At 34.0% G+C, this 57,671-nt stretch carries 50 protein-coding genes (2 of these 50 running past the window's edge); 38 read left to right on the top strand and 12 right to left on the bottom strand.

Features of this window, described 5'->3' with window-relative positions; translation table 11 throughout:
- The 11 genes from C4F50_RS18975 to C4F50_RS18925 form a co-directional block, all read left to right on the top strand.
- A protein-coding gene (locus C4F50_RS18975) for an oligosaccharide flippase family protein (RefSeq protein ID WP_194140216.1) crosses the window boundary here: on the top strand, window positions 1-586 show its end. Its footprint begins 698 nt before the window's first position; only the last 586 of its 1,284 coding nucleotides appear in the window; its start codon lies beyond the left edge, outside the window; its stop codon occupies window positions 584-586.
- A gap of 94 nt (window positions 587-680) precedes the next feature.
- Window positions 681-1,922 carry a hypothetical protein gene (locus C4F50_RS18970; RefSeq protein ID WP_194140215.1) on the top strand — a complete coding sequence of 414 codons (1,242 nt, stop codon included), beginning with the start codon at window positions 681-683 and terminating at the stop codon, window positions 1,920-1,922.
- A 2-nt stretch (window positions 1,923-1,924) separates the two neighbouring features.
- Window positions 1,925-3,088: a glycosyltransferase gene (locus C4F50_RS18965; RefSeq protein WP_194140214.1), complete on the top strand. Its 1,164-nt coding sequence runs from the start codon at window positions 1,925-1,927 to the stop codon at window positions 3,086-3,088.
- 5 nt (window positions 3,089-3,093) lie between these two features.
- Window positions 3,094-3,672, top strand: a complete 579-nt coding sequence (locus C4F50_RS18960; RefSeq protein WP_228012081.1) for a CatB-related O-acetyltransferase — start codon at window positions 3,094-3,096, stop codon at window positions 3,670-3,672.
- Window positions 3,673-3,696: 24 nt separating this feature from the next.
- On the top strand, window positions 3,697-4,245 hold the full coding sequence (locus tag C4F50_RS18955; RefSeq protein WP_194140213.1) for an LbetaH domain-containing protein: 549 nt from the start codon (window positions 3,697-3,699) through the stop codon (window positions 4,243-4,245).
- The gene (locus C4F50_RS18950; protein ID WP_194140212.1) at window positions 4,235-4,783 is read left to right on the top strand and encodes an LbetaH domain-containing protein; all 549 of its coding nucleotides are present in this window, start codon (window positions 4,235-4,237) and stop codon (window positions 4,781-4,783) included. The genes C4F50_RS18955 and C4F50_RS18950 overlap by 11 nt, the downstream gene beginning before the upstream one ends.
- A gap of 10 nt (window positions 4,784-4,793) precedes the next feature.
- Window positions 4,794-5,621: a glycosyltransferase family 2 protein gene (locus tag C4F50_RS18945; protein WP_194140211.1), complete on the top strand. Its 828-nt coding sequence runs from the start codon at window positions 4,794-4,796 to the stop codon at window positions 5,619-5,621.
- Between the two features lie 30 nt (window positions 5,622-5,651).
- On the top strand, window positions 5,652-6,398 hold the full coding sequence (locus C4F50_RS18940; RefSeq protein ID WP_194140210.1) for a glycosyltransferase family 2 protein: 747 nt from the start codon (window positions 5,652-5,654) through the stop codon (window positions 6,396-6,398).
- 38 nt (window positions 6,399-6,436) lie between these two features.
- Window positions 6,437-7,849 carry an undecaprenyl-phosphate glucose phosphotransferase gene (locus tag C4F50_RS18935; protein WP_194140209.1) on the top strand — a complete coding sequence of 471 codons (1,413 nt, stop codon included), beginning with the start codon at window positions 6,437-6,439 and terminating at the stop codon, window positions 7,847-7,849.
- A 92-nt stretch (window positions 7,850-7,941) separates the two neighbouring features.
- Window positions 7,942-8,733 carry a polysaccharide biosynthesis/export family protein gene (locus tag C4F50_RS18930; protein WP_194140208.1) on the top strand — a complete coding sequence of 264 codons (792 nt, stop codon included), beginning with the start codon at window positions 7,942-7,944 and terminating at the stop codon, window positions 8,731-8,733.
- Window positions 8,734-8,741: 8 nt separating this feature from the next.
- Window positions 8,742-11,123, top strand: a complete 2,382-nt coding sequence (locus C4F50_RS18925; RefSeq protein ID WP_194140207.1) for a GumC family protein — start codon at window positions 8,742-8,744, stop codon at window positions 11,121-11,123.
- Between the two features lie 75 nt (window positions 11,124-11,198).
- Here C4F50_RS18925 and C4F50_RS18920 read toward each other — a convergent pair whose 3' ends face one another.
- Window positions 11,199-11,936: a tyrosine-protein phosphatase gene (locus C4F50_RS18920; RefSeq protein WP_194140206.1), complete on the bottom strand. Its 738-nt coding sequence runs from the start codon at window positions 11,934-11,936 to the stop codon at window positions 11,199-11,201.
- A gap of 146 nt (window positions 11,937-12,082) precedes the next feature.
- On the opposite strand from C4F50_RS18920, the gene C4F50_RS18915 reads away from it, so the two are divergent.
- Complete coding sequence (locus C4F50_RS18915; protein WP_194140205.1) at window positions 12,083-13,273, top strand: DUF5009 domain-containing protein; 1,191 nt, start codon at window positions 12,083-12,085, stop codon at window positions 13,271-13,273.
- An 87-nt stretch (window positions 13,274-13,360) separates the two neighbouring features.
- On the opposite strand, the gene C4F50_RS18910 is transcribed toward C4F50_RS18915, so the two are convergent.
- Window positions 13,361-13,924, bottom strand: coding sequence for a hypothetical protein (locus C4F50_RS18910; protein ID WP_194140204.1), 564 nt, complete (start codon window positions 13,922-13,924; stop codon window positions 13,361-13,363).
- 162 nt (window positions 13,925-14,086) lie between these two features.
- Here C4F50_RS18910 and C4F50_RS18905 point away from each other — a divergent pair, with 162 nt between their 5' ends.
- The 13 genes from C4F50_RS18905 to C4F50_RS18845 all read left to right on the top strand — a co-directional run bounded on the left by C4F50_RS18905 (window position 14,087) and on the right by C4F50_RS18845 (window position 24,151).
- Window positions 14,087-15,244 (top strand): BamA/TamA family outer membrane protein, encoded by a 1,158-nt coding sequence (locus tag C4F50_RS18905; protein ID WP_348537019.1) that lies wholly within the window; start codon window positions 14,087-14,089, stop codon window positions 15,242-15,244.
- 28 nt (window positions 15,245-15,272) lie between these two features.
- A complete protein-coding gene (locus C4F50_RS18900) occupies window positions 15,273-16,436 on the top strand; it encodes a glycosyltransferase family 2 protein (protein WP_194140305.1) in 1,164 nt (387 codons plus the stop codon).
- A gap of 83 nt (window positions 16,437-16,519) precedes the next feature.
- A complete protein-coding gene (locus C4F50_RS18895; RefSeq protein ID WP_194140203.1) occupies window positions 16,520-17,923 on the top strand; it encodes a dihydrolipoamide acetyltransferase family protein in 1,404 nt (467 codons plus the stop codon).
- A 218-nt stretch (window positions 17,924-18,141) separates the two neighbouring features.
- Complete coding sequence (locus C4F50_RS18890; protein WP_194140202.1) at window positions 18,142-18,912, top strand: 3'-5' exonuclease; 771 nt, start codon at window positions 18,142-18,144, stop codon at window positions 18,910-18,912.
- A 76-nt stretch (window positions 18,913-18,988) separates the two neighbouring features.
- Window positions 18,989-19,600 (top strand): fumarylacetoacetate hydrolase family protein, encoded by a 612-nt coding sequence (locus C4F50_RS18885; protein ID WP_194140201.1) that lies wholly within the window; start codon window positions 18,989-18,991, stop codon window positions 19,598-19,600.
- On the top strand, window positions 19,600-19,944 hold the full coding sequence (locus tag C4F50_RS18880) for an Hpt domain-containing protein (RefSeq protein WP_057116875.1): 345 nt from the start codon (window positions 19,600-19,602) through the stop codon (window positions 19,942-19,944). Before C4F50_RS18885 ends, C4F50_RS18880 begins: the two co-directional genes overlap by 1 nt.
- A 179-nt stretch (window positions 19,945-20,123) precedes the next feature.
- Window positions 20,124-21,374: a competence/damage-inducible protein A gene (locus C4F50_RS18875; protein ID WP_194140200.1), complete on the top strand. Its 1,251-nt coding sequence runs from the start codon at window positions 20,124-20,126 to the stop codon at window positions 21,372-21,374.
- Window positions 21,375-21,448: 74 nt separating this feature from the next.
- Window positions 21,449-21,685 (top strand): 50S ribosomal protein L28, encoded by a 237-nt coding sequence (rpmB, locus tag C4F50_RS18870; RefSeq protein WP_008468080.1) that lies wholly within the window; start codon window positions 21,449-21,451, stop codon window positions 21,683-21,685.
- Between the two features lie 27 nt (window positions 21,686-21,712).
- On the top strand, window positions 21,713-21,895 hold the full coding sequence (rpmG, locus tag C4F50_RS18865) for a 50S ribosomal protein L33 (protein WP_011963553.1): 183 nt from the start codon (window positions 21,713-21,715) through the stop codon (window positions 21,893-21,895).
- 74 nt (window positions 21,896-21,969) lie between these two features.
- A complete protein-coding gene (locus C4F50_RS18860) occupies window positions 21,970-22,122 on the top strand; it encodes a DUF4295 domain-containing protein (protein WP_008468081.1) in 153 nt (50 codons plus the stop codon).
- Window positions 22,123-22,392: 270 nt separating this feature from the next.
- Complete coding sequence (ftsY, locus tag C4F50_RS18855; RefSeq protein WP_194140199.1) at window positions 22,393-23,346, top strand: signal recognition particle-docking protein FtsY; 954 nt, start codon at window positions 22,393-22,395, stop codon at window positions 23,344-23,346.
- A gap of 7 nt (window positions 23,347-23,353) precedes the next feature.
- Window positions 23,354-23,533 carry a hypothetical protein gene (locus C4F50_RS18850; RefSeq protein ID WP_194140198.1) on the top strand — a complete coding sequence of 60 codons (180 nt, stop codon included), beginning with the start codon at window positions 23,354-23,356 and terminating at the stop codon, window positions 23,531-23,533.
- Between the two features lie 21 nt (window positions 23,534-23,554).
- Window positions 23,555-24,151 (top strand): Zn-dependent protease, encoded by a 597-nt coding sequence (locus tag C4F50_RS18845; protein ID WP_194140197.1) that lies wholly within the window; start codon window positions 23,555-23,557, stop codon window positions 24,149-24,151.
- Window positions 24,152-24,156: 5 nt separating this feature from the next.
- On the opposite strand, the gene C4F50_RS18840 is transcribed toward C4F50_RS18845, so the two are convergent.
- Window positions 24,157-25,221 carry a serine hydrolase domain-containing protein gene (locus C4F50_RS18840; RefSeq protein WP_194140196.1) on the bottom strand — a complete coding sequence of 355 codons (1,065 nt, stop codon included), beginning with the start codon at window positions 25,219-25,221 and terminating at the stop codon, window positions 24,157-24,159.
- A 240-nt stretch (window positions 25,222-25,461) separates the two neighbouring features.
- Here C4F50_RS18840 and C4F50_RS18835 point away from each other — a divergent pair, with 240 nt between their 5' ends.
- Window positions 25,462-25,902: a lipocalin family protein gene (locus tag C4F50_RS18835; protein ID WP_194140195.1), complete on the top strand. Its 441-nt coding sequence runs from the start codon at window positions 25,462-25,464 to the stop codon at window positions 25,900-25,902.
- A complete protein-coding gene (locus C4F50_RS18830; protein ID WP_194140194.1) occupies window positions 25,883-26,179 on the top strand; it encodes a DciA family protein in 297 nt (98 codons plus the stop codon). The genes C4F50_RS18835 and C4F50_RS18830 overlap by 20 nt, the downstream gene beginning before the upstream one ends.
- Before the next feature lie 155 nt (window positions 26,180-26,334).
- Here C4F50_RS18830 and C4F50_RS18825 read toward each other — a convergent pair whose 3' ends face one another.
- From C4F50_RS18825 to bshC, 3 genes are all read right to left on the bottom strand, one after another.
- Window positions 26,335-26,754, bottom strand: coding sequence for a nucleoside-diphosphate kinase (locus C4F50_RS18825; RefSeq protein ID WP_012026941.1), 420 nt, complete (start codon window positions 26,752-26,754; stop codon window positions 26,335-26,337).
- A gap of 221 nt (window positions 26,755-26,975) precedes the next feature.
- Complete coding sequence (locus C4F50_RS18820; protein WP_194140193.1) at window positions 26,976-28,247, bottom strand: acyltransferase family protein; 1,272 nt, start codon at window positions 28,245-28,247, stop codon at window positions 26,976-26,978.
- 164 nt (window positions 28,248-28,411) lie between these two features.
- Window positions 28,412-30,001 (bottom strand): bacillithiol biosynthesis cysteine-adding enzyme BshC, encoded by a 1,590-nt coding sequence (gene bshC / locus C4F50_RS18815; RefSeq protein ID WP_194140192.1) that lies wholly within the window; start codon window positions 29,999-30,001, stop codon window positions 28,412-28,414.
- Window positions 30,002-30,273: 272 nt separating this feature from the next.
- On the opposite strand from bshC, the gene C4F50_RS18810 reads away from it, so the two are divergent.
- From C4F50_RS18810 to C4F50_RS18795, 4 genes are all read left to right on the top strand, one after another.
- Window positions 30,274-31,542, top strand: a complete 1,269-nt coding sequence (locus C4F50_RS18810) for an MFS transporter (RefSeq protein ID WP_194140191.1) — start codon at window positions 30,274-30,276, stop codon at window positions 31,540-31,542.
- Between the two features lie 100 nt (window positions 31,543-31,642).
- Window positions 31,643-31,897, top strand: coding sequence for an autorepressor SdpR family transcription factor (locus C4F50_RS18805; RefSeq protein ID WP_194140190.1), 255 nt, complete (start codon window positions 31,643-31,645; stop codon window positions 31,895-31,897).
- Window positions 31,898-31,903: 6 nt separating this feature from the next.
- The gene (locus C4F50_RS18800) at window positions 31,904-32,563 is read left to right on the top strand and encodes an SdpI family protein (RefSeq protein ID WP_194140189.1); all 660 of its coding nucleotides are present in this window, start codon (window positions 31,904-31,906) and stop codon (window positions 32,561-32,563) included.
- Between the two features lie 61 nt (window positions 32,564-32,624).
- Window positions 32,625-33,977, top strand: a complete 1,353-nt coding sequence (locus C4F50_RS18795; RefSeq protein WP_228012080.1) for an alpha/beta hydrolase family protein — start codon at window positions 32,625-32,627, stop codon at window positions 33,975-33,977.
- 44 nt (window positions 33,978-34,021) lie between these two features.
- Here C4F50_RS18795 and C4F50_RS18790 read toward each other — a convergent pair whose 3' ends face one another.
- Window positions 34,022-41,251, bottom strand: a complete 7,230-nt coding sequence (locus C4F50_RS18790; RefSeq protein ID WP_194140187.1) for a T9SS type B sorting domain-containing protein — start codon at window positions 41,249-41,251, stop codon at window positions 34,022-34,024.
- Between the two features lie 136 nt (window positions 41,252-41,387).
- Here C4F50_RS18790 and C4F50_RS18785 point away from each other — a divergent pair, with 136 nt between their 5' ends.
- Window positions 41,388-43,586 carry a B12-binding domain-containing radical SAM protein gene (locus tag C4F50_RS18785; protein ID WP_194140186.1) on the top strand — a complete coding sequence of 733 codons (2,199 nt, stop codon included), beginning with the start codon at window positions 41,388-41,390 and terminating at the stop codon, window positions 43,584-43,586.
- A 3-nt stretch (window positions 43,587-43,589) separates the two neighbouring features.
- Here C4F50_RS18785 and C4F50_RS18780 read toward each other — a convergent pair whose 3' ends face one another.
- The 3 genes from C4F50_RS18780 to C4F50_RS18770 form a co-directional block, all read right to left on the bottom strand.
- Window positions 43,590-44,354 (bottom strand): MBL fold metallo-hydrolase, encoded by a 765-nt coding sequence (locus C4F50_RS18780; protein WP_194140185.1) that lies wholly within the window; start codon window positions 44,352-44,354, stop codon window positions 43,590-43,592.
- Window positions 44,355-44,439: 85 nt separating this feature from the next.
- Window positions 44,440-45,126, bottom strand: coding sequence for a response regulator transcription factor (locus C4F50_RS18775; RefSeq protein ID WP_194140184.1), 687 nt, complete (start codon window positions 45,124-45,126; stop codon window positions 44,440-44,442).
- Complete coding sequence (locus C4F50_RS18770; protein WP_194140183.1) at window positions 45,123-46,388, bottom strand: sensor histidine kinase; 1,266 nt, start codon at window positions 46,386-46,388, stop codon at window positions 45,123-45,125. Before C4F50_RS18770 ends, C4F50_RS18775 begins: the two co-directional genes overlap by 4 nt.
- Window positions 46,389-46,552: 164 nt before the next feature.
- Here C4F50_RS18770 and C4F50_RS18765 point away from each other — a divergent pair, with 164 nt between their 5' ends.
- Together C4F50_RS18765 and C4F50_RS18760 are read left to right on the top strand one after the other, a co-directional pair.
- Entirely contained in the window at window positions 46,553-46,966 is a 414-nt protein-coding gene (locus C4F50_RS18765) for a DUF1573 domain-containing protein (RefSeq protein WP_194140182.1), read from the top strand.
- Window positions 46,967-47,224: 258 nt separating this feature from the next.
- Window positions 47,225-48,802 (top strand): L,D-transpeptidase family protein, encoded by a 1,578-nt coding sequence (locus C4F50_RS18760; RefSeq protein ID WP_194140181.1) that lies wholly within the window; start codon window positions 47,225-47,227, stop codon window positions 48,800-48,802.
- 452 nt (window positions 48,803-49,254) lie between these two features.
- On the opposite strand, the gene C4F50_RS18755 is transcribed toward C4F50_RS18760, so the two are convergent.
- On the bottom strand, window positions 49,255-49,761 hold the full coding sequence (locus C4F50_RS18755; protein WP_194140180.1) for a C40 family peptidase: 507 nt from the start codon (window positions 49,759-49,761) through the stop codon (window positions 49,255-49,257).
- Between the two features lie 217 nt (window positions 49,762-49,978).
- Here C4F50_RS18755 and C4F50_RS18750 point away from each other — a divergent pair, with 217 nt between their 5' ends.
- The 4 genes from C4F50_RS18750 to mgrA all read left to right on the top strand — a co-directional run bounded on the left by C4F50_RS18750 (window position 49,979) and on the right by mgrA (window position 56,421).
- The gene (locus C4F50_RS18750; RefSeq protein ID WP_194140179.1) at window positions 49,979-51,070 is read left to right on the top strand and encodes an SGNH/GDSL hydrolase family protein; all 1,092 of its coding nucleotides are present in this window, start codon (window positions 49,979-49,981) and stop codon (window positions 51,068-51,070) included.
- Window positions 51,060-52,442 carry a sialate O-acetylesterase gene (locus C4F50_RS18745; protein ID WP_194140178.1) on the top strand — a complete coding sequence of 461 codons (1,383 nt, stop codon included), beginning with the start codon at window positions 51,060-51,062 and terminating at the stop codon, window positions 52,440-52,442. The genes C4F50_RS18750 and C4F50_RS18745 overlap by 11 nt, the downstream gene beginning before the upstream one ends.
- Window positions 52,443-52,783: 341 nt before the next feature.
- A complete protein-coding gene (gene bglX / locus C4F50_RS18740; RefSeq protein WP_194140177.1) occupies window positions 52,784-55,081 on the top strand; it encodes a beta-glucosidase BglX in 2,298 nt (765 codons plus the stop codon).
- A 383-nt stretch (window positions 55,082-55,464) separates the two neighbouring features.
- Window positions 55,465-56,421 (top strand): L-glyceraldehyde 3-phosphate reductase, encoded by a 957-nt coding sequence (mgrA, locus tag C4F50_RS18735; RefSeq protein WP_194140176.1) that lies wholly within the window; start codon window positions 55,465-55,467, stop codon window positions 56,419-56,421.
- Window positions 56,422-56,581: 160 nt separating this feature from the next.
- Here mgrA and C4F50_RS18730 read toward each other — a convergent pair whose 3' ends face one another.
- Window positions 56,582-57,671, bottom strand: the 3' portion of a protein-coding gene (locus tag C4F50_RS18730; RefSeq protein ID WP_194140175.1) for a retaining alpha-galactosidase. Its footprint extends 893 nt past the window's final position; only the last 1,090 of its 1,983 coding nucleotides appear in the window; its start codon lies off the right edge, out of view; its stop codon occupies window positions 56,582-56,584.

The following is a 57,671-nucleotide window of genomic DNA, read 5'->3' as shown; positions in this document are numbered from 1 at the left end:
TATTCCAGTGTCTTTGCAGGAAGGTGTTTATGCTTTAACGTCTTGGTTAATAAGCTTGATATTAATTAAGTTCTCAAATTATGGAGAATTAGGAATGTATTCAGCCGCCATACAGTGGAGTGTCATAATTTTATTTATTCCAGGAATAATGAGAAATGTAATATTGACTCATTTGTCCGAACAAAAAGATAATTTGGATAATCATAAACGGATCTTAAAACTGACTATCATTGTTAATGTAGTAATGACTATGATACCTGTAATAATTGTTATTGCAATTTCAAGTTTTCTTGGTTCCATCTACGGCACTTCTTATAACGGGATCAGTACGCTAATAAATTTAGCAGTTCTTTCAACCGTGTTTATTAGTATTAGTAATGTCTACTCTCAAGCGTATATGTCAATAGGGAAAAATTGGATTATGCTTGGTTTTAGAGTTATAAGAGATTTTGGCATTATAGGATTCTTTTTTGTAGTTAAATTTTTTTTTAGAACAAGTGCCGAAGCAATTTTATTTAGTGTGTTTATTCTAAATTTTTTATTCATGATTTTAATGGCAGTATATTATAAATGGAAACTGAATTAATTTAAAAATGTTAGGATTTATTGTCATAATATTTTTTTTAATAAATTGTATTTTAATAAATCAAAGAGTTAAGATTCTCAAAAATCAAAATTGTATGTCGATTTTTGACGGCTTGTTTTTTGGGGGATTTTTCTTTATTTTTATTCCAATTTGCTATTCTTTTTGGGTTGGTAAAATACAATTGGTAGGTTTGCCAGACTTTCTTCCAGAAAAGGATTGTAACATAATATTTTATGGCATTTTTTCCATAACGTTTTTTGGAATTTGTTCTCTTCAATTTTCAAACAAGAAAAAATTTTTAACGAGAAATTTAAAAGTTGTCGAAAAAAATTTTTTTGTATTGACATTATTGATGTATTTCTTTTCTCTTATTGTTTCATTTATAAGTTCAGGTAAACTTGATGGAGGAAGCCATTGGTATAGAGCTAACGAAGATTTGTATCAGAAAAGCGCTATGTTTGTTTTGCTAGGGCAAATTCATAATGTCGGAAGAGTTGTCATTCCTGGACTTTGTTTATATTTTCAGCTGCATTACCTACGGACAAATAAATTTTTTAAACCACATTTTTTTATTGCTTTTTTTGTAATAGTTTTTGAGCTTTTTTTAGCAGGAAATAGAATTGTTATATTATTTTTTGTCTTTTCCATTATTATCCCTTTTGCCATAAGAAAAAAAATAAAAGAGATTTTTTACATCGCAATAATATGTTTTCCTATACTTTTTATTGCCAAGTTCTGGCCGATGGTAAGGGGAATGATTTGGGCAGAAAAAGTTTCAATTGAAAGGACTGTTGATGTAATAAAATTGGCATATAAAAGTGAAGTTGTTGCAAACGATTCTGAGTCAGACGCAATTTTAGTTTTAACTGAAGGATCTAATTTAGTGGCATTAAAATATATAACAGATAATTTTCCTAATAAATATGATTATTCTTTAGGAGAAACTATGGTCTTGAAATCTATAGGAGCAATAATTCCTAAAAGTATATGGCCCTCAAAGCCTGATGGCTTAGGTAATTTAGTTGGCGAAAAAGCTTTAAGTGGATTTTCTTTATATCTAAACGTTACATTATTAGGAGATGCATGGGCAAATTTTAGTTTTTATGGAATTTTCTATATCGTTTTAATGCTATTTATAATAGAAAAGTACTTTAAAAAATCTCTATTTAAACTACTTAGTTCAATATTCTTTATGGTCGCGATCGCAAGTTGGAGATTCGATTTTTCGTATTATTTTATTACGATTTATATATTACTATTTTATTTTTTAATCTTAAAAATAAGTATAGTAAATAAAATGTGTAACAAAATTAGCTTCTTAATTTTTAAGAATTGATTATGATTAAAACGGCAGTATTTTATCACTATTTAGCCTCTTATAGGGGACCTGTTTTTACTGAATTAATGAAATCAAGAGTAATAGAATTTACTATTTATTCAGGTCTTGAAAGTGAAATTGATATAATGAAAATAGATGAAAAAAAAGCTAATGATGAGGTTTGTGATGGAGGTTTGAGATGGCGTTTTCTAAAAAATAGATGGATATTTAAAAATAGATTTTTATGGCAATCGGGACTGATTAGTGTAATTCTTTTTGAAAAATATGATTCATTTATTTTTCTGGGATCTCCATATCATATTACAACATGGGTTGGAGTACTAATAGCAAAGTTTAAAAGAAAAAAAACTTATTATTGGATGCATGGTTTTTATAATGACAAATTAGGCATAGTTGATTTTATGAAAATAAAGTTGTTCTATAAATTACCAACTGGCTTTTTTTTGTATGGAAACAGATCACGATCTATTTTAAAAAAGCATAGAGTTAAGTCTGATAAAAATATGCATGTAATTTATAATTCTCTTGATTATGAGGAGAGCTTAAAACAACGTTATTTAATATCTAAAGATGATGTTTTTAGTTATAGAAGAAATTTTTTTAATGATGAGTATACTCCTGTAGTCGTTTTTATAGGACGATTAAATGATGTTAAAAAATTAGATATGCTTATTAATGCTCAACATTTATTATACAAAACAGGCAAGACAAAATTTAATATAATAATAGTAGGAGACGGAGAGAAAAGAATTAGTCTTGAAAAACAAGCTTTAAAATTGGGTTTGGAAGATAATGTGAAATTCCTTGGAGCAGTTTTTAATGAAAAGATAAATTCTGAGGTTTTAATGTTTGCAGATTTATGTGTGGTTCCTGGTGAAGTTGGGCTTACTGCAATGCACGCATTATCTTATGGAACACCTGTAATATCTCATAATAATTTTAACATTCAGATGCCAGAAGTTGAAGCTATAAAAGTAGGTGTGACGGGGGATTTATTCTGCTATGGAAATACGGATAGTTTATCAGAAACAATACATCAATGGTTATTAAAACATCCATTAAAAGAACATAATCTTATGAATGCTTGTTTTTCTGTCATTGACACTTACTATAATCCAATATATCAAAGAAAAGTTTTTGAATCTGTGCTACTAAAAAGTTAGATAAGATGGAAGTTTTAATGTCAAAGCTTAAAAGAAGTGATAAAATTGCAAGTATATATAGGTTTTATAAGAGGTTGAAAATAAAATATGTTTACAGGTTAAAATTTGTACATCCAACTTTTAACATAGGAGGAAAATGTAAAATAAGTAAAGATTTTCAAGCAGATGAATATTCTTATGTTGGAAATAATTGTTTGATTTATCCAGGTGTTTCAATAGGAAGATATACTATGTTAGCACAGAATGTCCAAATAATCGGTGCAGATCATAATTATGATATACCAGCATTACCAACTACATTTTCTGGCAGACCAACTCTAAAAAAAACCATCATCGGTAGAGACGTTTGGATTGGAGCAAATAGCATTATAATGGCGGGTGTGAAGATCTGTGACGGTAGTATCATTGCAGCTGGTTCTGTAGTAACAAAAGATGTTGAGCCATTCGTTATAGTAGCAGGAGTTCCTGCTAAGTTTTTACGAAAACGTTTTGATTCTGATGAAAATGAATTGGTTCATTTAAATATGTTAAATGGTAAAATATTGAAAAATGTACGTAATAAACCAGTTGCCATTATTAATTAGTTTAAATCTGTTTTTTGATAATTTATGAAAAATCAAATTCCAAAATATATAGATACCATTCCAAAATCAGATAAAATTTACAGGCTTGGTTGGAGAATTGTATCCCTATTTTTTTTTAAGCCATTTTCACTTCCATCGTTTAACGGCTGGCGTATTTTTTTATTGAGATTTTTTGGTGCTGAAATAGGTGAAAATTGTGTTATTCATTCCTCTGTTTATATACCATCTCCGAAGAATTTAATTTTCGGATCACATTCTGCTATGGGGCCTCAAGTGCAACTGCATTTTGGTAAAACAATCATTGGAAGTAAAGTTACTATTTCGCAAAGAACTTACCTGTGTAGTGCAAGTCATGAAACCACATCAATAAATACACCTTTCAAAGCAGGTACTATTGTTATAAAAGATTTTGTGTGGATTGCCAGTGAAGCATTTATTATGTCTAATGTAATTGTTGGTAAAGGTGCTGTTGTTGGTGCTAGAGCTGCTGTTTTCAAAAATGTAGATGAATGGACTATTGTTGGAGGCAATCCCGCAAAATTTATAAAAAAGAGAGATATTTATGATAATTAATGATTTTATTCCTGTGCAAACAACCCCTTTTTCAACAAGAATAAAGATTAAAATTCACGTCTGGCGATTTGTTAATGTAACAATTTTTAGACTTTTCCCCAATCAAATAAAAAAACCGAGGATATTATTGCTAAGGATGTTTGGCGCTAAAATAGCATCAACAGTGAATATTAATAGAAAAGCTAATATAGAATTACCTTGGAATTTAACGATGGGACATCTTTCCAGTTTGGGGGCAAATTCTTGGGCATATTGTTTGGATAAAATTGAGATTGGTCAAAAATGCTGTATAGGGAAAGATGTTTATCTGATTACGGGTAGCCATACCATCGAGTCTGTAGCTTTTAATTTGATAACCAAACCAATTGTGATTAATGAAGGGTGTTGGATTGCGACAGGTAGTTACATTTTATTTGGTGTTACATTAGGCAGATTTTCTGTAATTGGAGCTAAGTCATTAGTAATTAAGAGTACTGAAGATTTCGATGTAGTGGGAGGTAATCCTGCCAAATTTATAAAGAAAAGAGAGTTTAGTTAAATAATATAAAATGATTTCAATACTTATTCTCACCAAAAATGAGCAACAAGATTTACCAGGTTGCCTTCAATCGGTAGCCTGGAGTGATGACATACATGTGTTTGATTCCTTTAGTGATGATAAAACATTAGAAATTGCGAGAAAAGCGGAAGCAAATATTACTCAGCGTGTTTTTGATAATTGGTCAGCACATCAAAATTGGGGACTGGCAAATATAAAATTTAAATATCCGTGGGTTTTATATATTGATGCCGATGAAAGGGTTTCAGATTCATTATTAAATGCTATTAAAAATCTCCAATTGGATACTAATTCCGCATTTGTTGCTTATGAACTAAGAAGGAGAGATTTTGCTTGGAGTGGAAAATGGTTGAAATATTCGCAAATGTCTCCTTTTTATCTGCGTTTATTTCGTCCAGAAAAAATGCGTTATGAAAGGTTAGTAAATCCAGTTTCCTTACCCGATGGTCCTACTAGTAAAATAGAAGGATATTTAGATCATTATCCTTTTAGTAAAGGTTTTAAATTTTGGATTCAAAGACATTTGAGTTATGCTGATATGGAAGCTTTAACACGAGTAAAAGATATTAATAATGATATTTCTTTTTCTCTTAAGAAAGCATTATTTAGTTCTGATTTTACTGAAAAACGTTACCATCAAAAAGGGCTTTTCTACAAAATGCCTGCTCGTCCTTTAATAAAATGGTTCTATATGGTAATCATTAGAAAGGCATTTTTAGATGGAAGTGCCGGTTTTACTTATGCCACTTTGCAATCAATTTACGAATACTTTATCGTTTTAAAAAGTAAAGAGCTTCTGAAAGAAAAAAAAGAATAAAATTTTATTCTTTTTAGATAATAAATTTTTATGAAAGTTTCCTTAATTACGGTTTGCTACAATCGTAAAGCAACCATTGCACATTCTATTGAAAGTGTTTTAAGCCAAGATTACCCAAACATCCAATATATAGTTATAGACGGTAATTCTTCAGACGGTACACAAAAAATAATAGAATCCTATTCCGATAAAATTTCGATCTATATTTCAGAGCCGGACAAAGGAATGTATGATGCTATTAATAAAGGCTTAAGTTTAGCAGCTGGAGATGTGATCGGATTATTACATTCTGATGATGTTTTTTATGACACTACAGTAGTTTCGAGTATAGTAGAAACCTTCAAAAAAAATCCTGAAACAGATGCTTTATATGGTAATGGATTGTACGTTACTAATGATGAGCGACAAAAAATAGTTAGAAACAGAATTGGCGGCGAGTATAACTATAAGAAAATAAATCGTGGCTGGTTACCATTGCATCCTACAGTTTACATCAAGAAAACTGTTGTTGAAAAATATGGCTACTATAATCTAAATTTTAAGATTGGTTCCGATACTGAATTTTTATTAAGGTACTTATATAAATACAAAATAAACATTACGTATTTAAATAAGTATATCATAAAAATGAGAATGGGAGGACTAAGCACCGATTATCGTAAGGCTATAGAGGTATTAGTAGAAGATTATAAAATCTACAAATTTCACAATTTGTCTGCTGTTAAAGCAGTTTTTCAAAAAAAGCTGCTGGCTTTAAAGCAGTATGTTCAAAAGTAAAGCATGTATTTAATATTCAATAATGATTGGGTTATCTTATGAAAATTCTTGAGAAACTGGCACAATATCGTTTCTCCCGATATTTCAAACTAATTTTTATTATTTTCGATTTAGCAATTTTCAATTTGTGTATTGCATTGTCTGCATTAGCCCGATATGGAAATCTAGAGAGGCTTGGTCTAAAAGAAGTTCAGACAATTTCGCTATTAGGGAATTTCATATGGATTTGTTTATTACTTTATCATGATTCGTACAGAATAATTCGCATTGAACCGATCGAATCGATGCTGGCGAGAACGATAAAAAAAATTGTAATTCATGCATCTGTAACAGCAGTATTTGTTTTCTTTTTAAACTATTCTGAGATATCACGCTTTCGACTAGCATACTTTTACATATTTTTCTTTTTCCTGCTGATGTTCTCACGATATATGTCAATGAAATTGCTAAAGTATATTAGAGCTAAAGGCTATAATTTTAGAAATTTTGTTATTGTTGGAGCCAATGCTGCAGGAAGGCAGATAAGAAAAATTTTAGCCGAAGACTTGACTAACGGATACCGTTTTTTAGGTTTTTTTGATGAAAAACCTGTTCTTGAAAAACCTGAAAACTATATTGGCGGTTTTGATGCAATACAGGACTTTGTTAAAAAAGAAAAAGTTGACGAGATGTATATTTCGCTCCACATTGATAAAATAGAAATAATCAATAGGATGGTAAAAATATGCGATCAGAATATGGTTCGGGTTAAATTTGTTCCAGATTTTCAACAATATACAAAGTCTAATAAAGTCGAAATAGCATATTATCAAAATACTCCGATTTTAATTTTTCATCCCGAACCTTTAGAATATGCCGTCAACCGTTTTTTTAAAAAAGTATTTGACATTTGTTTCTCATCATTGGTAATCGTGTTAATTTTCCCTTGGCTGTTTCCGATCATTATGCTGCTTATAAAAATGGAATCTCCGGGTCCTATATTTTTTAAACAGGAACGTTCAGGCAGAGATAATCACTCTTTTAAGTGCTGGAAGTTTAGGAGTATGAAAGTAAATACGGTCGCAAATACGAAGCAGGCACAAAAAGGAGACAGTAGAATTACGAGGTTTGGAGCTTTTATGCGAAAAACAAGTATAGATGAATTGCCGCAGTTCTTTAATGTTTTTATTGGAAACATGTCTGTTGTAGGTCCTAGACCTCACATGGTAAATCATACCAATCAATATCGTGCATTAATCAATAATTATTTGGTTCGTCACTATGCAAAACCAGGCATAACAGGATGGGCACAAGTAAACGGTTTCAGAGGAGAAACCAAAGAACTTATTGATATGAAAAACCGGGTTGAATATGATATTTGGTATATTGAAAATTGGAGTTTACTTCTTGATTGTAAAATTGTTATTAAAACAGTTTTGAATGTTTTTCATGGTGAAAAAAATGCATACTAAATCCCTCATTTCCTTATAATACTTTTTGTAAAACATATTGTTCTGCCAGATCTCATCAGATTGCGGATTCTCAATTTTAAATTAAAACTTTAATGAAATCTAAATTGTTTTTTCTTGTAAAAAGCACTGTCTTTTGGTGTTTTTTGTTTTTATTTTTTTCGTGTGCATCGAAGAAAAATATTGTTTACTATCAAGATATTGATAACATCACTTCTGGGCAAAATGCAAATTCGTACGAGATCAAAATTCAACCAGATGATTTACTACTGATTATTGTTTCTGCAGATGATAATGAAGCTGCACAGCCTTTTAACCTGAAAACCTATAATGCGTCGGCAAGCAACAAACTAGATGTGGCACGCGGACAAGAAACCATACAGCAGTATTTGGTAGATCATGAAGGAGATATTGAATTTCCAGTTTTAGGGAAGATTCATGTTGGAGGATTGTCTCGTACAGAAGTGCTGCAGTTATTGAGAGATAAAATTGGAAACTATATTAAAAATCCCGCAATCAATCTTCGAATTACAAATTTTAAATTTTCTGTCCAAGGAGAGGTTAATACTCCTGGAACTTATACTGTTGCCTCAGAAAGAATTACATTGCTAGAAGCTTTAAGTATGGGAAAAGATTTAACCATTTATGGCAAGAGAAATAACATCTTAATTATAAGAGAGGTTAATGGAGCAAAAAGCTACAACAGAGTTGATATTACAAAATCAGATTTTATTAATTCTCCGTTTTACTATTTGAGCCAAAATGATGTGGTTTATGTAGAACCCAATAAAACAAGAGTAAATTCATCTGCTGTAGGACCAAATACTTCTGTGATTATTTCGGCAGTTTCCATTTTAGTTTCACTTGCTGTCTTAATTTTTAAATAATGCAAAATATGAAGAGTCAAGATTTTTATGATGATTTTATAGAGGATGAAAACGAAGGCTTAGATTTTCGGGAGCAGTTGAGAAAATATGCAATTCATTGGAAATGGTTTTTACTAACAATTTCAATTGGGCTGGCTGGAGCTTTTTTACATTTGAGATATACTCCGTCGGTTTATCAAGCTTCTACTTCTATATTAGTTAAAGATGAGAAAAAAGGCGGTATGCTTTCAGAATTATCTGCTTTTTCAGATCTTGGTTTTGGAGGAAACATAAGCAATAACGTAGATAATGAAATTGAAATATTAAAATCAAGGACACTGATTGAAAGTACGATTCAAAAATTGAATTTAAATGTTTCTCTTTTCGTTAACGAAACTGTAGTGAAAAGTGATGTTTATAAAAAGGCCCCCATAAAAATTGTTTTTCTAAATAAATCGAAGCTGTTTTATGAATCGAAAATGACTTTGAAATGTCATTTTTTAAATGAAAATGTATTCTCATTAGAAAGTATAAAGGATGACGAAACAAATTCAGTTTTATTAGGTAAAAAAGAATTTAAATACGGTGAAAAGATCGAAACCGAAATAGGTGCCTTTATTATTGAAAAGACTTCTTTTTTTGAGAATAAGCATACCGATGAATATGAATTTGTTGATATAGAAATAACCCCTTTAGATGATGTTACTGATAAATTTAGAAAAAATCTAAAAGTAGAACCTGTTAGTAAAACAAGCAGTATTGTAAATATTTCTATTTCAGATCCAGTAGCTCAAAAAGCCACAGACTTTTTGGACACTATGATCCAAATTTACAATAAAGATGCGGATGAAGATCGAAATATTGTTTCAGAAAACACCTCAAATTTTATTGCAAACCGCTTAGTATTAATTTCTCAAGAACTAGACGGAGTAGAGCAAAACGTAGAAAGTTTTAAAAAAAACAATCAATTAACAGATATAGAATCAGAAGCTAAATTGTTTATTGATGGTTCTAATGAATTTAATAAAAAAAGTGTTGATGCCGAGATTCAATTGAATGTTATTTCGTCTTTGCTGGGGTTTATTGCAAAAAGCAGTACTACAGATTTACTGCCAACTAATATTATTTCTGATAAAGGAGAAGCTAGTGCTTTAATGACATCTTACAATCAGCTGGTTTTAGACCGTAACAGAATTTTAAAATCTGCTACCACAGAAAATCCAACTGTTGTAAAACTAGAACACGATATTTCTTCTCTTAAATCGAATATTGCAGAAAGTTTGAAACGTATGCAGTCTAATCTCCAGATTCAAGCCCGTGATCTGAGAGGACAAGAGAGCGTTTTAAAAAGTAAAATTGGGAAAATTCCGTTACAAGAGAGACAGTTTAGAGTTATTGCAAGGCAACAAAAGGTAAAAGAAGAATTGTATTTATACTTGCTGAAAAAAAGAGAAGAAACAGCCATTTCTTTGGCCGCTACTGAACCCAATGCGCGAGTTATTGATTTTGCAAAAGAAGAAAAAAATCCCATAAGCCCAAAAAAGAAGATCATTTATCTGGCAGGAATCTTATTAGGTTTGTTGGTTCCTTTTGGGATTATTTATGTAGATGATTTGTTGGATACAAAAATTAAAAGCAAACTAGACCTTGAAGGCAAGACCCAAATTCCTTATGTTGGTGATATTCCTTCTTCTGATGATGTTGAAAGCTTGATTAAATTCGACGACAGAAGCAGTTCTGCAGAAGCGTTTAGGATCGTGCGGACAAATCTTGAATTTATGGTCAATAAAGATGATGAAAAAACAGCTAAAACAATTTTTGTCACTTCATCGTTTGCTTCTGAAGGAAAAACATTTGTTTCTGCCAATCTTGCCGCAACATTTGCGATGTCAGGAAAACGTGTTTTATTAATTGGAACGGACATTAGAAACCCTAAATTTGATAGATTTGTGGACTTTCCAAACAAAGGTCTGACTAACTATTTGACGTCAAACGATAAAGACATACAAGGGTATATTGTAAAGCATAGAGATTATGAGAATTTTTATATTCTGCCTCCTGGCGTAGTGCCGCCAAATCCGGCAGAATTACTGATGAATCCTAAAGTAGAACAGCTTTTTGAGAACCTTAAAAAAGAATACGATTACATTATAGCAGATACAGCACCAGCCTGTTTGGTTACAGATACGATTGTGATCGCTAAAAACGCAGATGTTTTTGCATATGTAATGCGTGCCAATAAATTAGAAAAGAGAATGTTATCTGTAGTGAATTCTTTTTACAAAGAAAAGAAATTACCAAATATGTGTATAATTCTTAATGATACTGACTCGACAAAAGCATATGCGTATGGCTATGGTTATGGTATTAGGGAAGAAAAAAAACCTTGGTTCAGAAGATTTTTTTCTTAGTTAAATGGGTGTAAAATGCAAAAAAGCGATTCAATATTGGATCGCTTTTTTTGTTATGATCTAGAAAAAGGTTCTTTAAAATTTAAAAAAATTATTGTTGGATATGGTTTCTTTTAAAGCATCAACAGTATCGATTTTTATTTTTTGAGAAAATGCCGCTATGTGCTTAGAATGGTGGACATCTGTCCCTGCAAAATTATACATTCCTTTTTTTAATAGCTGTTCTGCAATTTTAGCAATATGCCCGCCGTAATATCCGACAACAGAAAGGAGATTCAATTGAAATAAACAGCCTGCGTTTTTTAGTTTAGTATATTCACTAAAGTTTTTATGATAAAATAAATAACGTTCTGGATGGGCTAAAACAGGAATGTATCCAGCGACTTGCAAATCAAAAAGAATCTTGTACAATTGTACCGGAGCGTTCATGTAAGACATTTCAACCAATACATAGTTGTCTTTTATAGTCAGCAGTTTCTCTGTTTTAAAGTGAGTTTCAAACCAGTCATCCATAAAATATTCGGCTGCTGCCAAAAACGGAATATTAATATTATTCTTTTTTAAAGTAAGTCTTGTTTCAATAGAATTGCTGATAATCTCTTGAGGAGAATTATTCCATACATAATGGCTGATATGCGGTGTTGTGATAAATTGTGAAACACCAATTTCTTTAAACGATTCTGCAAGTTTAGCCGTCTCAGTTATGGTTTTTGCACCATCGTCGATTCCAGGTAATAAATGAGAATGAATATCAACAAAATCCTCACCAAGAAGATCTTTTAAATAGGGTTTCGGTTTAAAGAATGATAACATTCGGCAAAAGTAAAAATAAATTGATTGTATTTTCCTACTGACTGTCTTTTTTATTTAGAAGTTTATTGGTAACATATGGCATTCAAAGATAATTTTGCTCTTTGTGATTAATGTGCTATTTTGCATTGTCGAAAAGATAATATTTTATGAGAATAAAAGAGAATTTGTACAATCAAAGGATTATTTCTATTGATGCTTTGCGGGGGATTACCATTTTTGTAATGATTTTTGTAAATGAATTGGCTAGTGTGGCAAATGTACCGCAATGGATGAAACACATGCCTGCAGACGCAGATGCAATGACTTTTGTAGATTTAGTTTTTCCTGCTTTTTTATTTATTGTTGGAATGTCGATTCCCTTTGCGTTTAATGCCAGACTTTTAAAAGGCGATAGTAAAAAGGTAATCTGGACACACACTTTAAAAAGAGCCTTTGCACTTATAATTATTGGTGTTTTTATGGTCAATGCTGAATATGGTTATGATGCGTCTAAAATGATTATAGCTCCTGCCTTTTGGGGGCTTTTAGCGTATTCAATGCCAATTCCGATCTGGAATAAATATCCGAAAGATTTTCCGCTTTGGCTTAAAAATATTCTGCAGTACGGCGGAATATTGGTTTTAATTGCCTTATACTTTTTTTATATTCAGGATACCGGCGAAAGAGGAATGACTCCAAAATGGTGGGGAATTCTTGGCTTAATTGGCTGGGCATATCTTTTTACAGTGATTTATTATTGGCTGGTAAATGGCAATCTTTGGGCAATGATCGGATTTCTGATTTTTTCTGTGACAATGAATTCGTTAAATCTAGTCGAAAATTCTTTTGTGCAAAATACAGCATGGCTGAGCTTTATAGCAGGACATCTTACGCATGCCTCTTTGGCTTCGGCTGGAATAGTTGTTTCACTTTTGTTTTTTGATAGAAAAACGGCTTCCAAAATCAATTGGGCAGTTATCGGTTTTATTGTTTTGTTTTTTACTGTGGGATTTTTTCTGAGACCCTTTTTTGGAATCTCCAAAATACAAGGAACTCCATCGTGGACAATGTTGTCGGCAGGAATCTGCACCGTTTTATTCTATTTTTTGTATTGGTTAATGGAAATTAAAAAACAAACTAAATGGAGTGAATTCTTTATGCCCGCAGCTGCAAATCCATTATTGATTTATATTTTACCCGGCGTTATCTATTATTTCAATCAAGCATTTGGTCTTCATATTATTCCGGATTACTTTAGAGAAGGAGTTCCAGGAATTATCTGGTCGCTGGTTTTTTCAACAATAATGCTTCTAGTAATGAAAGTATTGAATAAATATAAAATTCAGATGCAGCTTTAAGATTTTTTTTATTTCAGGTTTAAAGTTTTTCATAACCTGAAACCTGAAACCTGAAACTTGAAACAATGAAACCTGAAACAACATTTTTTACAACTGTACAATTACCGATTTGATCTTTAAGACAGATCCAGAAACCGGATTATAATTGACAAAGTTAAATTTGCACAAATTATGTATGTTTAAAAGTTTTCCGTCTTTACGACCGTCTTGTCTAAAATCGGTCCACAGAATTTTTACGGTAGAATAATCTTTTGGAGAAGCAGGCAGATTGACTCTCGGGTGCGAACCTCCGTGTACACAGCCGGTTCCTTCAGCATTTCCTTCTCTTGCCTGTAATTTTATATCCTGCGAAGACTGATAAGTTATTTCAACATATTTTGAATCATCAGGCAAATTCGCAGCAATACCATCATTAGTTTCTGATGGCTTGATCGTTACATTTAATTCGATTTCTCCTTTCGGATTATCTTTTGCAGTAACAATAATAATTTCTTTTTGTAAACGAACTGCATTTAGAGTTTCTTCATTTTCGATTGAAGGCCCGGCAATAAACCATTTGTTCGTTTTTACCAGATCCGATTCATTTCTTAATTGTTTTGTTGAAAAACCAAATAAGGCAGTTAATAAAACTATAAAACAAATTTTCTTCATAAAAAATATTATCAGAGTAGTCAAATATAGTTTTTTTGCCAAGATTAAAATTCTTTTTCAATAGCACGAAAATTATAGTTTGTTATTCTTAATAAAATTATAAATTTGTAAGACAATGCTTTTAAAATATTGTAAGTGAGTAGTTTAAAAATAAAATTTGCTGTGTTTTTAATTTTTACCACTTCATTTTGTCTGGCGCAGAATGACAGTATTACTATGGGAAATCACGATATTTTAGATGTTATTCATAAAATCTTTGACAAAAACGATTCGATAAAAAAAGACAGACAGAAGAAAATAGCTTTTTCATTGCTACCTGTTCCTGTAGATGTGAATTCGAGTACAGGTCTGGTAGTTTCTTTTTTAACCACTTTTTATCTGGGCGAAGACCACGAAAAAACAAAAATGTCCCAGGTTACTTTTTCGCCTTATTTTAGTTTTACAAAACAATACGTTTTCCCAGTTCAATCCTATGTTTATACCAGTGAGAACAAATGGAATTTTATCGGCGATTATCGGTATATGATTTACCCGCAATATACCTATGGTATAGGTGAACATAATTCTAAAGAAAAAATGTCAACATTAGATTATCAGCAGTGGCGTTTTTATCAATTTATAACCCGAAAAGTAATTGGAAATTATCGTTTAGGAATTGGGTTTCTTTTTGATAATTACCAAAATATTTCTGAAGAATCTTATATTGATGTTCCGACCGATTATTACAAATACATGAATGGAGATTATGCTGACGAAAGTTCTTTTGGTTACGCCATTCAAGGTTTGTATGACTCTAGGGAAAATATTATTAATCCGGAACAAGGATTGTATATCGAAGCCGATTTGCGGATCAATACCAGCGGTGTCGAAGGAGACAAATGGCAGTCTTTGTATATAGATGCCAGAAAATATCATTCATTTAGCAAAACCAAACACCGCGTTTGGGCTTCCAGAGCTTTTTATTGGTCTACTTTTGGCGGAAAACCGCATTATTTGGATCTGCCGAGTATCGGTTGGGATCGTGACGGAAAAACGGGACGCGGTTTTACAAAAAACAGATACAGAAGTAATGTCTTGATTTATTTTGAAACCGAATACCGAACCGATATTAGTAAAAACGGTTTTTTTGGAGCGGTTTTTTTTACCAATATTTCTTCGGTTTCTAAATTAGAAACGTATGATTTTAAAAAATGGAATCCAGCTGTGGGAACCGGAATCCGTATAAAGTGGAACAAACGGAATGGCAGCAATTTGGCGCTGGATTACGGAATCAGTAAAAACGATTGGTCTTTGCGTTTGGGATTATCAGAAAATTTCTAACTTCGGCCAAAATCTACAGACCCTTTTCATGCAGTTATCGATTATTATCCTTAATTATAATGTTCGTTATTTTCTAGAACAATGCGTTTTGAGCGTTCAAGAAGCCATTACGACCATTGAAGCAGAGATTATTGTGGTCGACAATCATTCATCAGACGATAGTGTTTTGATGATGCAGGAAAAATTTCCAGAAGTAAAACTGATTGTAAACATTGAAAATTTTGGTTTTCCAAAAGGTAATAATATTGGTTTTTGTCAAGCGAAAGGAAAGTACGTTTGCATTTTAAATCCCGATACAGTTGTTGCCGAAGATACTTTTACAAAGATTCTGGCTTTCGCCGAAAGGCAAAATAATCTCGGAATTGTTGGCTGTAAATTAATTGACGGAACAGGAAATTTTCTGCCCGAAAGTAAACGCGGCATTCCGACGCCCTGGGTGGCTTTTACGAAGATTTTTGGTTTATACAAACTCTTTCCAAAATCAAAACTGTTCAATCAATATTATGCCCAGCATCTAAATGAAAACGAAAGTGGAAAAGCTGCCATTTTGGTTGGGGCTTTTATGTTTTTAGAAAGTAATTTATATGAAGAATTAAATGGTTTTGATGAAGACTGTTTTATGTATGCAGATGATATCGATTTGTCATACCGTGTGCTGCAGAAAGGGAAAAATAACTTTTATTTTCACGAAACCACAGTTTTGCATTATAAAGGAGAAAGCACGATAAAAGACGAAAAATACATGAAACGTTTTCAGGAAGCTATGAATTTCTTTTATGCGAAACATTTTAAGAAATCTTGGTTTTTTAGCATTTTTATTCAAATCGGAACTTGGTTTTTCTCGTTCGCAAAAATGTTTCAGGGAAATGTAAAAGAAAAACCATTGCCAGAATGCTATATTTTGTACTCCGAAAATGCGAATTTATCGGAAAAACTAGCTTCGATTTTAGAAAATAAAGTTAGTTTTTTGGATTTGAAAAAAGAAAAAATGGTAAATTCGTGCCTGATTTTAAAGGGTAAAAAGACAGAGATCATTTTGGATAATCAATATGTTTCATTCAAAAAATGTATCAATATAATAGAAACTCTTAAAGATAAGAACATTACTTTTAAGATTTTCCCTAAAAGGACTGCTTTTATTATTGGAAGTAATTTAAGAAATGGGAGAGGGGAAATCAGAATAATTAAGTAAAAATTATACAAAGTATAATTTATGTTTAAATTTTTCAGTAATTTCGCAATCAGAAAATCAAAATCATCCTTTAGAATAACAATATGGCAAGATTTGAATTAAAGCTTCCTAAAATGGGAGAAAGTGTCGCTGAAGCAACTATTACAAACTGGTTGAAAGAAGTAGGAGACAAAATTGAAGCTGATGAAGCAGTGCTTGAAATTGCAACTGATAAAGTTGACAGCGAAGTGCCTAGCGAAGTATCTGGAATTTTAGTTGAGCAGTTGTTCGGAAAAGATGATTTGGTGCAGGTTGGGCAGACTATTGCTATTATTGAAACAGAAGGTGGTGAAAGCGCAGTTACAGAAACAGCTAAAGAGGTAGAAACTTCGATACCGGCTGAAGCGGCTGCGATTGAACAGACAATAGAAGCTGTTAAAGAAACTGTCGTTGCACAGGATTTTAGCAGTTCAGAAAAATTCCTTTCGCCATTAGTAAAAAATATAGCAAAAGAAGAAGGGATTTCTGTTACTGAATTAGACGCTATTGCAGGCTCTGGAAAAGAAGGCCGTGTAACAAAAGAAGATATTTTAAAATATATAGAAGACCGTAAATCGGGTGCTGTGCAAGTGCCAAAAGCAGTTGAAGAAACTCCAAAAACGGTAGAAGAGGCTCCAAAAGCGATTGAAGAGGCTCCAAAAACGGTTCAGGAAACTCCAAAGGCAGTTGTTGAAACTCCAAAAACAGCTGAGCCAATTGTTGCAAAAACACAACAGCCAGTGCCTGTTTCTGTAAATGGAGGTGACGAAATTATAGAAATGGACAGAATGCGTAAACTGATTTCGGGTTACATGGTAGCTTCAGTTCAGACTTCTGCTCACGTACAATCTTTTATAGAAGTTGATGTAACAAATATTGTAAAATGGAGAGATAAAGTAAAAACAGCTTTTGAGAAAAGAGAGGGCGAGAAATTGACTTTTACTCCAATTATGATGGAAGCGGTTGCAAAGGCGTTAAAAGATTTTCCTGGAATGAATATTTCTGTAGATGGAGAGTACATCATTAAAAAGAAAAACATCAATTTAGGAATGGCGGCAGCTTTGCCAAACGGAAATTTAATTGTTCCTGTAATTAAAAATGCAGATCAACTGAATTTGGTTGGAATGGCAAAAGCGGTTAACGATCTAGGAAACCGTGCAAAAACTGGAAAACTAAAACCAGACGATACACAAGGCGGTACTTACACTGTTACAAATGTAGGTACTTTTGGAAGTGTTTTTGGAACTCCGATTATCAATCAGCCGCAAGTTGGGATTTTAGCTCTTGGAGCAATTCGCAAAGTGCCTGCAGTTATCGAAACGCCGGAAGGTGATTTTATCGGGATTCGTCAAAAAATGTTCTTGTCGCATTCTTACGATCACAGGGTAGTAGATGGCGCATTAGGAGGAAGTTTTGTAAAACGAGTAGCAGAATATTTAGAAGCTTTTGATGTAGATAGAGATTTCTAAAAGACAATTATAAAAATAGATTAAAAACCGATACGTGTAAAAACCTATCGGTTTTTTGTTTTGTAAGAAAAGTTTAGGACTCGGAGCTTTGGCTGCAAAAGAGTTATTTGTAAAAAGTTAAAATCGAAGATTTGAAAGCTTTTTTAGACAAAAAAATCGAGAATAAAGGAGGATATTCGGCTTTAAAAATTACATTTGTAAACTTATAAAAATTAGAAATGGAATTAAAACTTAACAAACCAATTTGCTTTTTTGATCTCGAAACAACGGGAATTGATATCGGTAAAGATAGAATCGTAGAAATTTCAATATTCAAAGTTTTTCCTAACGGAAATAAAGAAAGTAAAACCTGGCTGGTTAATCCAACAATTCCAATTCCACCACAAACAACGGCAGTTCACGGTATCACGAACGAGAAAGTAGCCAACGAACCCACTTTTGCAGAACTGGCACCGCAGGTTCATAATATGATAAAAGACAGTGATTTGGGTGGTTTTAACTCCGATCGTTTTGATATTCCGCTTTTAGCAGAAGAATTGCTTCGTGCTGGAGTTGATTTTGATATGAAAAATAAAGTTTCTGTAGATGTACAGACTATTTTTCATAAAATGGAAGAAAGAACTTTAAGTGCTGCTTTGAAGTTTTACTGTGGTAAAAGTTTAGAAAATGCGCATTCTGCAGAAGCAGACACTATGGCGACATATGAAATTCTAAAAGCACAATTAGATCGTTACCCAGAATTAGAAAATGACATGAAATCTTTATCGGAGTTTACAACCCGTAAAAAAATCGCCGATTTTGCCGGAATGATCGCTTTTGATAAAGATAACGAAGAGATTTTTACTTTTGGAAAACACAAAGGGGCAAAGGTGGAAAAAGTATTAGAAGCAGAACCTGGCTATTTCAGCTGGATTCAAAATGCTGATTTTCCGTTGTATACCAAAAAAGTTTTGACAGCAATTAAATTAAGAAAATTAAATACGAAATAGAGTTGTTGAGCTGCTAAGTTTTTTTGCATAGTTTTTCTAGAACCTTAGCACCTTAGAATCTTAGACCTAAAAAAAAATGAAGATTATTTGTGTCGGCAGGAATTATGCCAATCATATAGAAGAGTTGAAAAACGAACGCCCGAGTGAGCCTGTTGTTTTTATGAAGCCGGATTCTGCGGTTTTATTAAAACAGCATCCATTTGTAATTCCAGAATTTTCGGAAGATGTGCATCATGAAATCGAGATAATCATAAAGATTAATAAAGTTGGAAAATATATTGAGCCCAAATTTGCTCATAAATATTACGATGAGATAAGTGTTGGAATTGATTTTACAGCTCGTGATCTGCAAAGTAAATTAAAAGAAAAAGGGCTTCCGTGGGAAAAAGCAAAAGCTTTTGATGGTTCGGCTGTTGTTGGAGATTTTTTGCCAAAAACCGATTTTGTTTCTATGGAAAACCTTAATTTTGAATTGCGAAATAATAACGAGACAGTTCAAAAAGGAAATTCTGAAATGATGCTTTGGAAAATTGACGAATTGATTTCGCATGTATCACAGTTTTTTACCTTAAAAATTGGAGATATAATTTTTACAGGAACACCAGCAGGTGTTGCAGCCGTAAAACCAAATGATGTTTTAGAAGGCTTTTTAGAAGATAAAAAATTATTTAGAATACAAGTAAAATAATGGCTTTAAAGTACAACCTTTCGAAAGTATATGCGCTTTCAGATAACGATCCTGAATTTGTAAACGAAATTTTAAATTTATTTGTTACAGAAGTTCCTGAAGACTTAAAACAAATCAAAGAAGGAATTAAAAAGAAAGATCATAAATATGCTTATTCTTATGCACATAAAATTAAGCCGACATTAGATTTAATGGGTTTGAATGTGGCTTTCGAAGAAATTCTGCAGGTAGAAGCCTGGACAAAAGCAGAAGGCAAGAAAAAAGATATTATTGAAACTTTTAAAAGTATTAAAATACAAGTTAAAGAAGCAATTAAAGAAATCAAAAAAGACTTTGATTTGTAAATAAAAATAAAGCCCAATTCTGTTTTTGTGAAAAGAATTGGGTTTTATTTGTTTTCCCCCGACTTAAATACCATTTTTTAAAAATAAAATGAATGCATTGTTTTACTAAGATTCAATGCGGTAAACTTTTTTTCTTAATAATGACTTACTGTTTTGAGTAAGTAAAATTTTCCACAGACATGAAGGCAGCAATTATTACCATAGGGGATGAAATCTTAATTGGTCAGATCGTAGATACGAATTCGGCTTTTATTGCAAAATCGCTGGATAAAATTGGCGTTGAGGTTGTAGAGATGCTTTCGATCAGCGATGATAAAAAGCATATTTTAGATACTTTTTCGCAATTTCAAAATAGAGTAGACGTAGTAATTGTGACCGGTGGCTTAGGTCCTACCAAAGACGATGTTACCAAAAAAACATTCTGCGAATACTTTGATGATGAGTTGATTGTAAATCCAGAAGTTTTGGCTCACGTAACGCAGTTGATCGAAGGATTTTACAAAAGGCCGATTTCACAATTAAACAAAGATCAGGCTTTGGTGCCGTCAACATGTACGGTTTTACCTAATAAGGTAGGAACCGCTCCGGGAATGTGGATGAAAAAAGAAAACACTGTTTTTATTTCATTGCCGGGAGTTCCGTATGAAATGAAATATTTAGTAGAAGAAGAAATAATTCCGAAAATTGTTCGAGAATACAAACGTCCTTACATTATTCACAAAACGATTTTGACTTATGGTCAAGGCGAAAGTTTAGTCGCAGAGCGTATCGAACACTGGGAAAACAATCTGCCGGAATTTATAAAACTGGCTTATCTGCCAAATCCTGGGCGCGTACGCTTAAGATTAACGGCTAGAGGGACAGATAAAGAGCTTTTAGAAGCCGCTATAGAAGAAAATGTAACCTCGCTAGATGCGATCATTCATGATATTATTGTAGGTTATGATGAGAACGAGACACTGGAGACTGTAGTAGGGAAATTACTTTCTAAACAAAATAAAACAATTGCTACAGCAGAAAGTTTTACAGGCGGAAGAGTAGCGTCGCTGCTGTCTGCTGTTCCGGGAGCGTCGGCGTATTTTAAAGGAAGTGTGGTTTCTTATGCCACCGAAGCCAAAATAAATGTTCTGGAAGTTTCGGAAGAATTAATAGACGAGTATTCTGTAGTTAGTGCGCAGGTTGCATCGGCTATGGCTTTGAATGTTAAAAAGTTACTGAAAACCGACTACGCAATAGCAACGACGGGGAATGCAGGGCCCTCAAAAGGAGATTCTGATGCCGAAATCGGCACTGTTTTTATTGCTTTGGCAACGCCAAACGACATAATTGTAGAAGAATTTAACTTCGGACAACCGCGTGAAAAAGTGATAGATAGGGCTACTGTTAAGAGTTTAGAAATATTGCAGAAAGAAATTTTAAAAATTGTGTAATATTTTTTTGCTACAATGGTTTATTTTTCTTTTCTTTGCACCCTGATTTTGAATAACGATAAAAGATAAGTATAATGTCAAGAGTTTGTGACCTTACAGGTAAAAGAGCGATGGTAGGAAATAACGTTTCTCACGCTATGAACAAAACTAAGAGAAAGTTTTCTGTAAACTTAGTTAAAAAGCGTTTTTATCTTCCAGAAGAAGATAGATGGATTACTCTTAGAGTAGCAGCATCTACGATAAAAACAATTAATAAAAATGGAATCACTGCAGTTTTGAAAAAAGCGCAGTCAGAAGGATTTATCAAATAATCTTTTCCTAAATAAATATATAGCAAGATGGCAAAGAAAGGTAATAGAATCCAGGTAATTTTAGAATGTACTGAACACAAAGCTTCTGGTGTTGCAGGAACTTCTAGATATATTACAACTAAGAACAAAAAAAATACTCCAGACAGATTAGAGATTAAAAAATTTAATCCAGTTTTGAAAAGAGTAACTGTTCACAAAGAAATTAAGTAATAATTAGAGATTTTTGTAAATCTCAAATGGTTTGGCCATTGAGTTTTATAAAAGCTTCAAATAACATTTGAATCATGGCAAAGAAAACCGTAGCATCGTTACAAACATCTTCTAAGAGATTATCAAAAGCCATCAAAATGGTGAAATCTCCTAAAACTGGTGCATATACATTCGTAGAATCTATTATGGCTCCTGAAGAAGTTGATGAATTCTTGAAAAAGAAATAATTACAATCACATTATATAGAAAAGCTACTTTCTTGCGGAAGTAGCTTTTTTATTACCTATATTTGTCTAAATTTTGAAAGAAGCACAACAATTAGGCTTTTTTTAAACATTTTTTCCCGCTATACGCTATATCTTTACTTGCCTAAAGAAGGCAAGCAAAGGATATCGCTTCTATCGGGGCTAGAAACAAACAATTTGCTTTTTTGAGCAATGGGATTTTAAGAAACCTAAATCTTGAAATTCAAAAAAAAAACTAACAATCTATATAAAATGAGTTTTTTTAAAAAATTATTCTCTACCGATAAAAAAGAGACTTTAGACAAAGGTCTCGAAAAAACAAAAACTACTTTTTTTTCAAAGTTAAGCAAAGCCGTTGCCGGAAAATCTAAAGTCGATGATGATGTCTTGGATGATTTGGAGGAGGTTCTTGTAGCTTCTGATGTTGGGGTAAATACAACCTTAAAAATCATTAAAAGAATCGAAAAAAGAGTTTCTGAAGATAAATATTTAGGAACGGAAGAATTAAACCAAATTCTTCGCGACGAAATTGGAGCGTTATTATCTGAAACCAACACGGGAGAAGCAACAGAATTTGAAATTCCTGCAGCTAAAAAACCGTATGTGTTAATGGTTGTTGGTGTAAATGGTGTTGGTAAAACAACCACGATCGGAAAACTGGCTTATCAATTTAAAAAAGCAGGACACAAAGTTGTTTTGGGTGCGGCAGATACTTTTCGTGCTGCAGCAATTGATCAATTACAAGTTTGGGCAGATCGCGTAGATGTGCCAATTGTACGACAAAATATGGGAAGTGACCCAGCTTCTGTAGCATTTGATACATTGCAGTCTGCTGTGGCTCAAAATGCAGATGTTGTCATTATTGATACTGCTGGACGTCTTCATAATAAAATTAACCTCATGAACGAGCTGACAAAGGTAAAACGTGTAATGCAAAAGGTAGTTGCCGATGCGCCTCACGATGTACTTTTGGTTTTGGATGGTTCAACAGGTCAAAATGCTTTCGAGCAGGCCAAACAATTTACAGCAGCGACAGAAGTAACTTCTCTTGCGGTTACCAAACTGGACGGAACTGCAAAAGGCGGTGTGGTAATTGGTATTTCGGACCAATTTCAAATTCCAGTAAAATATATTGGTGTCGGTGAAGGAATTGAAGATTTACAAGTCTTTAATAAATACGAATTCGTAGACAGTTTCTTTAAATAATAGATTAATGAGTTTTGATTCTTTAAAAAATATAACGCCTTCTGCTTTTTATTTTGCAAGCGTTATCTGTTTTGTTTTGGCAAGTGTTTTAAAATCCAACAGCCTTTCTCTGTATTATGTTTTATTAGTTTTAGGAATCGGTCTGTTTTTTATGGGGGCCGTTAAAAGATCTCGTACCAAAAAATAATTCTGTTTTACAGCTGCTTTTATGAAATACTTTTTATTCGGTTTGTTCTGCTTTTTGGTCAGTTGTACAAATAAGAAAAGCGAAAATAGTATTCAGGCTCAGAAAGTAATAGTTATCCAGCCTTTGGGTAATTTTTCTTTAAATCAGGCAAAAAGAGTGTTTTCAGAAATAAAAGCGGTTAATCCAAATGTGGTTTTAAGGAAAAATATTGATTTTCCAAAAGGTTCTTACTACAAACCGCGAAATAGATATCGTGCCGATAGTATCATCAAAAATCTTAAAAATAATATAGATAAAGATTCTGTTATTGTGGGGTTGTCTGAATTTGATATCAGTACCACAAAAAACGGAATCAAAGACTGGGGAATTATGGGGCTGGGTTATAGGCCTGGCAAATCTTGCGTAGTTTCGACTTTCAGGCTTTCGCACAAAACTAAAAACGAACAATTTTTTAAATTAGTTTTACATGAATTAGGGCATACCGAAGGTTTGTCGCATTGTAAAGTAAAAACTTGTTTAATGCGCGATGCAGAAGGCGGTAATCCTTTTGATCAAGAAAAAAGCTTCTGCGGTAACTGCAAAAGCTTTTTAGAAAATAAGGGATGGTATTTGATCTGAATTTCTTATTGATACAGGGCATTGATCTTTTCCCATAACGTTTTGTCAAAATCTGAAAGCGCTAAGTTGACATTATCGGCAGCGTCTCCCATTCTGATGACAACCATTTTTTTGCTTGGAATTACATATATTTTTTGATCATTTTTTCCTAAAGCCATAAACATATCTGCTGGTCCTGTCGGAATTACACTTCCTTGGAAAGTAAGTTGTGACTGAGGTAAATGATAATTTGCTTTTCCGTTTAGCCACCATAAATAACCGTATCCTAAATTAATGTTTTGAGAAGTTGTAGTGGCTTCATTGAAAAAGGCTTCATTCAAAATTGTTGTATTATCCCATTTTCCTTTGTTGAGCATCAATAAACCAAAACGTGCCATGCTTCTGGTGGTGCTTGTGTAGACACTGTTTACACCAAGTTGTACCCAAGCGCCGTTCATTCCGATTTTATCTCTTAATTTATTATTGAAATAGTTTTCCCAAGTTTGTCCGCTGGCTTTTGCCACAACATCTTGAAGTTTTACATATACATTATGATACGCCCAGCGAGATCCGGCATCGGCTTTGTAGATTAAATCTTCTGGATCAACTTCGTCTGAAGTGTCATCTAAGCCAGAAGTCATTGTCAGCAGGTGCTTGCAGGTTATTAAGTTTTCTTTCGCAAGAGTTTCGCTTGTCCACCCCGTTCCTAAATATTGAGAAACTTTATTGTTGATATTTAAGAGATTTTCCTGTTGTGCAATCCCAGTCATGGTGGCTGTAAGTGTTTTACCGGCGCTTGCCCAATACCAATTTGTAGAAGCAGTGTGATTATTAAAATAGTTTTCTAGTACAATTCTGCCGTTTACAAGAATGATGAAAGATTTGGAATTTTTGAGTTCGAGATAATCCAAAAGCGGCTGCACTGCGTTTTGATTCCATTTAAGATCAGAGATCGATTTGGTTTCCCAGACTGAGCCTGTTACAGGCGGAAAATACATGTTTTCTTCTGTAACTGGTGTTTCTTCTTTAGGATCGGTACTGCAGCTAAGAAAGCTTAAGATCAGCAGTGCTTTAAAAATTGTTTTGGTCATGTTTTGAGTTTTTGGTTTGTAGATAAGACCAAAAATATTGAAAATAGTTTAATGAGTTTTTTATTTCTTTTCATGATTATAAGATTACCTTTGTATTCTGGGAAAAATTTCTTTTGAAAACGAGTCTCCTAGCCCTGATGGAAGCGGCATCCTTTTGCTTTTTTCTTTAAAAAGCAAAAGATACAGCGGACAGCAGGTAAAAGCTCCTTATTCTTTGATTTTTAATTTTAATGAATACATATGAAAAACACTTTTATGGTTTTGATTTTGTCGCTTTTGTTTATAAGCTGCAAACAAGAGATAAAACCTGCAGATATTGCTAAATTAAACGGTTATTGGGAAATTGAAAAAGTGGTTTTGGAGAAGGGAGAAGAGAAAGAATATAAGATGAATGAAACGTTCGATTTTTTTCAGATTAAAAATAATAAAGGCGTGCGCACGAAAGTTGCACCACAGTTTGATGGGACATTTTTAACTACAGATACTTTTGAAAATGTTTCGGTTCGTTTTGCAGGAGAACAGGTTTTTTTAGATTATAAAACAGATTACGCAAAGTGGAGCGAAGAAATTATTTCGCTTTCTGATGAACAGTTAGTAGTTAAGAATCCACAGAAAATAGAATATCATTATAAAAAAGCAGCACCTATAAATTTATTGAAAGATGGCGAAAAGAACAAATAGTGAATCTTCTATAAGTGCTGTTTTACAGCAGATCATTCAAGTTAATAAATTACAGCCGGGAATGGATCAGATTGATGTGCGGGATGCATGGAAATCTCTTATGGGCAGCGGTGTGAATACTTATACTAGAAATGTGATCCTTAAAGGGAGTACGCTTTATGTAGAACTGGGTTCTTCGGTACTTCGGGATGAATTAAGCCACGGAAAATCTAAAATAGTCAAAATGATTAATGAAGAACTGGGCCGCGAAGTGGTGAAAGAAGTAGTTTTAAGGTAGACTTTTTAGATTTTAGTCCCGATCCCGAAACCTCGGGACGGGATAGATTTTAGATTTTGTGATATAAAAAAAATTCATTTCTGATGAAATGGATTTTTTTATTGTGGACGTTAAAGTTTTAGAATCTAAAATCTAAAATCTAAAATCTAAAATTATTAAAACTGCTCTCTACCAGCAAAGTGGAATGCACTTTCGATTGCAGCGTTCTCGTCGCTGTCAGATCCGTGAACTGCATTTTCTCCGATTGAAGTAGCGTATGCTTTACGAATAGTTCCTTCAGCAGCTTCAGCTGGATTTGTAGCTCCAATTAAAGTTCTGAAATCTTCTACTGCATTATCTTTTTCTAAAATAGCTGCAACGATTGGTCCGCGAGACATAAATTCAACTAATTCTCCGTAGAAAGGTCTTTCGGCGTGAACTGCGTAAAATGCTTTTGCATCTGCTACAGTTAATTGAGTTAATTTTAATGAAACGATTTTAAAACCACCGTTTGTGATCATTGCTAAGATATTACCGATGTGTCCGTTTGCAACAGCATCTGGTTTAATCATTGTAAAAGTTCTATTTGTTGCCATTTTTTATTTATTAAATTTTGTGCAAAAGTAGACTTTTTTTATGAATTGATTTTAATAAATTCCTAATTAAAACATGATAGAATGATGTTTTGACCAAGAAAAGCTTTTTTTGAACGATGTAAGTAATATAAGTTCATTTAAATAACTTTGGGAAGAAAGACAGCTCTGATGTTTTTGCTGTTTTCTAAAATGAACTTACATCGCTTATATGGTGAAATCCTTTATACTTTGAATATTAATTTGTTTCTATAGAAAATCCATAAAATAAGGGACCAGATGACGACGTAAATTAGGGCACCTGCCAAAGAAGCACTCATCGGATTACTAAAAAATGGGGCAATCCCGAAGCGGTATAAATAATCTAGAAGATTGGTTTGCTCTTCTGGGTTTTTTGGATTTTGAAACTGAATCATTACCAATGCCTGCGGAATAATCTGTGAGGCAAAGAAAACAATCATCGGATTGACTCCCCAAATTAAGAATAGTTTAAAACCTTTTTTATATCCGGCTATATCTATTACATAATATAAAATGGAGAGGCATACTGTTGCTAATCCAGTTGTGTACAAAACATAACTGCTTGTCCAAAGGGATTTGTTGATCGGGAAAATTAAATCCCAGATTAATCCAAAAAAGATTAGTACTGTACCGATAATTCCCATTTGCTGTACTTTTTGAATTTTGGTAGCATTATACAGTAAAATTTGTCCCATCAATAAACCAATAATTCCGTTTACGATTGATGGAATGGTGCTTAAAATTCCTTCTGGATCCCACGTTTTGGTTTCATGGTACATATGTCCTTTTAGTAAAATGCTGTCAACCCAGGCAGCTAAATTGGTTCCTCTTTCGAGATTGGCTTCTCCAATTCCGGGAACAGGAAGTAATGTCATTACAGCCCAATAGCCTAGCAATAAAACAATTCCGGTAATGATCTGCGTTTTTTTTGATGTTTTTAAATACAATAAAGAAACTACAAAGTAGACTATGGCGATGCGTTGTAAAACTCCTGGAAGTCGTACATCGTTATAGGCTTTGATACCGCTGTAAGCCAGAAACAGATAAATAAACAGAATTGAAAAGGCTAAAATGTTTTTGACTTTAGAACTGAAAGTGCCCATTAAAGCATAACCTACAGCAATGGTAATAATTAATCGGCCAATAAGAAGCGGAATTCCTTCTAATCCAAACAACTGAATTTTTCCGAAAAAGTTGAAGAAAATCCCCAAACAAAGCATTCGTAATGAACGAACTAAAATTTTGTTGAAAGTAGTGCCATCGTAAAACTTATCCGGCATTGCGAGAGGTAAAGCAACTCCCATTATAAAAATAAAAAACGGAAATACTAAATCGGTTGGGGTGCAGCCGTGCCAATGCGCGTGTAAAAGCGGCGGGTAAACATTGCCCCAATCTCCAGGGTTGTTTACAATAGTCATTAATAAAATAGTGAGTCCACGAAAGACATCTAGCGAAATTAAGCGTTCTTTTACCATTGGTTTTGGGTAAAGGGGTTAGTTAATAATTTTAAAAATCGCTATTTGGTTTAGAGGGCAATAATCTCGAGAAAAGAGGTGGTTATTTGTTTCTCAGAATTATTGTTATAGCCGCTAATTCAAGAATTTTTATTTGATGAATTCGGGAATTAGCGGCTAGCTTTTTATATTGTTATAATGTTAAAATTGTCTTCTAAAGGTTTTAATTTTTGAATTAAAAGCGGAATCAATTGTTCTCCGTTTTCTAAATAAAATTCAGAAAAATTGGCTTGGCGTTCTTGCAGGCTTTTATTTGGAAACAACTCGCATTGTAAATCGGTTACACGCTGCAATTGATCCTGCAGTTTTCTTTTTTGTGCTTTTAATAAACGCTTTTCTAAATTTTCTAAACCTTTTTTCTGTTTTACTTCCTGTGCTTTTACTGCTCCAGAAAATGACTTGTCGGTTTGTTCTGCCAATTCAAAAAGATAGCTGAATTGCTTTTCAAGCGCCTCTTTTTGTGCTGTCAAATCGATTGGAAACGGTGATAACTTGTGTGTGATTGTATTAATTAAATTATCTGGTCTGCTGAATAAATCTTTCCAGTTCAAATTCAATTGATCTGCTTTTTTAGCCTGTTTTTCGGTTGCTAATAAAACAGAATTACGAACCAGTAAAATTGGGAAAGTGATATTTACGGCGTCAAAAAAAGCTTTTAATTCCAGCCAGTATGCAATTTCTCCGCCTCCGCCGATGTAGCATAAATTGGGTAAAATAATTTCCTGATATAACGGACGCATGATGACATTCGGGCTGAATTTCTCTGGATTGCTTTCTAATAACTGAAGTATTTCGTCTTTAGAAAATGAAATCTTAGTATTGTTTACATAGTATTTATCATTTTCAAAAATGATGCGTTCTCTTAATTTATCTTCAATATAAAATAAATTAATTTCGCGCGGATTTACTTGTACATTGTATTCCTGCAAACTTTTGATGCTTTCCTGAACGGCTTTAAAAGATGTTTGATTTTCTAATTCGTCTTTAGCAAACGGTATAAATGCACGTTTCAAATCGGCATCATCGGCATCTAAAATTACTAAACCATAATGTGCAAATAAGCTGTTGGCTAGAAAACGGGTTGCATCTGCAAGATTAGAATGTTTTAAGTAAGACTCTTCAAAAAGTTTTTTTAAAGTATTGGCATTGCTGTTTGATCCTAATTCTTTAGAATAAATTTCGAAAAATTCTTCAAGCCCTTGTGTTGATAATCTTCCAACGGGTCCGGTACTTTCTGCATTCCAGCGGAATTTTTTTCCTTTAAAATTAAAATAATTAATTTCTTCAAAATCATGATCTTCTGTTGCCATCCAATAGACAGGAACAAAATTCTGTGAAGGATATTTTAACTTTAATTCTTTAGTTAAATTAATCGTCGAAATGATTTTGTATAAAAAATACAACGGACCGCTGAACAAATTTAATTGGTGTCCGGTTGTAAGAGTAAACGTATTTTGAAGCGCTAAAAGCTCTATGTTTTGTTTTGTAGCATCTGAGATTTCAATATGCTGGTATTGCTTTTTTAAAGTTTCTACGAGCGGAATTCGGTTTGCATTATCAAAATTGGCTTCTTTTTCAGCAATTTGTTTTTCGAAGTTTTCTAAAGTCGGAAAATGATTGTACAGCGGTTTTAATTCTGATTTCTGATCTAAATAATCTTGTATCAATTTAGAGAAATATCCTGAGGTTTGGTAGCTGATACAGTCGGTAGGCATAATTTTAAATTTATTTTTGACAGCTGTAAATTTAATGAAAATATGTACTTAAAAACGGTTTTAACGATTGCTTATGATTTGATTTTTTTGTTTTTGATTTAAATGCACTGTAATCAGGTTTTTAATTTGAAGTAAGATTGTGTTTTGTAAAATAGAAAATGTACTTAATTTGTTAAAAAACAGATAGTGTTCTAAAACTAATTTGCTTAAGTCTGAATTATTAATAATGAAACTCTATTTTTGCAAGTAAAAAAAAGTTATATCTATTTTACATGAAGCCTAAACAAAATTCTTTAAGACATGTCCTTTTTGGAAGTCTTATTGGTACTACAATCGAATTTTTTGATTTTTATATTTATGCCAATGCTGCAGTATTGGTCTTTCCACAATTATTTTTTCCAAGTTCAGACAGCACGATGGCAACTTTAGAATCGCTGGCAACATTTTCTATTGCTTTCTTGTCGCGTCCGCTGGGTTCAGCTTTTTTTGGACATTACGGCGACAAAATCGGCCGTAAGTTTACCTTGGTAGCTGCTTTGCTTACTATGGGGATTTCTACCGTTACAATTGGTTTTTTACCAAGTTATGCTAGTATTGGTGTTGCAGCTCCATTATTATTAATGTTATGCCGATTTGGACAGGGTGTAGGATTAGGAGGCGAGTGGGGCGGTGCTGTTTTACTAGCAATCGAAAATGCACCTCCAAATAAACGTGCTTGGTATGGAATGTTTCCACAATTAGGGGCGCCTATTGGATTACTGCTCTCTGGAGGAACTTTTCTATTACTGACAGACACCATGACTAACGAGGATTTTATGGATTATGGCTGGAGAATTCCCTTTATCGCGAGTTCCCTTTTAGTTGTAGTAGGATTTTACATTAGAACAAAAATAACAGAAACACCTTCGTTTGAACATTCTAAAAAAGCAGATGAAGAAGTTAAAGTTCCATTTTTGACTCTAATAAAATCATATAAGAATCAATTAATCTTTGGAACATTTGCTGCAATAACAACTTTCTTGGTTTTTTACTTAATGACGGTTTTTACCTTAAGCTGGGCAACCTCAGATTTAGGTTTTGAAAAAAGAGATTTCCTTTTGATTCAAATGTTTTCGGTATTGTTTTTTGCATTATTTATTCCGATCTCGGCTATTGTTGCCGATAAAATCGGAAGACGTAAAATATTGATTGTAACGACAACTGTAATTGCGCTTTTTGGATTTTTCTTTTCATATTTTTTAAATTCTGGAAGTACTTTTATGGTCACTTTCTTCGTGTGTATGGGAATGAGTTTAATGGGCTTTACTTACGGACCTTTAGGAACTTTCTTGTCAGAGCTATTTCCAACAACTGTTCGTTATTCTGGAGCTTCATTGACTTTTAATTTAGCCGGAATTCTGGGAGCTGCTTTTGCGCCCATGATTGCAATATATCTGGCAAGTAATTACGGATTAATTTATGTTGGTTTTTACCTGACTTTTGCAGCCTGTCTTTCGTTATTCTCGTTATTAGTGATTAGTAAAGAAGAGCACAAGTTTTAAAGGCAATTTTAAATATAAAAAAAGCAGCAATATAAAAATTGCTGCTTTTTTTTTGTCAGTTAAATAAGTATTTAGATATTTGTCTAAATATATAAATATCATGAATGAAATTTTTAAGGCGCTCAATGATGCCACAAGAAGGGAAATTCTGGAACTTTTAAAAGAGAAAGATTTATCTGCAGGAGAAATTGCCGATGCTTTTAATATTTCAAAACCCAGTATTTCTCATCATTTGGATATTTTGAAACGTGCCGATTTAATTACATCTGAAAAAAACGGGCAATTCATCATTTATTCTATCAATACCACCATAATGGAAGATGTTTTGCAATGGATATTAACTTTTAAAAAATAACTAGAAATGAATTTTGACTTTAAAAAAGAGCTTCCATTGATTGGAATTGTTTTGACACCTTTAGTTTATTTGTACATAATTTGGGAAAGTATTCCAAACAGAGTTCCGTTGCATTGGAATTATGATGGCGTGGTTGATAATTGGGGCGAAAAATATACTCTGATATTGATGACCTCTTTTATGACTGTATTTTTTTATCTTTTAATGTTGTTTTTGCCCAAAATTGATCCTAAAAAAAGACTTACGATTATGGGGAATAAATTTTATCAGCTAAAATTTATCCTGCTGTTATTTTTCTCTTGTCTGGCAATTATCATTATCTATTTTTCTAAAAATCAAGAAATGCCCAATCCGAGTTTGCTTTATATGCCGGCTGCAATATTATTTATTGCTTTAGGAAATTATTTTAAAGTGATACAACCCAATTATTTTATCGGAATAAAGACTCCTTGGACTCTTGAAAACAAAGAAGTTTGGAAAGCGACACACCTTATGGCAGGTAAAATTTGGATGCTGGGAGGTTTTCTCATTTTAATTTCATGTTTGATTTTCTCTAAAGAAATAACAAAAAATACCTTGATCACAGTCACGATTATAAATGCCATTGTCCCGATCCTATTTTCATATTTTAAATTTAAACAGATAGAAAAAGAAGCAAGGCTTTAATTTAACAGCTCTATATAAAATGAATAATCTATATAAAATGAATAAAAAAATACTATGTTTTATGGCAGTTTTCATATCTGCTCTGACTTTTGGACAAGAAATTACCGGGAAGTGGAATGGACTTTTAAAAGTTCAGGGAATGCAGGTCAGAATTGTATTTAATATTTTTAAAACCGAAAACAGATTTAGTGCTACAATGGACAGTCCGGATCAAAAGGTTAACGGAATTCCAGTTACCACAACTGCTTTTGAAAATTCTGTTTTAAAATTAGAAATAAAAGATGCTGGAATAACGTATGAAGGAACGCTCAATAAAGATCAAATTATTACGGGTAATTTTAAGCAAGGCGGTCAGAATATAGCTTTAGATTTGTCTCGCGAAGTGGTTAAAAAAGACATAATCGTAAGAGCACAGGAACCGCAAAAACCTTATCCTTATTATACTGAAGATGTTGCTTTTGAGAATAAAATTGACAATGTTGTTTTAGCAGGAACTTTGTCATTGCCTCAAAAAGAAGGGAATTTTCCCGTTGTGATTTTAATATCGGGGAGCGGCAAGCAAAATCGGGATGAAGAAATTTTAGGACACAAACCCTTTCTTGTTTTAGCCGATTATTTAACTAGAAAAGGGATTGGAGTTTTGCGATTTGATGATCGTGGAGCGGGAAAATCGACTGGAGATTTTAGTAAAGCTACAACAGCTGATTTTTCTAAAGATGTAGAAGCTGCTGTTGTTTATTTGAAAACCAGAAAAGAAATCAATAAAAATAAAATTGGACTTGTAGGCCACAGCGAAGGCGGAGTAATTAATGCGATTGTGGCTGGAAATTCAAAAGATATAAATTATATCGTTTCATTGGCAGGACCCGGACTTCGCGGAGATAAATTATTGCTGCTCCAAAGAGAACTTATTGAACGTCAAATGGGAATTTCTGAAACAGAAATTTTAAAAAGTAAAGATGTTTATAGTGGTGTTTATAAAATTATTTTGAATTCAACTTCAAACGACGAAAAATTAAAAACAGAAGTCAGCAATTATTTTAAGTCGAAACTTGGAGTCACTACAACTGATGATCAATTAACAATTATGTCAGAAAGCGTATTGAATCCGTGGATGTATTATTTTTTGAGGTTTGATCCTACGACTGCGTTTAAGAAAGTAAAATGCCCAGTTTTGGCACTGAATGGTTCGAAAGATTTGCAAGTTCCTGCCGAAGTAAATTTACAAGCTGTTAAGACGGCAGTATTAAGCGGTGGAAATAAAAAAGTGACCACAAAAAATCTCCCAGATTTGAATCATTTTTTTCAGGAATGCAAAACGGGTTCTCCAGCGGAATATGGTGCTATTGAGCAAACATTTTCTCCAATAGCATTAGAAGAAATCTCTGGTTGGATTTTATCGCAGGTAAAATAATTTTAAAATGCAAAAGCCCTTTCAATCGAAAGGGCTTTTGCATTTTATCTTTTCAAAGTAAAATGTCCTCTAAATTCTACTCCGTTTAATCTCGTAACAGTAAACCAATAATCTGAAGAAGGTTCGTGGTGACCCAGGTAAGTCCCGTCCCAAGAATTATCTGGACGTAATTCTTTGATGAATTTTCCGTAGCGGTCAAAAATTCTAATTCCACTATTTGGCGCTAAATAGATAAAATCAATAGTCCATGTATCATTATGCCCATCATTATTTGGGGTAAAGAATTTTGGATATGGAAGTTCATCTACAAAATGGATACATTCTGTAGTTGTAGCTCCAAGAATATTTACTGTAACAGGAATTTTGTCACCTTCGCAGTTACTAATAGTTTGTGATGCATAATACGTGATTCCGTCTACAAGTTCCGTTATTTCGGATAACGCTATAGTAGATGAGGCAGTTTCATACCATTTAATGTTTTCTCCTGCGATTTTAATATCTCTAATTCTTGCATTTTTCTGAATACAGAATTGCTGCGGAGAATCAGCATTCGGTATAGGGGTATCTTGTATTTTTACAGTTACAGCAAATCTTTGGCTTTCGCAGTTATTTAGTGTCTGTGTAGCGTAGTATATTTTGCTTTCTAATAAAGTGGTTTCAGCTAAAATGTTTCCTTTTGCTGGCGTATCGTACCATTTCAGTGCGGTTCCAGAAATATTCAGATCTTCAATTGTTGCAATTTCATCAATACAAAACTGCTGGCTGCTTTTACCTGCTGGCATTGCAGTGTCATAAACGCGAACTAGAATTGGCGTTCTATCACTTTCACACCCAATTGTTTGTGAAGCATAATAAGTTCTATTGTTTTCTAAAATAGTGGTGTTGGGCAAAGCGGCTGCAGAGAAATTAGTATCGTACCATTTTAGGTTTTGACCTGTCATTTGAATGCTGGCTAATGATGGATTATCGCTTTTGCAAAAAGAAAGACTGCCTTTTGCATTTGGAGCAGAAGGTGTACTTACAAGTGATACTGTAACACCCAATCTAGAACCTTCGCAATTGTTTTCTGTTTGAGATGCGTAATAGGTTTTTCCATTTATTAGAGTTGTTGTTTCTGGTAACAATGAACCATTTGTTAATGCATTATACCATTTTATAGAAGTCCCCGTAATTTTAATGTTTGCTAAAGTTGGATTTTGTCCAGTACAAAATGTTTGATTAGCATCTCCAGATGGGACAGCAGTATCTTGAATTTTTATGGATACAGCAATTCTTTCGCTTTCACAGCCATTTATAGTTTGCGAAGCGTAATATGTTGTATTGTTTTGAAGCAAAACTGCATTACTCAAAAGAGATCCATTTATTAATGTGTCATACCATTTTATATTTTGTCCTGTGATAGTAATTGAATTTAATGTCGCAATCTGTTGAATGCAGAATGTTTGAGGACTCGCTAAAGCTGGCTTTGGAGTAAAATTTGTAAAAGGAGTCAGGGTAACTGTGGTTGCATTTGAAACACAGCCGTTATTATTTTTTACCTTAATAAAATAGGTCGTTGGGGCAAGATTTGATTTCATTGCAGTTGTAGTCCATGTAACACCATCATCGAAACTATATTCTGGTGCAGCGTCGGTAATTGTAATGCTGCCATTAGGATTATTGCAATCGGGCTGTATAGTTATATATGCAGGATTGCTAGGATAATCTGTTGGAGGATTAATGGTTGCAGAGAATGGAGCAGATTCACAGCCGCTGCTGTTTTTAACACGAACCATATAAGTCCCGGCTATTAAATTTCCTGAATTTGGATTGGCTGCATAATTTTTACCATTGTCAAAACTATATTGATCAGCAGTGCTTGTAATAGAAATTGAACCAAATGGACTGCTGCAAGTGATAGGTTGAGTAATAGTTGTAGTAGGAGTTGCAGGAGCATTTGGCGCTGTATTAATTGTTGCTTTATACGCAATAGATTCGCAGCCATTGGTGTATTTTATTCGGATAAAATAGCTTCCGGGAGATAAATTGGCACTATTGCGGGTATCCCACGTTAGACCATCATCAAAACTATAGAGATTCGCAACGGTAGAAACCATAATATTCCCTGTAGCCGAAGTACAACCAATTGGATCTGTGACTACAACTTGTGGTGCTTCAGGAATTACAGGAGCAGGCTGTATAGTGACGTTTGCAGCAAGAGAAGTACAACCAGAATTATTTTTAATCATCAAATTATAAGTTCCGGCAGCTAGATTAGATTTTGTATTGGATGTCCCAAACGTGATTCCGTTATCAAAACTATAAAAATCGGCGGCGGTATTAATTGAAATTGATCCTGTAAAATTGGTGCAAGTAGGTTGAATAGCTGTAAAGGCAGGAGCTGAAAGCGGTGCTAATGTGGAGATCGTCACTGGAGCAGCATCTGAAACACAACCTGCTGCGTTTTTAATTTTTACAAAATAAATACCCGGCGAAAGATCTGTTTTTGTGTTAGAAAAAACGTAAGTCAATCCATTGTCAAAGCTATAAGTTGCGGCATTTGTTGTAATGGTAATAGAACCTTTTGATGAGTTGCAGCTTGGCTGAGTAGCACTAAAAGCTGGAGCTGCAATTGTAGTACCAGAACTCAAATTGATAACAGTGGTTGCTGATTCGCAGTTATATGAATTTGTTTTGATTTTAATAATGTAGGTACCAGCCCCTACATTTATTTTAGTAGGACTTGTTGTCCAGCTATTTCCATCATTGAAACTATAACTTATGGCTGATGTTGTTACGGTTATACTGCCATCAGTGGCACCGCAGGAAGAAGGTTGAACAATCGTTACAGCTGGTGCAGCAGGAATTGACGGAGGAGTATTTATATAGATATAATTGCCGGAAGAGGTACAGCCCAAAGCATTTTTTATTATCACAGTGTATGAGCCCCCGGCTAAATTTTTCTTTACAGGATTTGTAGTCCAAGTTATTCCTCCATCAAAACTATATTGGTCTGCTGTAGAATTTACTATTATAGTTCCAGTAGGCGTACTACATGTAGGTTGAATAGTACTTATGTTTGGTGAGGACAGATAGTACTTGTTTATGTAGACATATTGTGAATTTGATTTGCAGCCTGTTGCATTTTTAATAACGATGTTATAAGACGAATTTGCGGGATTTAATAAAATCGGATTTGTAGTCCAAGTATTTCCTCCATCAAAACTATAATTGGCGGCAGGAGTTGTAACGGTAATACTTCCTCCATTTCCGCAGCTGGGCTGTACTATTTTTATATTTGGATTTGGAAGATAATAAGGATTAATGGTAATTGATAAAGTATTAGATCGACAACCCGCTGCATTTTTTATGATGATGTTGTAATAACCAGAAGTAAGTCCTGTAAGAACGGGGTTAGTAGTCCAAGTATTACCACCGTCAAAACTATAAAAACTTGCAACTGTTGCAACAGTAATACTACCATTGATGCCGCATGTTGGTTGAATTAATGTAAAATCTGGATTAGGTAGATAATATTGATCTATGTTTGTGTAAGCGGCGTATGGATTAGATGTGCATCCAGAAGCATTTTTTACCATTAAATAATAAGTATTCGGATTTAAATTAGTAAATACAGGATTAGTACTCCAGGTTCTGCCTCCATCTATACTGTATTGTGCTTGAGTTGAAGTAAAGGTTATAATTCCGCCAGCTCCACAAGTAGGTTGTGTTGTTTTAAAGGTGGGAGCCGGGAGATAAAATTCTTGAAGCATTATCCCGTTTGAGTTAGAAACACAACCTTGGGCATCTTTGATAGCTGGAAAATAATATCCTGCTGAAAGATTCGAAAAAACAGGATTTGTCCCCCAATTTATCCCGTCAATACTATAAAAGCTTGCAGGAGTGTTGATTTTAATAGTGCCTTTTGTTCCGCATAGTGGCTGAATGATAGTTAATTTGGGTGATGCCAGCTTCGAAGCATCCAGATAAATAGAAATGTAATTGGATGTACAATTATCTTTTTTTATCATTAAATAGTAAGATCCTTGATTTAAATTGTTAAAAACGTTATTTGTACTCCAGGTTCTTCCATAATCGATACTGTAATAATCTGCAATAGTATTGAATGTAATATTGCCAACATTTCCGCAGCTTGGATTGGTAACTGTATAATCAGGATCAGGAAAGTATGCGTTGTTGATTAAAACACTCACAGAGTTAGAAACACATCCTAAATTGTTTTTTATTTTAATGCTGTAATATCTGGAAGAATTAAGATTGGATAAAGAAGGAGAAGTTCCCCAAGTATTACCACCATCAAAACTATAGGAACTAGCAGTTGTATTTATTGTAATACTTCCTTGAGACGTACAAGTAGGCTGAACAACAGTATAATCAGGTAAATCTATATTGGGGTTATTTAAAAAAACATTTCTTGGATAAGACGTACAGCCAAGATTGTTTTTTGTAATTATGCTATAAATGCCGGGAGGTAATGACTTAGAATTGAGAGTTGTCCAAGTTACACCATTGTCAAAACTATAAAAATCTGATAAGGAGTTAATAGTGATTTTTCCGTTGACACCACAAGTTGGCTGTTCCTCGGTAATAATTGGCGAATTCAGATAAGGCTGATTTAAATAAACATAACTACTAGCGCTAATACATCCCGCACTGTTTTTTGTTTTTATTTGATAGTTTCCAAAAGGTAAAATCTTAACATTATTGCTGGTCCACGTTACTCCATTATCAAAACTATACGAATCTGCAAGTGTGGTAATAGTGATGCTTCCGTCTGTTCCGCAAACAGGCTGTTCCGTTGTAAATTGAGGAGATGAATTTTCATAAGCATATAAATAGGCATAAGTGTAATTGGAAGTACAGCCTAAAGCATTTTTAATTCCTAAAGGATAACTTCCTGGATTTAAATTACTCATTGTATTGTTTGTAACCCAAGTAGTTCCTCCATCAAAAGTGTAAAAATCAGAAAGTGTATTAATGGTAATACTTCCTTTTGCAGTACAAGCAGGTGATACGATTGTGTAAGTTGGGGTTTCCAATGTATTACTACTGATGAGTACATTGTTTGCCGACGAAATACAACCTTGTAAGTCTTTGGTGCGAATTTTATAATTTGCTGGTAAAAGATTGTTAGCAGTAGCATTAGTTACCCAAGTTATACCATCATCAAAACTATAGGATGCGGCTGGAGTTGTAATGGTAATACGGCCGGTATCTCCGCAAAATAAAGGATTGGTATAAGTATAATTGGGATACAAAGTTGAAGCAGCTGTAATAGTTACACTTTGAGAATAAGAAGTACATCCGTTTACAGTCTTTATTTTTACTAAATAAGTTCCAGGATATAAATTACTCTTTGTATCGCTTGCGACCCAAGTTGAGCCGTCATCAAAACTATATTGGGATGCTGGTGAAGTTATTTTTATTGTTCCTGTGGAGACAAAACAAGAGGGCTGCGTAATCTGCAAGACAGGAGAAACGGCAGTTTGGCTTGGTTCTATAGTGACAGTTGCATTGCTGGCGCATCCAAAAGAATCTGTGACAGTAACAGAATAATCTCCTAACGAAGTTACCGTAATACTTTGCGTAGTTCCACCAGTACTCCATAAATACGAAGCTCCTGGAGAAGCAGTTAATACAGTGCTTCCAGAGCAGACATTTAAGATACCTGTAATATTTGCTGTCGGATTTCGTACCTCTAGATTGACAGAAATAATTTTGTAGCAAGTTGCATCCTTGCTCACTCTGACAAAAATAGAAGCACTTGAACTTGGATAACTTGTAAAATTGGTAATAGCATTCAAGTTGGAATCTGCCTCGTTATAGTTTTTGAAATAACTAAAATTTAAACCCGATGTAGAAGCAACCACTAAAGGATTTAATGTAGACAAATCAAAATTTTCACTTCCGTCACGGTTTGCATCACATTGAGATATTTTGGCGGTCGTTACATTAATGGCACAACTTGAAGAGCAGTTCAAAAAAGAAACATCCCAGCCAGGATTTGCGTCAGCATCTATGGCAGAATTAAATGTGGTTCCTGCGCAGGAAGTTCCAGAAATGTCATAATCAATTTGTACGCCTACATTATAATTAGCATTTGTAATATTTGGAAAATCACTGGTTTTTAATGTGAAACAAAATTTTTTATTTGTTGTGTCTAAACTTGAAGTAGTTGAGGTACTATAAACCGACACGTTATTACTGTTGTAAACATTTAAAGTGATTTTTTTTACTGATGCAGAAATTCCTCCAGAATTAGGAATAGTATAACTGCCGCATACTGAAATCGGTAAATTTGGACAAACTTTATTCAAAGGATCAAGTTCTATAGAGCCTTGCAGATTTTCTGCAGAATGTAAGGTACAAACATCATCAATATACATATACCCAAAATGCCCGCCCAATCCACATCTTGAAGCCATAAATTCAACGGTAAATTCTTCATTATTAGGAATTGATGAAATGTCCAAGAATCCTGATTGCCAATTGGTAGTGTATAAAGTAACAAAATCAGAAGTTTGGCTCGGAACCTTGCTGAAAATGCAATTTTTTTCATCTCCTACCAAACAAAATTCACTAACAACCGTCTTATTTTTATCTAAAATTCGTGCTTTTACAAAAGCTTGATTATCAGTGTGGCTATTGTCGTACACACTTTGTAATACCGCTTTGTAGTTAAATTTTAGATAATTTTCATTATTCGTTTTATACCTTTTTCCTTGAACAATAGCGCCGTAAGTAGAGGAGTTCTCATAATTAATTTTAAGAGCATACTGGTCAAATGCCTTAATGTCTCCGATATAAGGATCAACCAAATTGGCAGAAACACCAGTTGCCATAATGTTCATGTTATTAGGATTATAGCGATTGATGTATGCATCTGCGGTATTCGTAATCGATCGGCATTGCGTTGGACCAGGAGGATCACCTATAGTGTAAAGAAAATTCTTCAGATAACTATTTCCGTTTACAGTTTCATATTGCTCAAAACCTCCATTGGTACACATTTCTACCCCCTGAAGAGCAGCAGCTGTTTTTGAAGTAAAATTTCCCTCTTTAGAATTCAAAATTACTTTTTGCAAATCCAGCATTTCTGCTTTCATCTTTTCCTCCCTAATTTTCAAAAATTGTTTTTGCTGTTCCAAATCTTGAATGAGATGACCATTTTTATCTTCTAATAACAAAGTATTGGAGGAATTCGGGTGAGTTTCTTGCGCAAAAACGCACAAACAATTAATAAAAACAGTAAATAAGAGTAAAATTTTCTTCATATAGGATATTTAGCGGCGAAGCAAATGTAATTAATTATCTACAAAACCAAATAAAAAACACAGCCTGGAGACCACTAAAAATCTTTTCCTAAAAAGTCCTCAATATCGCGTATTTTTGCAAAAAAATAATGCTGCCTTGAAAACGAAACTTTTTGTAATTACGCCCCCATTTACGCAACTGAATACTCCGTATCCGGCAACGGCGTATATAAAAGGTTTTCTGAATACAAAAAATGTCGAATCGGTTCAGGCTGATTTGGGTATTGATGTGATTTTGCAATTGTTTTCAAAGCAAGGACTTGTCGATTTGTTTCACGTTTCAGAGTTTCACGTTTCAAGTTCTGATGTTTCAGATAATTCTAGAAGAATTTTTGCTCTTCAAGACGAATATATCAAAACGATCGATTCTGTAATTCAGTTTTTGCAAGGAAAAAATCCAACATTGGCTTTACAGATTTGTCAGGAAGATTTTCTGCCCGAAGCTTCTCGCTTTTCACAATTAGAAGAACTCGACTGGGCATTCGGAACAATGGGAACGCAGGACAAAGCCAAACATTTAGCAACTTTATATCTCGAAGATATTTCGGATTTTATCGTAGAATGTGTCGATGAAAACTTCGGTTTCAGCCGATATGCCGAACGTTTAGGACGAAGTGCCAATTCTTTTGACGAATTGTACGACGCTTTACAAAAGGAACCAACTTATATTGATTCGATTTTGATTTCGATTTTGAAAGAAAAAATAGAAGCCGTAAAACCAACATTATTTTTAATCTCCGTTCCTTTTCCAGGAAATTTATACAGCGCTTTTCGTTCGGCACAATGGGTAAAACAAAATCACCCTGAAATCAAAATTTCTATGGGAGGTGGTTTTCCTAATACCGAATTGCGTTCGCTTTCTGACAAACGTGTTTTTGAGTTTTTCGATTTTATAACTTTAGACGATGGAGAAGTTCCAATTGAAGAATTAATTTTTCATTTAGAAAATCCAGATTCCAATTCTTTTAAAAGAACTTTTTTATTAGAAAATGGAGAAGTAGTTTATAAAAACAATTCCCTAAAACACGATTACAAACAGGCTTATGTAGGTACTCCGGATTATTCGGATCTTCCTTTAGACAAATACATTTCGGTTATCGAAATCGTAAATCCAATGCACCGAATGTGGAGTGACGGGAGATGGAACAAACTCACTATGGCTCACGGCTGTTACTGGGGGAAATGTACTTTCTGCGACATTTCTTTAGATTATATAAAAGTATACGAACCTGTTGTAGCGAATCTGCTTTGTGATCGAATTGAAGAATTAATCGAAAAAACAGGACAAAACGGATTCCATTTTGTAGACGAAGCTGCACCGCCAGCCTTAATGCGCGCTTTGGCTTTAGAAATTCTAAAACGAAAATTAGCTGTAACCTGGTGGACAAACATTAGATTCGAAAAAAGCTTTTCAAAAGATTTGTGTCTCCTGCTAAAAGCTTCTGGATGCATTGCCGTTTCTGGTGGTTTAGAAGTCGCGTCAGATCGATTGTTGAAATTAATTGATAAAGGAGTTACTGTTGAACAAGTGGCAAAAGTAACCCGCAATTTTACGGAAGCCGGCATTATGGTACATGCGTATTTAATGTACGGATATCCGACACAAACCATTCAGGAAACGGTTGACAGTCTCGAAATGGTGCGCCAGTTGTTTGAAGCTGGAGTTTTGCAGTCTGGTTTCTGGCACCAATTTGCTTTAACAGCACATAGTCCCGTTGGATTATATCCAGAGCAATTTGGCGTTACCAAAAAAACAGAAGCGATTGGAACTTTTGCTAATAACGATATTGATTATACAGACGCCACAGGAATTAATCACGATAAATTTAGTTTCGGATTAAAGAAATCACTCTTTAATTTCATGCACGGAATCTGTTTTGATTACGAACTTCAGGATTGGTTTGATTTTAAAATTCCGAGAACCAAAATTGATCCCGACTTTATTTTTAATGCATTAGAAGAACAAAATGATTTCAATACCAAACCAAATGCAAAAGTAGTCTGGCTTGGCGGCAAACCATTTGCGTCCTCTTTTACAAAATCAAAAAAAGGAAGAAGCTGGGAAATGATGTCGCTGACTTTTCATGACAAAAAAGAAAGTTTTGATATTCAAACCAATAAAGAAGAAGGCGAATGGCTGGTTTCTATCTTGAATAAAATAGCGGTCTCAAATGCTAAAAATTATACTTTTCAGGAAGTTAAAAACGATTTTGAAACGTCATTAGAAGATTTTGAATTATTTTGGTATTCAAAACCAGTTAATACGTTACGGGAGTTTGGTTTATTGGTTTTATAATCATCAATATTCGGTACATTCTCCATCGTTCGGAATAGCCGTTTTTCCTAAAAGACCATGATCAGAAAGTGCGTTTTTTAACTGGAGCCTTGTTGTAGGACAATGATTTAAAGCTTCTAAATGATTGGCAAGAACTTTTCCAGGCGCTAAAGCGGCAAACTTTAGAATATCGTTCATTCGCATTAGCAAAGGCTGTCCAAAATCTAATCTCGCAGTACCGCAGGCCATTACCGAAATGTCTGGTTTCAATTCTGTTAAAACCCTTTCAACATGTTCTGTAAAAATAGTGTCAGAACTTACATAAACAGATTTTTGATCTGCTAATTCGATATGAAAACCCATTACATTCCCCATCAATTTGGCGATAAACCCATAACCATGAACAGCAGGAATTCCAGTAATTTTTCCGTCCAGAAACTTTTGAGGCTCCCAATATTCTAAAGTCTGAATAACATTTAGTCCTCTTTTTATCAGCTCTTTTTCATCTTTAGAACTGCAGATTACCGGAATACTTTTTCGTCTTAAAAAAACTTCGCCAGCTTTATCAATATGATCAGGATGCAAATGTGTAATTAAGCAGTGTGTAACGGTGCTTAATATTTCGCGGCTGTTTTTAGGCAGTGCCACCAGCGGATTTCGTTTTGGCTTGTATCTAAAAATGGTAAATGGAGGAATCGTTTTTCTCTTGCCTAACATGGGATCAACTAAAATGACATGCTTTTCTGTTTCAATCACCAAAGTGGCATTTCGCAAGTGATGTAATTTCATATCGAAGAAAATTAGATATTAAAAATACAAAGTTTTTCGAAAAACTGTTTACAGATTTTTCTTTATTTTTAGCAGAATTGTGATTTTATCCTATTGAAAACCGAAAGCCAATCCCATGAAGGTTTTCTATCGTAATTCCTTTTTCATCGGCTAGAATCTTTCGCAGACGCGAAATAAAAACGTCCAGACTTCTTCCCATAAAATAATCATCGGTTCCCCAGAGAGAGGTTAAAATCTGTTCGCGTTTTAAAACCGAATTTTTATGATCGAGAAATAATTTCAACAATTCGGCTTCGCGCTGAGTCAGTCCCACTTTTTCCTGATCATTAAAAAGAATAAAATTTTTGGTGTCAAATTGGTATTTTCCAACCTCATAAATAGTTTTTACCGCTGGAATATTTTTTTGCGAGCGCTTTAAGAAAATTTCAATTTTCAAAAGCAATTCTTCAATACTAAAAGGCTTTACCAAATAATCATCGGCACCTAAACGCAGTCCTTTTATTCGATCTTCTTTTAAAGTTTTGGCCGAAAGAAAAATGATAGGAACATCAAGATCGATTTTTCTAATGGATTCTGCCAATTCAAAACCGTCCATTTTTGGCATCATAATATCAAAAATGCAGATGTCAAAACTATCATTTTGAAAAGTTTCTAAAGCAGATTTTCCATCAGAACAATGAATTACTTCATAATTATTTTGTTCCAGATTATCTTTAGTAAGAAACGCTAAAGTTTCATCATCTTCGGCATAAAGGATTTTGAAAGTACTCATTTTTTATAAGGAATTGACAAGGTAATAGTGACACCTTTTTCGATATTATTTTCAGCTTTAATTTTCCAGTTTTGCAGGCTGCAGATTTCTTTTACGTAATATAATCCGAGACCAAAACCGTTGACTTCATTGCTTTTTTCGTTTTGTACACGGTAAAACTTATCAAAGATATAGGAAATTTTTTTATTGGCAATTCCAATTCCATTATCAATAAATTCAAGCTTTAGACAATTGTTTTCCTCGTAAATACGGATTGTAATTTCAGGTTTTTCATTGCAATACTTAACGGCATTATCCAGTAAGTTGTAAATTAAATTGGCAAAATGAAAGGTGTCCGTTTCTAATAAATATTCACAAGAAGGGCTTTCAATTTTAATGACCGCTTCTGGATATTTAAGCTGTATATTTTCTATCGCTTCTTCAATTATCGGAACAATAAGAGCACTTTCTTTTTTTAGTTCTAAAGGCTTGTAATCTGATTTTGCAATATTTAGAATTTTCTCAATATGGCCGTTCAGTTTATTTCCCTGATTGATGATAATATCGGTGTACGTATACAGTTTTTTGTCTTCTTTTATTGGTTTTTGTTCAATTAAATATTTGGATGCAATAAGAATCGAAGCCAAAGGTGTTTTAAATTCATGCGTCATATTATTTATAAAATCGCGCTGTAATTCAGAATATTTTTTTTGCTGTAAAAGCTTAAAAATAGAATAAACATAAATGAGCAGAATTAGAATCAAAGCAGTTGAAAGGATAAACCAAAACCGCATCGAACTAAATAAATACGTAGTTTCATTAGGAAAACGAACTGCGAAATAATAAACCAGACTTTTATGTTTCGGGAAATAAACGGTTTTTTTGCATTCGGCCTTTTTCTTTGAAAGCGAAATATAATCACCATAAATCATTTCATCGCTTTGGCAGTTGTACATTGCATATTCGAAATCTGTGGTAATATTCATTTTTTTGAATTCCGTTTTCAGATAAAATTCTAAAATTTCGGGTTCAAACTCATTATCCACATTGACAATATAATAGTCGTTTGCAATTTTCTGTACAGGATTTTGTGCGGGCAGTTCGTGATTGGTTCCTTCGTACAATTTTTTAGCAACTTCCAATAAGGCAATATGTGCTTTCTGACTCAGTTTTTTCTGTTCAATTGTAAACGCTTCTTTCGTCCAAAGCAGCTGCGCGACCAATATGCTGATAATGGCAACTAGTCCTAATATAATGATGCTGTTGAGTTTATTAATTTTCAAGGAAAAGTATTTTTGAAGGTGTGAAATTAATCAATTTTATGCTGAAAATAAGCGGTTAACAAGTCGTTAACAAACATTTGGAACCACTTAACAGCGATCTGAATTTGTCTGAATTACCTTTGTAATATAAAATTTGAACTATAAACCATTTTAAATACACCATTATGAAAATGATTAAAATTTCGATGTTAGCATTGGCTTTAGGCCTGATGTCTTTTTCGGCTGTAGCGCCGGTGCAATCATTAGTTTCAGAAACTAAAATAGCAGAAACAGCTTCTACAATTGTTTGGAAAGCAGAAACAATTGATGTTGGACAAATCCCACAGGGAACACCAAAAGTAATTGTTTACGAATTTAAAAATACTGGAAAAACAGCAGTAGTAATTACTCAAGTTCAGGGTTCTTGCGGATGTACTGCAACAGATTATACAAAAGAACCAATACAGCCAGGTAAATCGGCAAAAGTTATCGCAACTTATAATGCTGCAAACAAAGGTGCTTTTACAAAAACAGTTACTGTAACAACAAGCGCAGAAACTGCACCAAAAATCCTTACTTTAAAAGGTACGGTTATCTAAGAATTTTAATAGGTTGGTTATATGGCAAAAACTCCAGACAAGAAATTGTTTGGAGTTTTTTATTTAAATCTTTTTAATAAAACTGGCATTTTGGCAAGCAATTTTTGAGATTATAAAACCTTGTGCTCTTTATATTTAAACAGTAAGCTGAGTAAAGAATATGTTTTCCGCTGTCGTTCCTTTTATTACTTTTTCAGGTTTAACTTCTAAATTTTGATTTAACAGAATTTTTTCTACTTTTAATGAAAATTATAAGCTATGAAAATTTGGTATTCGCCTCTTATTGCAATACTGTTTTTTGTTGTTTTTTCGTGTAATTCGAAAGCAGACAAAAAAGATGAAAATTCAATTAAAAAAGTTGAAATTCCAGAATTAAAACTCACAATCGACAGTGTTCGTATTGCTTCATTTTATGAAAGTTATCCCAAACTGGCCAAATTTAAAAACGATGTAACTTCATTATATCAAAAAAATAAATCGACCCAATTGTGGCAGGATAATAAAGGAGTTGTAGAATTTGGAAATACCTTATTCAATCAATACAAAAACTTAGATCAGGAAGGCTTAAAAGCAAATTATCCTTATAAAGAACAATTAAGTTCGGTTTTTGAAAACAATACAGCGGTCAAATTATCAAAAGAAGATACTGATTTACTGATTTCAAATCTCTATTATTATTACGCTGAAAAAGTATATATGGGATTTGACGAAAAAACAAGTATTTCGTTAGAATGGCTTTTGCCGAGAAAAAAGCTGAATTACCAAGTTTTGTCTGATTCTATTTTTAAAAAATCAACTATTCGTGATGATAAAAAGAAAAAGATGTTCAGCCAGTATTATAAACTGCGTGAAGCTCTTAAAGAATATAGAGAAATAGAAAAAAATGGCGGCTGGAAAACTATCGAAATTGGCGAAGAGTATAAAGGTCTAAAACTTGGAGATTCTTCCAATGCTGTAGCACAAATCAGAGAAAGACTTTTTGTGACCAAAGACATTAAAGAAGATAGCAAAAGTGCCATTTGCGATACAACTTTAATTAAAGCCATTAAGAACTACGAAATCCGTCACGGCTATGCGCCAAAAAACACCATTCTAAAAGAGCATATTGACGATTTGAATATTCCAGTTTCGGATCGTATTAAAACCATTATTGCTAATATGGAACGCTGCAGGTGGATTGATCCTGATTTGGAAAAGGGAAAAAAATACATTGAAGTTAATATTCCAGAGTTTAAATTGTATCTGATCGAAGACGGAAAAATTGCTTTTACTTCAGCAGTGGTTGTCGGAAAAACAATGAATAAAACAGTTATTTTCAGTGGTATGATGAATAATATAGTTTTTAGTCCGTATTGGAATGTGCCGCCAAGTATTATCAAAAGCGAGATCAAACCCGGAATGGAAAAAAATAAAAACTATCTGGCACAGAAAAATTTGGAATGGAATAACGGCGCAGTGCGTCAGCTTCCGGGGAAAAACAATTCATTAGGATTAGTGAAATTTTTATTTCCAAATTCGAGTAATATTTACCTGCACGATACACCTTCAAAAAGTTTGTTCGAAAGAGAAAGCAGAGCTTTTAGTCATGGCTGCGTACGTGTGGCAAAACCAAGAGAATTAGCAATCGAATTATTAAAACCAGATCCGTCTTGGAATCCTGCCAGAATTGATAAAGCAATGCATGCCGGAAAAGAAAGCTGGTATACTTTAAAAAAGAAAGTTCCAGTTTATATAGGCTATTTTACCGCTTGGGTCGATCGCGATGGGAATTTAAATTTCTATAAAGATATTTACAGCAGAGACGAAAGTTTGATTAAACTTTTGACAGAGGAATAATTTTTTTTAGCAAAGAATTTATTTTTTTGCCACAAATTAGCGCAAATTTTAATTTTATATCAATTTAAATATGCCACAGATTAATCGTTTTAATCTGTGGCATTTAAATTTGTGCTGATTTGTGAAATTTGCGGTAAGAATATTATTCATCTATAAAAAAGAAAATTCAAGAATTCGTGGCAAAAAATCACTCTGATTTACGATTTGCAGAAAAAATTAATCTGTAGAAATCCTTTTAATCTTTGGCATTTAAATTTGTGCTAATTTGTGAAATTTGCGGTAAGAATATTATTCATTCTATACAAAAGAAAATTCGAGAATTCGTGGCCAAAAATCACTCTGATTTACGATTTGCGGAAAAAATTAATCTGTGGAAATCCTTTTAATCTTTGGCAAAAATAAATTTATGCTAATTTGTGAAATTTGTGTTTAAAATAATTTGTGTTAAAAAATTATTCCGATAAAACACCAATGCACTTATAAAAGCGTTTGGTATAATGTTCTGTATCTAGAGCTGTTATAGTAACTTGCTGTGCTTTTCCAGATGAAGCATGAATAAATTTGGACTGCATTCCGTTGGCTTCACAAATAATTCCCAAATGACCAATAACAGTTCGGTCTTTGTATCCATAAAAAACTAAAATATCTCCCACTTTAAAATCTTCTGGTTTTAAAGCCTTTCCTAAATTTTTATACCCGCTCGAACTTCTGGGTAAATTCAATCCAAAATTTTTAAAAACATAACTTACAAAACCCGAACAGTCAAAACCTTTTTCTGGATTACTGCCGGCGTATAAGTAAGGAGTTCCCAAATATTTTTTAGCATATTCAATGATAGCATCACGATCAATTTCTTTTTGAATAATCTTATTTTGAAATGAGATGTGCTTTTCTTCTTTTTTTAAAGAAAAAGAGGAAAACAGAAGAAATGGCAGGAAAAGATATAGAATTGATCTCATTTATTAAGGTATAAAAATGTTTAAACGCTAAAGATAGGTTCTTAGTATCAATATAAAAAGAATTGAATCTTATCTATTGTATGAATTAATATTTCGAATTGCTGCTTTGATGTGTTTATGTGGTGTTTTTTTATTGCATTTTGACATTTTAGTATCTTTCTGTGTAATTGATTTCAGATATATTTGTGAATCTCATTTATATTTTAACAAATAAATTATGTTTATCAAAAAATATGTGCTTTTAATTCTGTTTTTGCTGTTTTCGATTTTTTCGAATTCACAAAGTCAGAATCGTTTTCTTTATGAGGGACGAATTGAAAAATTACCCAATGATCAAGTTGTTCTGATAGGAACTGCAGCATCAGTTTCGTTCAATTTTACTGGAAACGAATGTTCAATTGCATTGCAAAGTATTGATTCTTATGAGCATCATAATTATGTTTCATTGGTTTTAGACGATAAGTATATTGGGAAAATAAGAATTGAAAAAGGAGCTGTGCAGTCTTTTCCAATTAAGGTTACAGAAAGCAAAAAAGAACATCATTTAGAAATCTATAAAAATACAGAAGCCCACAGCGGTGGAATTTTATTCGCAGGAACAACTGCAAAACTGACTTCAATTTCATCTAAAAAGAAAAAGAAAATCGAATTTATTGGAGATTCTATAACCTGTGGCGCAGCAAGTGATCCGTCTGATGTTCCTTGTGATAAAGGCGAATATATGGATCATCATAACAGTTATTATGCTTACGGACCTAGAATTTCGAGAGAACTTGGAACTGATTATTTGATGAGCTGCGTTTCTGGAATTGGAATGTACCGCAATTGGAACGACGAAAATAAAGATGAAGGCATAATGCCCGATGTTTATTCCAATTTGTATTTAACAAAAGACAACTCAAAACCTAAATATGATTTTGCTTTTCAGCCTGATATTATCAGTATTGCTTTAGGAACAAATGATTTTTCTGGTGGAGACGGAAAAAAAGAACGCCTGCCTTTTAACCCGGAAAAGTATGTTTCGAATTATATCAATTTTATTAAAATGCTATACAAACATAATCCGAATGCACAGATTGTAATTACCAACAGCCCAATGGTTGGCGGTGAAAGAGGAGTTGTATTTGATGAATGTTTGAAGAAAGTAAAAGACGCTTTCGCGAAAGATAAAACGCATAAAGAAATTCAGATTTTTAAATTCAAACCGATGACCCCAAAAGGATGCAGCGGTCATCCGGATGTTGAAGATCATAAAGTTTTGGCAGATGAATATGCTCCATTTTTAAAGAAGTTACTAAATGAAAAATAATATTTTTAAGTTTGTTTTCTTTTTATTGATTTCCAGTACTATTATGGCAAACGTGGCTCTTCCGAATATTTTTGGCGATAATATGGTTTTACAGCGCAACTCCGAAGTAAAAATCTGGGGCTGGGCAAATCCAAAAGAAGAAATAAAACTGATTTCGAGCTGGAACAATCAGGAATATAAAACGATAGCTAATAATCAGGCAAAATGGGAACTAACGGTTAAAACTCCCGAAGCAGGAGGGCCTTTTACAATTTCGATAAAAGGTTATAATGAAGTAGTTTTAAAAAACATTCTAATAGGCGAAGTCTGGCTTTGTTCTGGACAATCTAATATGGAAATGTCTGCAAGCTGGGGAATTGATAATGGTGAAGAGGAAATGAAAAATGCTGCGAATTCGAACATTCGATTTTTTACTGTTCCGAAACTTACCGCAGTAACGCCGCAAAATAATTTATTAGGAAACTGGACAGAATCGACTCCAGAAACCATGAAATACTTTAGTGCAATTGGTTACTTTTTTGCCAAACGTCTGCGCGAAGATTTAAAAAATGTTCCAATAGGATTAATTTCTTCCAACTGGGGCGGTACTCCTGCAGAAATCTGGATCTCAGAGGAGGTAGTTAACAGCGATCCTTTGTTATTAGAAAATGCCAAAAAACTTAACGAACAGGAATATGGACCGCGTCAGCCCGGACGTGCTTACAATGCCATGATTCATCCGATCGTTGGTTTTAAAATTGCAGGAACGCTTTGGTATCAAGGCGAATCGAATGTGGGGTCTTTGGTTTATGATAAAACTCTTGGAGCCTTAATTACTTCTTGGCGAAAAGAATGGCAAGAAGATTTCCCTTTTTATTACGTACAAATTGCGCCGTACAAAACGGGAAGCAATAATTTTTCTAATGTGACCGTCAGAGATTCGCAGCGTAAATTATTGAAAGAAATTAATAATGCTGGAATGGTGGTAATCAGCGATGTTTCGGATACGATTGACATTCATCCAAAAAATAAAAAATCGGTTGGAATCCGCCTTGCAAATTTAGCTTTGGCAAATACTTATAAAACGCATGCAGCTTTGGTAAATGGGCCGCTTTTTAAAGACATTAAAATTGAGAAAAACAAAGTTATAGTTTCTTTTGATTATGCTGAGGGTTTGTATTTTAAGGATAAAAAATCAAATCAGTTTGAAGCAGCGGGTGCTGATGGAGTTTTCTATCCAGCCGAAGCTTCAATAAAAAATAATGAAGTGATTTTAGTTAGTAAAAAAGTTTCGAATCCTGTAAAAGTGAGATTTGCGTGGGGAAATACAATTCAGTCCGATTTGTTTAATAAAGCGAATCTGCCGGCTTCGTGTTTTATGTCAGGATTTTAGATTTTTTTGCTCACGGATTTTACTGATTGAACAGATTAACACTGATTCTTGTCTGCGTTTGTCAGGCTGAGAAGTCGAAGCTTTATAAAGTGAATATTTTTGTTTGCGGAGTTTCTTGCGAAGATTTCTCTCTCGAAGCCTCAGGATCGAAATGACAAGATTGTCTCTTTTGAAAACGATTTGCGTGAGGGATTGAGGCGGTATCCTTTTGTGAAGAGAAACGGAACAAAAGATAAAGCCGAAAGCCCGACCCGCCTTTTTTGGCGGGTCACGCCCAAAGTAATCTTAGAATCTCAGCATCTTAGTCCCGAAGGCTAGGGATAGCATCTAAAAAACTAACCATGAAAAATAAAAAAATAATTATTATTGGGGTTTTGTCCCTGTTTACTGTTGGAAATATGAATGCACAGAAAAAGCCGTATTTGGATAAAAACAAAACTATCGAGCAAAGAATTGATTTGCTTTTGCCGTTAATGACTTTAGAAGAAAAAGTAGGGCAGATGAACCAATACAACGGTTTTTGGGATGTAACAGGACCGGCTCCAAAAGGCGGAACGGCCGAATTAAAATACGAACATTTAAGAAAAGGATTGGTTGGCTCGATGCTGACGGTTCGAGGCGTAAAAGAAGTTCGTGCCGTACAGAAAATTGCGGTTGAAGAAACTCGTTTGGGAATTCCGCTAATTATTGGTTTTGATGTAATACATGGCTATAAAACGTTAAGCCCGATTCCGCTGGCAGAAGCGGCAAGCTGGGATCTGGAAGCGATTAAAAAATCGGCGGCGATTGCGGCAGATGAAGCTTCGGCATCTGGAATAAACTGGACTTTTGGACCAAACGTAGACGTAGCAAACGATGCGCGCTGGGGGCGTGTGATGGAAGGTGCGGGAGAAGACCCCTATTTGGGCAGTAAAATTGGTTATGCGAGAGTAAAAGGTTTTCAGGGAGAAACGATTGCCGATCTTCAAAAAGTAAATACGATTGCGGCTTGTGCGAAACATTTTGCAGCTTACGGTTATGTGGAAGCTGGATTAGAATATAATATTGTGGACATCAGCAATTCCAAATTGTACAACTCGGTTCTGCCGCCTTTTGAAGCGACTGTAGAAGCGGGAGTTCGTACGTTTATGAATTCTTTTAATACGTTAAACGGCGTTCCAGCAACGGGAAGTTCCTTTTTGCAAAGAGATATTTTGAAAGGAAAATGGAAGTTTGATGGATTTGTGATTTCGGATTATGCTTCGATTCGCGAAATGATCGCGCACGGATACGCCAAAGACGAAGCAGATGCCACTGCAAAAGCTGTAATCGCTGGTTCGGATATGGATATGGAATCGTATTTGTATGTGGCAAAATTGGTTGATTTGGTACAATCTGGAAAGGTAAAAGAAGCTTTGGTTGATGATGCTGTTCGCAGAATTCTTCGTGTAAAATTTGAATTGGGATTATTTGATGATCCGTACAGATATTGCGATGAAAAACGCGAGAAAGCAGTTGTGGGAAGCAAGGCCAATAACGAAGGCGTTCTAGATATGGCGAAGAAATCTATTGTTTTGTTGAAGAACGAAAAGAATTTGCTTCCGCTTAAAAAATCGGGACAAAAAATTGCTTTAATCGGTGCTTTGGCAAATGATAAAAATAGTCCGTTGGGAAGCTGGAGAATTGCCGCAGATGATAATACTGCAGTTTCAGTTTTAGAAGGAATGCAGCAATACAAAGACAATCAACTAGTTTTTGAAAAAGGAGTTGATTTATTGAAACAAAAAGCGACTTTCTTGACTGAAACGGTTTTTAACACCACAGATAAAAGTGGATTTGAAGCCGCAAAAATAGCCGCAAAAAATGCTGATGTTGTGGTAATGGTTTTAGGTGAATATGGTTTCCAAAGCGGTGAAGGAAGAAGTAGAACCGATTTGAATCTTCCGGGCTTGCAGCAGGAATTATTGGAGGAAATTTATAAAGTAAACCCAAATGTAGTTTTGGTTTTAAATAACGGCCGTCCGTTGAGTATTCCGTGGGCCGCAGAAAATGTTCCGGCAATTGTCGAAGCGTGGCATTTAGGAACTCAGGCTGGAAATGCTGTTGCGCAGGTTTTGTACGGAGATTACAATCCGAGTGGGAAACTGCCAATGTCGTTTCCTAGAAATGTAGGTCAGGTGCCAATTTATTATAACAAGTACAGCACAGGAAGACCAACTGACAGTGATAAAAATGTTTTCTGGTCGCATTACATGGATGTGGAGAAAACGCCTCAATTTCCGTTTGGTTTTGGTTTGAGTTATACGACTTTCAAGTATAAAAATCTGAAATTAAATAAAACGTCTTTGGCAAAAGGTGAAAAAGTTTCTGTTTCAGTAGAAGTGACCAACACAGGAAATTATGACGGGAAAGAAGTAGTCCAATTGTATATTCATGATGAATTTGCAAGTATCATTCGCCCAATAAAAGAATTAAAAGGTTTTGAATTAATTAATCTTAAAAAAGGAGAAACGAAAACAGTAAACTTTACTTTAACGGATAAGGAACTTGGTTTTTATGATAACGAAGGGAATTATTTAGTAGAACCGGGAACTTTTAAAATTATGGTAGGAGGAAGTTCTGATAAAGGTTTGCAGGGTGGTTTTGAGATTAAAGAGTAGGGTTTTTTGAGGTTCAAAGGTTCAAAGAAGCAAAGGTTCAAAGAAGCAAAGGGAATTGTTTTTTTTGAATAGCCCCTAGCTTTAGCTAGGGGAAAAAGATTTGAATTGAAGAGGCTTTAGCCGAACTTTGATAGTTCGGCTAAAGCCTCTTCAATGTATTACATATCCATCCAGCTAAAGCTGGACGCAATTCATAGTAAATTTTTAATTATTACAGCATATTTCCGCCACGAATTCACGAATTTATTGTTTAAAAATTCTTGAATTCGTGGCGATTTCATTTTTGGATAAAAATCTTTGTGTCTTAGTGTCTTCGTGGCAAAACTTCGAGAGTTTTTTGTATTTTTAAAATCTATAAAAACTCCAATCCCTAAATTAAAATAATGAAATACAACAGATGCGGAAAAAGCGGGTTGCTGTTACCTGAAATTTCCTTAGGATTATGGCATAACTTTGGTTCTGTAGATAATTTTGATAATGCCGAAAGTATTGCCGTAGAAGCTTTTGATAAAGGAATTACCCATTTTGATCTGGCGAATAATTACGGACCGGTCCCAGGGTCTGCTGAGGAAAATTTTGGTAAAATATTATGGCATAATTTTCAGGGCAACCTTCGTGATGAAATCGTAATTTCTACAAAAGCCGGTTATACCATGTGGGACGGACCTTATGGAGATTGGGGTTCGAGAAAATATTTGTTGTCAAGTTTAGATCAGAGTTTGAAGCGAATGAGCATTGATTATGTTGATATTTTTTATTCGCACCGCCCAGATCCCGAAACGCCGATTGAAGAAACAATGATGGCATTGGATCACGCTGTTAGAAGCGGAAAAGCGTTGTACGTTGGAATTAGTAATTATTCGGCGGAGCAGACCAGAGTTGCGGTTGATGTTTTAAAACAATTGGGAACGCCGTGTTTGATTCATCAGGCAAAATATTCGATGCTGGAACGCTGGGTTGAGAATGGTTTATTGGATGTTTTAGAAGAAAAAGGAGTGGGGTGTATTGCTTTTTCACCTTTGGCACAAGGACTTTTAACGGATAAATACCTAAACGGAATTCCAGAAAACTCCAGAGCGCATAACCCAAACGGGCATTTGAAAGAAAATGAAGTGACGGAAGAACGCATTCAGAAATTAGTTCAATTGAATGAAATTGCAAAAAACAGAAATCAGTCTTTGGCACAATTGGCTTTGGCTTGGCTGCAGAAAGATAAACGAATTACATCGGTTTTAATAGGAGCAAGTTCGGTAAAACAATTGTGTAATAATATTGATTGTCTAGAAAATACGGAGTTCTCGCATGATGAATTGAATGCGATTGAGAAGATATTATCTTAATTATTAATTGTTGATTATTGATTGTGAATGTGCATGATTGTAGAGACGCACCGCAGTGCGTCTACGTCCAGTATATTCTTTACGCATAAGACGCACAGCTGTGCGCCTCTACATAAGATACGGGATCTAAAATAAAAAATGGGACAATTTGTCCCATTTTTTATTTAATAATCATTGCCAATCCGCCGCCGCTTGCTAATCGATACGTCAATTTTGTTGTGGAATCAACGGTTACAATTTCTTTTTTATAATCGGTTGCGGCTTTATCTGCATTTAAACCATCAGAGAAAATCTCAGCTTGGAATTTTTTACCTTTTTCTAGGAAAGAAAAATCAATGGTAATTTCTCTGGAATCCCAATTTGTAATGGCGCCCAAATACCAAATATTATCTTTTTTTCGCGCAATGGAAACGAATTTTCCAACTTCACCATTTAGGGAAACTGTTTCATCAAAAGTGGTCGGAACTTTAGCAATAAAATCAGTGCTTTCCTGCTCCTTCATAAAAGCGGTTGGACTGTCGGCCATCATTTGTAAAGGAGCTTCAAAAATCGTGTACAATGCTAATTGGTGGCATCTCGTTCCCTGACTCATTGGAGTGGAATGACTAGGTTTGAATTCGCTTTTGGCGGCATTTCGCATTGCACCGGGCGTATAATCCATTGGGCCGGCCAACATTCTGATAAAGGGAATGGTGCAATCGTATAACGGTACATCGTCATTTGGTGTCCATTTATTGTTTTCTAAACCTTTTACACCCTCAAAATTTAAAATATTTGGATACGTTCTCTGAATTCCGGTTGGTTTGTACATACCGTGGAAATCCAAAATCAATTTATGATTGGTCGCTTTTTGCGCAATATCATAAACCGAATTTACCATTTTGGCATCGTCGCGATCTAAGAAATCTACTTTAAAACCTTTGATTCCTAAATCGGCATAGTTTTTTAAAATTCCATCTGTATTTTTGGTCAGCGCCATCCATGAGCTCCACAAAATAAGACCTACATTTTTTTCTTTTCCGTATGCGATCAAGGCTTCGAGATCAACATTGGGGTTGTGTTTCATAATGTCTTCTTCCAAACTCCAGCCTTCGTCCAGAACCACATATTCGATCTTATTTTTAGAGGCAAAATCAATATAATATTTATAAGTCTGCGTATTGATTCCAGCTTTAAAATCAATGTTGTAAATATTCCAGTCGTTCCACCAGTCCCAAGCTACTTTTCCGGGCTTTATCCACGAAATATCT

The sequence above is a fragment of the Flavobacterium hungaricum genome, from assembly GCF_015182285.1.
In the GTDB taxonomy this organism is placed as follows: Bacteria; Bacteroidota; Bacteroidia; order Flavobacteriales; family Flavobacteriaceae; genus Flavobacterium; species Flavobacterium hungaricum.
Note: the sequence above shows the minus strand (reverse complement) of the source record. Positions and strands in the feature narration are given on the sequence as shown.

Coding starts and splice junctions, on each gene's coding strand:
- C4F50_RS18970 (WP_194140215.1), top strand. CDS start 681: ATGTCGATTTTTGACGGCTTGTTTTTTGGGGGATTTTTCTTTATTTTT.
- C4F50_RS18965 (WP_194140214.1), top strand. CDS start 1,925: ATGATTAAAACGGCAGTATTTTATCACTATTTAGCCTCTTATAGGGGA.
- C4F50_RS18960 (WP_228012081.1), top strand. CDS start 3,094: ATGGAAGTTTTAATGTCAAAGCTTAAAAGAAGTGATAAAATTGCAAGT.
- C4F50_RS18955 (WP_194140213.1), top strand. CDS start 3,697: ATGAAAAATCAAATTCCAAAATATATAGATACCATTCCAAAATCAGAT.
- C4F50_RS18950 (WP_194140212.1), top strand. CDS start 4,235: ATGATAATTAATGATTTTATTCCTGTGCAAACAACCCCTTTTTCAACA.
- C4F50_RS18945 (WP_194140211.1), top strand. CDS start 4,794: ATGATTTCAATACTTATTCTCACCAAAAATGAGCAACAAGATTTACCA.
- C4F50_RS18940 (WP_194140210.1), top strand. CDS start 5,652: ATGAAAGTTTCCTTAATTACGGTTTGCTACAATCGTAAAGCAACCATT.
- C4F50_RS18935 (WP_194140209.1), top strand. CDS start 6,437: ATGAAAATTCTTGAGAAACTGGCACAATATCGTTTCTCCCGATATTTC.
- C4F50_RS18930 (WP_194140208.1), top strand. CDS start 7,942: ATGAAATCTAAATTGTTTTTTCTTGTAAAAAGCACTGTCTTTTGGTGT.
- C4F50_RS18925 (WP_194140207.1), top strand. CDS start 8,742: ATGAAGAGTCAAGATTTTTATGATGATTTTATAGAGGATGAAAACGAA.
- C4F50_RS18920 (WP_194140206.1), bottom strand. CDS start 11,936: ATGTTATCATTCTTTAAACCGAAACCCTATTTAAAAGATCTTCTTGGT.
- C4F50_RS18915 (WP_194140205.1), top strand. CDS start 12,083: ATGAGAATAAAAGAGAATTTGTACAATCAAAGGATTATTTCTATTGAT.
- C4F50_RS18910 (WP_194140204.1), bottom strand. CDS start 13,924: ATGAAGAAAATTTGTTTTATAGTTTTATTAACTGCCTTATTTGGTTTT.
- C4F50_RS18900 (WP_194140305.1), top strand. CDS start 15,273: ATGCAGTTATCGATTATTATCCTTAATTATAATGTTCGTTATTTTCTA.
- C4F50_RS18895 (WP_194140203.1), top strand. CDS start 16,520: ATGGCAAGATTTGAATTAAAGCTTCCTAAAATGGGAGAAAGTGTCGCT.
- C4F50_RS18890 (WP_194140202.1), top strand. CDS start 18,142: ATGGAATTAAAACTTAACAAACCAATTTGCTTTTTTGATCTCGAAACA.
- C4F50_RS18885 (WP_194140201.1), top strand. CDS start 18,989: ATGAAGATTATTTGTGTCGGCAGGAATTATGCCAATCATATAGAAGAG.
- C4F50_RS18880 (WP_057116875.1), top strand. CDS start 19,600: ATGGCTTTAAAGTACAACCTTTCGAAAGTATATGCGCTTTCAGATAAC.
- C4F50_RS18875 (WP_194140200.1), top strand. CDS start 20,124: ATGAAGGCAGCAATTATTACCATAGGGGATGAAATCTTAATTGGTCAG.
- rpmB (WP_008468080.1), top strand. CDS start 21,449: ATGTCAAGAGTTTGTGACCTTACAGGTAAAAGAGCGATGGTAGGAAAT.
- rpmG (WP_011963553.1), top strand. CDS start 21,713: ATGGCAAAGAAAGGTAATAGAATCCAGGTAATTTTAGAATGTACTGAA.
- C4F50_RS18860 (WP_008468081.1), top strand. CDS start 21,970: ATGGCAAAGAAAACCGTAGCATCGTTACAAACATCTTCTAAGAGATTA.
- ftsY (WP_194140199.1), top strand. CDS start 22,393: ATGAGTTTTTTTAAAAAATTATTCTCTACCGATAAAAAAGAGACTTTA.
- C4F50_RS18850 (WP_194140198.1), top strand. CDS start 23,354: ATGAGTTTTGATTCTTTAAAAAATATAACGCCTTCTGCTTTTTATTTT.
- C4F50_RS18845 (WP_194140197.1), top strand. CDS start 23,555: ATGAAATACTTTTTATTCGGTTTGTTCTGCTTTTTGGTCAGTTGTACA.
- C4F50_RS18840 (WP_194140196.1), bottom strand. CDS start 25,221: ATGACCAAAACAATTTTTAAAGCACTGCTGATCTTAAGCTTTCTTAGC.
- C4F50_RS18835 (WP_194140195.1), top strand. CDS start 25,462: ATGAAAAACACTTTTATGGTTTTGATTTTGTCGCTTTTGTTTATAAGC.
- C4F50_RS18830 (WP_194140194.1), top strand. CDS start 25,883: ATGGCGAAAAGAACAAATAGTGAATCTTCTATAAGTGCTGTTTTACAG.
- C4F50_RS18825 (WP_012026941.1), bottom strand. CDS start 26,754: ATGGCAACAAATAGAACTTTTACAATGATTAAACCAGATGCTGTTGCA.
- C4F50_RS18820 (WP_194140193.1), bottom strand. CDS start 28,247: ATGGTAAAAGAACGCTTAATTTCGCTAGATGTCTTTCGTGGACTCACT.
- bshC (WP_194140192.1), bottom strand. CDS start 30,001: ATGCCTACCGACTGTATCAGCTACCAAACCTCAGGATATTTCTCTAAA.
- C4F50_RS18810 (WP_194140191.1), top strand. CDS start 30,274: ATGAAGCCTAAACAAAATTCTTTAAGACATGTCCTTTTTGGAAGTCTT.
- C4F50_RS18805 (WP_194140190.1), top strand. CDS start 31,643: ATGAATGAAATTTTTAAGGCGCTCAATGATGCCACAAGAAGGGAAATT.
- C4F50_RS18800 (WP_194140189.1), top strand. CDS start 31,904: ATGAATTTTGACTTTAAAAAAGAGCTTCCATTGATTGGAATTGTTTTG.
- C4F50_RS18795 (WP_228012080.1), top strand. CDS start 32,625: ATGGCAGTTTTCATATCTGCTCTGACTTTTGGACAAGAAATTACCGGG.
- C4F50_RS18790 (WP_194140187.1), bottom strand. CDS start 41,251: ATGAAGAAAATTTTACTCTTATTTACTGTTTTTATTAATTGTTTGTGC.
- C4F50_RS18780 (WP_194140185.1), bottom strand. CDS start 44,354: ATGAAATTACATCACTTGCGAAATGCCACTTTGGTGATTGAAACAGAA.
- C4F50_RS18775 (WP_194140184.1), bottom strand. CDS start 45,126: ATGAGTACTTTCAAAATCCTTTATGCCGAAGATGATGAAACTTTAGCG.
- C4F50_RS18765 (WP_194140182.1), top strand. CDS start 46,553: ATGAAAATGATTAAAATTTCGATGTTAGCATTGGCTTTAGGCCTGATG.
- C4F50_RS18760 (WP_194140181.1), top strand. CDS start 47,225: ATGAAAATTTGGTATTCGCCTCTTATTGCAATACTGTTTTTTGTTGTT.
- C4F50_RS18755 (WP_194140180.1), bottom strand. CDS start 49,761: ATGAGATCAATTCTATATCTTTTCCTGCCATTTCTTCTGTTTTCCTCT.
- C4F50_RS18750 (WP_194140179.1), top strand. CDS start 49,979: ATGTTTATCAAAAAATATGTGCTTTTAATTCTGTTTTTGCTGTTTTCG.
- C4F50_RS18745 (WP_194140178.1), top strand. CDS start 51,060: ATGAAAAATAATATTTTTAAGTTTGTTTTCTTTTTATTGATTTCCAGT.
- bglX (WP_194140177.1), top strand. CDS start 52,784: ATGAAAAATAAAAAAATAATTATTATTGGGGTTTTGTCCCTGTTTACT.
- mgrA (WP_194140176.1), top strand. CDS start 55,465: ATGAAATACAACAGATGCGGAAAAAGCGGGTTGCTGTTACCTGAAATT.